Source organism: Pseudomonas sp. St29 (assembly GCF_001547915.1).
GTDB lineage: Bacteria > Pseudomonadota > Gammaproteobacteria > Pseudomonadales > Pseudomonadaceae > Aquipseudomonas.
In genome coordinates this window covers 5,497,829-5,553,023 of the sequence record NZ_AP014628.1, presented here as the reverse complement: position 1 = coordinate 5,553,023, position 55,195 = coordinate 5,497,829, and the positions used below count along the sequence as shown (strand labels likewise).

Sequence of the window (55,195 nt, the reverse complement as noted above, 5' to 3'; positions counted from 1 at the left end):
GAATGCGGCCATCGAGGCGGCGCGGGCCGGCGAGCAGGGACGCGGCTTTGCCGTGGTGGCCGATGAGGTGCGCGGGCTGGCCCAGCGGACCCAGGACTCCACCAACGAGATCCAGCGCATGATCAGCACCCTGCAAAATGCGGCGCGCCATGCGGTGGAGGCCATGCAGCACAGCAGTGCGCATGTGGAAAGCAGCGTCGATCAGGCCCAGCGCGCGGCGGTGGCCCTGGACGGCATCAGCCAGCGGGTCAACCAGATCACCGAGATGAGCCTGCAGATTGCAGCGGCAGTGGAAGAGCAGAGCGCGGTCAGCGAGGACATCAACCGCAACATCATGGGCATTCGCAATGCCTGCGAGGTGACGGTCAGCGCCGGCCAGCTCAGCCACGTCAATTCAGGTGATGTGGCCGGGCTGGCGGGGGACCTGCGCCAACTGGCCCAGGAGTTCTGGCATAAGCGTGGATAGGCCGCCGCGCTGGGCGGCGGCCAGCCGGCGCCGCCGGCTCAGGCGGCGCGCAGGGAGATGAAGGCGTAGTCCACGCCGGCAGTGCTGACCACCTGGGCCCCGGCGGCCAGGACCTGGCTGGCGATGTCGTCGCCGGACAGGTGAAAGCGCCACGGCTGGCTCGCGGTCTGCGGGGGAGCGGCGCGGACCTGGTCGATGGCGGCGGCCAGGGCGTTCATGTCGGGCAGATAGGCAGTGAAACCGTCGCCCTTGAGGGCCGTGGTGCGAATGCCCAGCAGGGCGCAGATGGCTTCCTTGGTGTGGATATCGTCGCGGTCGGCCTGGCGCGAGCGCGCGATCAGTTCCGCCAGCTCCTGGTCCACCAGTTCACCCCCGAGGATCAGTTGCGGGCCCTGTTCCCATGAATGCGGCGGGCAGTCCTTGGCCAGCGGATTGAGCGGAATGTGTGGATTGATTTCCATCGGATAGATGCGACACACCAGCGGTCGCCGCTCATAGATGCGACAGCGCGACTCTTCGTCAAGATTCCGGCAGGGGCCGACGTTGTAGGCGGCAAAGGTGATCGCCACGTAGGCTTCGGTACTGCCACTGGTGATCCGGCAGGAACGGCGTTCGGCGTGTTCGCGCTGTTGCGCCGGCAGCCCCAGGCCATTGCCGAGAAAGGCCTCCACCAGAACGATCACCTGACCGCCGTCAGCCGCCCAGGCCCGGGCTTCCGTGAGGGTCAGGGGCACGTGGTGATCGGTGCAGCACTTGCCGCAACCAACGCAGGAAAACTGGGTGTTCATGGATCGGGGAACCCTTCTGGGGCGATGGGGATCGCGTCGAAAAAAACACGTCGACGCGGCTGGAGCAGGGGCCAAGCAAGTTGCACGCCACCCGCCGCGGCTGGCGGGGTGGGGCGGGTCGGTCGCTGCTCAGGAGCCCCGGGGCACCCGTTCGCGACGCAGGATCTGCATGCCGGCGCTTTCATACAAACGACGGGCTCGCCGGTTGTCTTCCAGAACCCGGAGATCGACAAAGCCTTCCCGGCGTTCGGCGAACATCACGAAGGCCTGCTCCAGGAGGGCCCTTCCCACCCCCTGGCCACGGGCGCGGGGATGCACCACCAGATCCTTGATGTAGGCGCTGGTCCAGCATTGGGCGACGCCGATCAGGCCGTCGGCATCACGGGCCAGCAGACAGAGTTGTGGATCGTATTCGGCATCGCTTTCGAAGCACTGGCGCCAGCGGTCCAGCGTCGGCACGCTGCCGCCGCCATCCTGGTAGCCCAGGTGCATCAGCTGATGCACCTGGGCGGCCAGCTCGGGCTGGTAGTGCAGCAGGGTGACGCCGGGCGGCCACTGCGGGGCGGCCTGCGCACGGGTGAGATCGCGGCGCAGCAGCAGGCAGTGGATCTCGCTCATGGTTCAGGCCGCCTGGCTGGCGATGGTTTTGGCGGCGTCGATCAGGCAGCGGGTCAGTTCTGGCGAAGAGAACTTGGTGAGTACCGCATTGGCCCCGGCCTGACGCGCTTTTTCACTGTTCATCGCGCTGTCCAGGGAGGTGTGCAGCAGCACGTAGAGGTGAGCGAAGTCCGGGGTTTCCCGCAGGGTCCGGGTCAGGGCGTAGCCGTCCATTTCCGACATCTCGATGTCCGAGACGATCAGGTTGATCTCGTTGGCCGTGCCCTGCAGTTCCAGCAGGCAGTCGATGGCCTCCTTGGCACTGCGGGCGGTGTGGCATTGCAGGCCGAGGTTGCGCAGGGTGTGCACCGATTGCTGCAGCGCCACCTGACTGTCGTCCACCACCAGGATCCGCGCGTTGCCCAGGGCTTCGGCGTCTTCCATGCTCAGTTCGGTGGGCGCCATCTCGATCTGCGCCGGGGCAATGCCGTGGATCACCTTCTCGATGTCCAGCACCTGCACCAGGGTGCCGTCCACCTGGGTCACGCCGGTGATGTAGGACTTGATACCGCCGGAGCCAAAGGGTGGCGGGCGGATATCAGTGGTCAGGCAATGCACGATCTTGCTCACGGCCTGCACGTGCAGACCCTGCTTGGAGCGGCTGACGTCGGTGACGATCAGGCAGCCGCTGTCGGGGTCGGCCAGAGGGCGCTCGCCAATGGCCCGGCTGAGGTCGATCACCGACAGCGAGTTGCCGCGCAGGGTGGCGATGCCTTTCACATGGGGGTGGGATTCCGGCAGCTTGGTCAGCGGCGGGCAGGGAATGATTTCACTGACTTTAAGCAGGTTGATTGCCATCAGCTTGCCGCTGCGCAAGGTAAACAGCAGAAGCGAAAGCGAATCTGCGCGGGCTTTGTTGGAGGACATAAAAACCTTCTCTGAAAAAGTTGGCGTGTGGCTCGACCCACGGAGCACCATTGATAACGGGTTATCGACGTGTTCAGGGCAGGCTTTAGCGGTGTTCCTGCTTTCCGTCGGCGCTGCTGCCTTCGCCGGTCAGCCGGCGAAGGCAGCGGGGCGTGGCGTTCTGCCGATGCTGGCGTTTAGCGCAGGCCCAGGCGTTTGGCCAGACGGCTGAGGTTGGCTCTGTCCAAGCCTAGCTCACGGGCGGCACTGGCCCAGTTGTGCTGGTGCCGTTCCAGGCAGGCGTTGATCAGCTGGCGTTGATAGTGCTCGGTGGCCTGGCGCAGGTCGCCTTCGAGGGGCGCTGGCGCCAGGCTTTCCAGGGCCGGGGCGAGGACGCCGGGCGCTTTTTCGCCGAGCCCGGGCAGGTCGAGGTCGGCTGCATCCAGGCTGAGAATTTTCGGGCGTTCGCGGCAGTTGCCCAGGGCCTTGAGGGCGCTGCGGCCGATCAGGTGCTCCAGCTCGCGAACGTTGCCCGGCCAGTTGTAGCCCAGCAGCGCCTGCTGCGCGTCGGCACTGAGCCGCAGACTGCCCAGGCCCATGCGCGAACGGTTCTGCTCCAGGAAGTAGCCGCTGAGCAGCAGCACGTCGCGACCCCGGTCGCGCAGGGCCGGCACTCGCAGCGGGTAGACGCTGAGGCGGTGGTAGAAGTCGGCACGGTAGCGCCCGCTGCGCACTTCTTCGGCCAGGTCGCGGTTGGTGGCGGCGATCAGGCGCACGTCCACCTGATGCTCCTTGTCCGAACCCAGGCGCTGCAACTGTCCGCTTTGCAAGACCCGCAGCAGTTTGGCCTGGACCGAGAGCGACAGTTCGCCCACCTCATCGAGAAACAGCGTGCCGCCATTGGCCAGCTCGAATTTGCCCCGCCGATCCTGGGTGGCTCCGGTGAAGGCGCCGCGCACATGGCCGAACAGTTCGCTTTCCACCAGGGTGTCGGGCAGGGCCGCGCAGTTGAGGCTGATGATCGGCTGTTCGGCCCGGGGCGAGGCGGCGTGAATGGCCTGGGCCACCAACTCCTTGCCGACGCCGGTTTCACCGGTGATCAGCACCGTCAGGTCGCTGCCGCCCACCAGGCTGATTTCTTCCAGCAGGCGCTTGTGGGCCTTGCTCTGGCCGATCATTTCGCGGTGCTGTCCGCTGGCCTGGCGATAGACTTCGGCCCGTTGATGCTCGTTTTCGGCCCGCAGAGCCAGGCGTTCGATACGCTCGGCGGCACTGACCGTGGCCGCGGCGAGGCTGGCGAAGGCTTGCAGGGCGTCCAGTTCGATGGGCTCGAAGCGCTGCGGGTCCAGGGCATCGAGGGTCAGCAGGCCCCAGGGGCGCTCATCGACGAACAGCGGGCAGCCCATGCAGTCATGGACTTCCAGGTGGTCGTCAAGACCTTCCACCAGACCGTCATAGGGATCGGGCAGCTCACTGTCGCTGGCAAAGCGGGTCGGGCCCGGGCTGGCGAGCAGGGCGGCAAAGCGTGGGTGCTCGCTCACCTTGAAGCGGCGGCCCAGGGTATCGGTGCTCAAGCCGTCCACCGCCAGCGGCACCAGCCATTCGCCATCCAGGCGCAGCAGCGCCGCGGCATCGCAGGGCAGCAGGGCGCGCAAGGCTTCCAGCAGGCGGCGGTAACGTTCGCCCTCGGGCAGTTCCCGGGACAGGTCGGTCACCAGGGGGAGCAGGGTCGTGAGCAGGGATTTTGCGGTCATAATGACTCCGTCTAGTCTTAATGACTATAAGTACATTGCTGTCTTTATGACTAACTTAATTTTAAGTTATTGATTTATAACGATTTTAATCTTGGCATGAAAACTGACTGGATAAGGGAAACCTGCAAGCAGTCATAAAGTCCAGGAGTTGTCCTTATGCTAAGCGTTCAAGATCGCGCCATCATCAAAGCCACTGTGCCCCTGCTGGAAAGCGGTGGCGAAGCCCTGATTACCCATTTCTACCGGATGATGCTGTCCGAGTACCCCGAAGTTCGCCCGCTGTTCAACCAGGCACATCAGGCCAGCGGCGATCAGCCCCGCGCCCTGGCCAACGGGGTACTGATGTATGCCCGGCACATCGACCAGTTGGATCAACTGGGGGATCTGGTGGCCAAGATCATCAACAAGCATGTGGCCCTGCAGATCCTGCCGGAGCATTACCCCATTGTGGGGGGCTGCCTGTTGCGGGCCATTTCCGAAGTGCTGGGCAGCGAGATTGCCACTCCTGAAGTGATCGATGCCTGGGGCGCGGCCTATAACCAGTTGGCGGATATCCTGATCGGTGCCGAGGCGGCGATCTACGACCAGAAGGCCCAGGCTCCGGGCGGCTGGCGTGGCGCGCGGGCATTCGAGCTGGTGCAGAAGGTGCAGGAGAGCGCGGAAATCACCTCGTTGTATTTCGCGCCGCTGGATCAGGGGCCGATCCTCGCCGCCGAGCCGGGTCAGTACATCGGCTTGCAGCTGTTCATCGACGGTCAGGAGGTGCGGCGCAACTACTCGCTGTCGGCACTTTCCAACCAGGGGCAGTACCGCATCAGCGTCAAGCGCGAACCCGGGGGAGTGGCCTCCAACTACCTGCATGACCAATGCCCGGTGGGCACCCGCATCATGCTGTTCCCGCCTGCCGGCGAGTTCACCCTGGCGGCAAGCACCAAACCGCTGGTCCTGATCAGTGGCGGCGTGGGCATCACCCCGACCCTGCCGATGCTGGAGGCGGCGCTGGCCACGGAGCGTCCGGTGCATTTCATCCACTGCGCGCGCAACGGCCAGGTGCATGCGTTCCGTCACTGGGTCGACGAACTGGCCCAGCGTTATCCACAGCTCAAGCGCTTCTACTGCTATGCCGAGGACGACGGTGTCAGCCCGGCGGCAGACCAACTGGGGCTGCTGACCCGGGAGCAGTTGGCCGACTGGTTGCCGCAGGAGCGAGATCTGGATGCCTACTTCCTCGGGCCCAAGGGATTCATGGCGGCCATCAAGCGCCACCTCAAGGCCCTGGGCATTCCCGAGCAACAGAGCCGGTATGAGTTCTTCGGCCCGGCGGCGGCCCTGGAATAACCCGGCCGGCTCCTGCGCAACCCGGCCCCGCAACGGGGCCGGGTTGTTAATCCTTGCTTAACCTGCCTGTCGTTAATTCCCCTCGATGCCGGGATGGCGCTGCCATCCCGGCCTTTTCGTTCGTGTGTCCCCCTGGCCCGTAAACCTTGGGTGTTGCCTTCGATGCAGTGCATTCAAAGGTCATGATCAGCGTGTAGACTTCCGGGCACCCGATGGCAATCAGATCAACTTCGCAATTCAACCCGCGGGCTGGCGTGACCAGCACGGCTACGCCGGTTGAGCAGACAACAGAAAAAGGAATAGGGATGAGTGACGACAGACTGCGTTTAGGGCGTGAACGGCGCTTCCTGGTGCTGCTGGGGATTATCTGCCTGGCGCTGATCGGCGGGGCCCTGTACATGCAGGTGGTGCTGGGCGAGGCGCCTTGCCCGCTGTGTATCCTGCAGCGCTATGCCTTGCTGCTGATCGCTCTGTTCGCCTTCATCGGGGCGGCCCTGAGCTCGCGACGTGGGGTGACCGTGATGGAGACCCTGGTGGTCATCAGTGCCATCGCCGGTGCCGGGGTGGCCGGGCACCATGTGTACACCCAGTTCTACCCGGCGGTGAGCTGCGGCATCGATGTGCTGCAGCCCTTTGTCGACAGCCTGCCGCTGGCGAGCATCTTTCCCCTGGTCTTCCAGGTCGACGGTTTCTGCTCCACGCCGTATCCGCCGATCCTTGGCCTGTCCCTGGCGCAATGGGCGCTGCTGGCGTTCGTGCTGACGGTGATCCTGGTGCCCCTGGGCGTCGTTCGCAATCGCAAGAAAACCTACTGATTCATCCGGAAAAGCCCCGGTCCCTCAACAGGGGCCGGGGCTTTTTCATGTCGTTCATCCGGCTGTTGAAAAGTCCGTGATTTGCGGCAAGTGAGGGGGCGGTAAAAGTGCGACATGTTGTCACACTGTCGCGGTCGCACAGGGGCGGAGGGAGGCCGGCAACAGACTGCATATCGGGTAATCGGTTCCCCTGAAGTCTGTCACTTTGTGTAAATCCCCAGGCTGGGTTAAATCCATAGCCTGCTATCTATACATCTCTTCACAAAGCCCGTTTTACAAGGGTTGAAGCCCTATCCAAGGCGGCTTTCAGCCGCTCGTTCGGCCTGTTGAAAGGGGGCGCTGGAAGTCCCTTTTGGGGCTTTTTGTTGAGAATAAAAATCGATATCATTCCGATCCTTCGCAATAATCGTGAGGGATTGTTGCGCCGGGGGATAAAAATTATTTCGGGATAAGACATGGTTTATAAAACGCGACATATCTACAATCGCCCGCACTGAATTTCCGACGCTGCTCATCCCTGAGCACACGAGGACGGTCGAGGGGCGGATTGAGCGCTCCGTGCGACTGCGGGTGTCGGCGCCTTCCAAACTTCCGCACCAAATGGAATTGGTCTGTAACAAGGCCTTTGACCACGAGATCGAATAAGAACCACTGCTAGCCCGGGATGTGTCGTTGAGCGTTTAACGCAACGGGCAGGCCCTTATTCAATTGAAGAAAAATGCCAACCCTTGGCAGGGTGAAGTGTTGGCGATCAAAACCCAACTGCATTGCGCAAGCTGCTTTAGAGGTCGTGAGATGAGTAAAAACAGGTACCCCAGATTACTAGGCTTATTGCCGCTGCTCGGCATGTTAATGCTGGGAGGCTGCAAATGGACCTTGCTTGATCCCAAAGGTCAGGTTGGTCTGGATGAACGAAACCTGATCATCACGGCAACCATCCTGATGCTGCTGGTGGTTGTGCCGGTCATCATCATGACCTTCGCCTTCGCCTGGAAATACCGCGCCTCGAACAAGGACGCGACCTACGCGCCCAAGTGGTCCCACTCCACCAAGATCGAGATCGCGGTGTGGCTGGTTCCGGTGCTGATCATCATTGCCCTGGGTTATGTCACCTACAAGTCGACCCACGCCCTGGACCCGTACCGTCCGCTGGAGTCCGACGCCAAGCCTGTGACCATCGAAGTGGTCGCCATGGACTGGAAGTGGCTGTTCATCTACCCCGACCAAGGCATCGCCACCGTCAACAAGATCGTGTTCCCGGCCCATACCCCGGTGAACTTCCGCGTCACCTCCGACACCGTGATGAACTCGTTCTTCATCCCGGGCCTGGGCGGCCAGATCTACGCAATGGCGGGCATGACCACCAAGCTGCACCTGATTGCCAACCAGAACACCGAACTTGAAGGGATCTCCGCCAACTACAGCGGCGCGGGTTTCACCGGCATGAAGTTCAAAGCGATCGCTACCAGTCAGGAAGATTTCGACGCCTGGGTAAACGAAGTCAAAAAGGCACCTAAACAGCTGGACACCGCTGAATACGAAGCCCTTTCCAAGCCGAGCCAGAACAATCCTGTCGAGCTCTACTCCGCCTACGCGCCGAACCTGTTCCAGACCGTCATCGACAAGTATGAAGGCATGAAACCGGGCAAGCCGCTCAAGCACGAGAAGAAAGAAAAGGAAGTGGCCGCAACCGAAGGGATGGACGTGAGTTCGCATTCAGCTGCCGGGGCAGAGGAGTAAACGATGTTTGGTAAATTAAGTCTGGAAGCGATACCGTTCCACGAGCCGATCGTCATGGTGACCGTTGCCATGATCCTGCTCGGTGGTGTGGCGCTGTTCGCGGCAATCACCTACTTCAAGAAGTGGACCTACCTGTGGACCGAGTGGCTGACGTCCGTCGACCACAAGAAAATCGGTGTGATGTACATCATCGTCGCCATGGTCATGCTCCTGCGTGGCTTCGCCGACGCCATCATGATGCGTACCCAGCTGGCCATGGCCACCGAGGGTTCGCCTGGCTACCTGCCACCTGAACACTATGACCAGATCTTCACCGCCCACGGTGTGATCATGATCATCTTCATGGCGATGCCATTCTTCACCGGCCTGATGAACCTTGTCGTGCCGCTGCAGATCGGCGCGCGTGACGTGGCCTATCCGTTCCTCAACTCCCTGAGCTTCTGGCTGCTGGTATCGGGCGTGGTGCTGATCAACCTGTCCCTGGGCGTCGGCGAATTCGCCAAGACCGGCTGGGTTGCCTATCCGCCGCTGTCGGGCCTGCAATACAGCCCGGGCGTGGGTGTGGACTACTACATCTGGGCGCTGCAGCTATCGGGTCTGGGGACAACGCTGACGGGGGTCAACTTCCTGGCCACCGTGCTGAAAATGCGTACCCCTGGCATGAAGATGATGGACATGCCGATCTTCACCTGGACCTGCACCTGGGCCAACGTGCTGATCGTGGCTTCGTTCCCGATCCTCACCGCCACCCTGGCACTGCTGACGCTTGACCGTTACATGGATTTCCACATTTTCACCAATGAACTTGGTGGCAATCCAATGATGTACGTGAACCTGTTCTGGGCCTGGGGTCACCCCGAGGTGTACATCCTGATCCTGCCGGCGTTCGGTATCTTCTCCGAAGTGATCTCGACCTTCTCGGGCAAGCGCCTGTTCGGTCACCACTCGATGATCTACGCTTCCGGCGCGATCTCGATCCTGGGCTTCATGGTTTGGCTGCACCACTTCTTCACCATGGGTTCGGGTGCCAGCGTCAACGCCTTCTTCGGCCTGGCGACCATGCTGATCTCGATCCCGACCGGGGTGAAGCTGTTCAACTGGCTGTTCACCATCTACCACGGCCGTCTGCGCATCACCAGCCAGGTTCTGTGGACCCTGGGCTTCATGGTGACCTTCGCCATCGGCGGCATGACCGGCGTACTGCTGGCCATTCCGGGTGCGGACTTCGTCCTGCACAACAGCCTGTTCGTGATCGCTCACTTCCACAACGTGATCATCGGCGGCGCGGTGTTCGGCTACATCGCCGGCTTCAGCTTCTACTTCCCGAAAGCCTTCGGCTTCAAGCTGCATGAAGGTTGGGGCAAGGCTGCCTTCTGGTTCTGGATCTCGGGCTTCTTCGTCGCCTTCATGCCGCTCTACGCACTGGGCTTCATGGGCATGACCCGTCGTCTGAACGCCACCACCAACCCTGAGTGGGTGCCATACCTGTACGTGGCCATGGTGGGTGCACTGATGATCGCCGTGGGCATCGCCTGCCAGCTGATCCAGCTGTACGTCAGCGTGCGTGACCGCAAGCAGAACATGTGTGTGTCCGGCGACCCTTGGAACGCCCACACCCTGGAATGGTCGACCTCGTCGCCACCACCGTTCTACAACTTCGCGGTACTGCCGAAAGCCGAAGGCATCGACCCGTTCACCGAAGCCAAGGAAAACGGTACTGCCTACGCGCAGCCTGGCCGCTACCAGCCGATCCACATGCCTAACAACACCGCTACCGGTGTGGTCATGGGGGCTCTGCTGACCGTGTTCGGTTTCGCCATGATCTGGCACATCTGGTGGCTGGCCATCGCAAGCCTGGCCGGCACCGTGATCTATTTCGCGATCCACGCTGCCCGTGATGATCAAGGCTACATGGTGCCGGTCGAGACGATCGAACGCATCGAAGCCGAGCAGCACAAGCGTCTGGTATCGGAGAACAAGATCCCGGCTACCCGTGTTGAAACCTCGTTGGAACAGGCTTAATCCATGTCGAACTTAGTGACCAATGCTGGACACGCCCATGTCGATGACCATGGGCACGATGACCATCACCACGACTCGGGCGAGATGACCGTATTCGGTTTCTGGCTCTACCTGATGACCGACTGCATTCTGTTTGCGTCGATCTTCGCGGTATACGCGGTACTGGTTAACAACGTAGCGGGTGGCCCGTCGGGCCACGACATCTTCGAACTGCCTTACGTACTGGGCGAAACCGCTCTGCTGCTGTTCAGTTCGATCACCTACGGCTTCGCCATGCTGGCGTTCTTCCGGGGCAACAAGAAGCAGGTACTGGGCTGGCTGGCCATGACCTTCCTGTTCGGCCTGGGCTTCATCGGCATGGAGATCAACGAGTTCCACCTGCTGATCTCCGAAGGCTACGGCCCTAGCCGTTCCGGCTTCCTGTCCGGGTTCTTCACCCTGGTCGGCACCCACGGTCTGCACGTGACCAGCGGTCTGATCTGGATGGCGATCATGATGTACCAGGTGCAGAAAAACGGCCTGACGGCGACCAACAAGACCCGTCTGAGCTGCCTGAGCCTGTTCTGGCACTTCCTGGACGTGGTGTGGATCTGCGTATTCACCGTTGTTTACCTGATGGGGACTATGTAAATGGCCAACACACACTCCCACGACGAAGCCGGTCACGGCAGCGTCAAGTCCTACGCCATCGGCTTCATGCTGTCGGTCATCCTGACACTGATCCCGTTCGGCCTGGTGATGTACCCGTCGCTGCCCAAAGACGTGACCCTGTGGATCGTCCTGGCGTTCGCGGTCATCCAGGTGATCGTTCACCTGGTGTACTTCCTCCATCTGGACCGTTCCGCGGCGCAGCGTAACAACGTCATCGCGTTTATCTTCGCGGCGCTGGTCATTGTTCTGCTGGTTGGTCTGTCGTTGTGGATCATGTTCAGCATCCACACCGTCATGATGGCCAAGTGAGGTAAACCCGATGTCGCTCAAGCACTTTATCCAAATCACCAAACCGGGGATCATTTTCGGTAACGTGCTTTCTGTGGCAGGCGGGTTTTTCCTGGCCTCGAAAGGGCATGTCGATCTGGCCATTTTCCTGGCCGCCATGATCGGCACCTCGCTGGTGGTAGCGTCCGGTTGCGTGTTCAACAACTGCATCGACCGTGACATCGACCTGAAGATGGAGCGCACCAAGAACCGCGTGCTGGTCCAGGGCCTGATCTCCCTGGAAGTGGCCCTGGTCTATGCCTCCCTCCTCGGGATCGCCGGCGTCGCCCTGCTGTACTACGTGGCCAACCCGTTGGCCGCGTTGTTCGCGGTAATCGGCTTTGTCATCTACGTCGGCCTCTACAGCCTGTACCTCAAGCGCAAGTCGGTTCACGGCACGCTGGTGGGCAGTCTGTCCGGGGCCATGCCGCCGGTGATCGGTTATGTGGCCGTGAGCAACAGCTTCGACATGGCCGCGCTGACCCTGCTGGTGATGTTCAGCCTGTGGCAGATGCCGCATTCCTACGCCATCGCGATCTTCCGCTTCAACGATTACCTGGCCGCATCGATTCCGGTGCTGCCGGTGAAGCGCGGCATTCGCGTGGCCAAGAAGCACATCCTGCTCTACATCCTGGCGTTCCTGGTGGCGACCCTGATGCTGACCTTCAGCGGTTACGCCGGCATGAGCTACCTGGCGGTAGCGGCGGCGATGGGCATGTACTGGTTGTACATGGCCTGGACCGGCTACAAGGCGGTGGATGACACCGTGTGGGCGCGCAAGCTGTTCGTGTTCTCGATCTTCACCATCACCGCGCTGAGCGTGATGATGTCGGTGGATTTCAAGGCCCCGACCGAGCTGTTGCTGACCTACGCGCACTAAGCTGTCCAGGCCACAGAAAAGCCCCGCCTTCGTAAGACGCGCGGGGCTTTTTTTATCCGCTGGCGCGACGGTCACATCATTTAAAGCTTTTCGGTCCGAAGGCTCCACCTGGCCGGGTAAAATGCGCCGCTCGTGGATGAACCTGAGTGGATGCAATGCAAAGCCGTATTGAAATGAACGACAGCCAGGAGCGTTACGGCGCGGTCAGTCGTGGGTTGCACTGGGCCATGGCGCTGGCCTTTGCCTGGATCTATTGCTCGACCGCCGCCCATTACCTGCTGGAGGATTCGGCACTGGACAAGTTCCTCTGGCCGACCCACAAGCAAGTCGGGCTGCTATTGATGGGGCTGTTGCTGGTGCGGCTGTTCTGGAGCCTGCTGAACCGGCATCGTCGGCCGCCGAGCCTGAACCTGGCCGCGCGCCTGGGGCATGGGCTGCTGTATGCCGGGATGTTCGCCATCCCGTTTCTCGGGCTGCTGCGCCAGTACGGTTCCGGACGAGCGTTTTCCGCCTTCGGGCTGCCGGTGATGAGTGGCTTTGAAGGGCCGAAGATCCAGTGGATGACCGACCTGGGCAACAGCTTCCATAGCCTCCTGGGCTGGACCTTGCTGGTTCTGATCGTCGGTCATGTGGCAGCGGTGATCCTGCACTGCGTCAAAGGCCAGGGGCATATCCTGCGGCGCATGGCCGGTAGCACGACCTCGGCTTGAGGTATCGTCGGAGCAGAGAAAACCCCGTCTTCGAGAGAAGGGCGGGGTTTTTTATTTAGAACCTATTGATGGGAGATCAGGATGATATTCAGTGCCAGATCATTTTGTCTGGTTGCTGCTCATGTATCTCTTGAACAGTGATCTTGCGCCGTAAGCGGGCAAGATATTGAAGAGTGCAAAAAACACTTTTATCGCAATCTGAAAAAAGATCATGTTGAGGATGTCGCTGTTCTTCATCAATCCATAGAAGGCGATATAGCAAAACAGGAAGCTGTCGATAATGACCGCGAAGAAGGTGCTGAGGAATATTCGCAAGAACAAAAATCTGGAATTTGTCAGCTCTTTTATCTTGCACAGCAAGTATGAGTTTATGTTTTCAGAAACAAGGAATGAAACAGAGGAGGCTACCAGTACGGATGACACCTGAATGATCACTTCATTGTAGGGCGTTTCAAGCTTCCAGCCTGGCATCCCTGGCAGGAAGGTCGAGCCGTAGAGCAGGATGAAAACCGTGGATGTGCTAGCAAATGCAAAGAAAATGGCTCTTCTGGCTAACCGAAGTCCAAAGTTTTCGTTTAACAAGTCGACGATCAAAAAAGTAATGGAGTAAAGGAAGGTGCCAGGAGTAATGATGATGTCCAGCGACTCCAGATAAATGGGTTTTGTCGCTGCAATACTGGTGAATATATAAAATGTGACGAGCAACAAGTTTAGGATTATATAAATCATCCATGAGTTCTCATGGCGATCGTTCAGGTCGTATGCGGTCAGCGTGTCTCCCTGGGAATAGAGCTTTCGATACAGATTCTTGATTTCCGTTTTGTTCAGGTTATCCATTATTTCACTGTTCAGTACCTCTCTTAGCTTGATTCTGATGACCTTGCCTGTAGCAATGATCATGATTACGGCAAGTTTTTTATTGTTCTCGAAACCCAGAAGTTTGTATTTGCTGTTTTCGATTTCGCTTTCATGGACAGTCATTGAACCGCTCCTCAATGATATCGCCCACTACAATCATGCGATCTGAGTCGGGACAAACATCATTCAAGATGAGCAGCCTGCCTGTCAGTTTGTCGTAAGCCAGTTTTTCTTTGTCGTCGGTCGAGGAGCCCTTTTGTACGATCAACAGATCGCCGGGTTCATTCATTCCGTTGATTTCGTTCTCCAGCAGCACCGCTATCAGGTTGTAGGAAGTGCCGAAGTAGTAAGTCAATGGATAGAGCGTCGCCAGTTCCCCAATGCGTTTGTCCATGTTGGCCATCAGCAGGCTCTCCTTGATGATCGGAACGGCCGCCGGGTTCATGTTTCCTTGAGGGGAGATGCTGCTCTCGATGATCTCCTTTTCTTCAAAGTCGACAGTCTCTATTTCTTCGTAGGAGACGCCGAAAAAGTCAGAGATTTTTCGAATGGTGGACTGCTGTACGTTGGTGACCTTGCCTTCCAGAATGTTGTAAATGGTCGTTCTGGTCAGCCCACTGGCGTTGCACAAAGACAGTTGTGTCTCACCACGGCTTTTTATCAAGTACTTGATGTTGCTTTTTAAATGCTCGGTTCTTTCTCTTTTATGCATCAGATACTCACCACTTCCTTTTGGCCGTAACCCATTGAATCTTTGCAAGTTATAGAGCCGTATCAGGCATTCAGTCGCCCGACGCCGAGACGAGATCGGCCAGATCAATGCGGTAGATGTATGTCGGATTTTTCGAAGTCTGTACCAACCTGTGCTCCTTTAGCCGGACTGCCTCCATCCTGGGGGCTTTCGCAGTCGGTTTCTTGAGTGATCCTGCCTTTGGCAGGAGTTGGATCAGCGTCACCGAGGAAAAATTGTCGCATGCGCCGGCCATGACAATACAGTCCCGCAGGCTTGGCGTCATGGCTCTGGACCATGAAGGTACTCGCTAGCGCAAGGCTGAGGCTGCCCTTCCTCGATAAGAAAAGCATCATTTAATTTGGAAAATGTTTAATTCTTTGATTAATTTTGTTGCGCCTTATAGAGTCTGACGCCGAGGCTTGGATAAGCCCGATGCAGGCAAACGAACGTGATATCCAGGAAGCGTGCTGTCGTTCGTGGCGCGCAACACTCAAGGAAGGGACACAGAACAATGGCAGCTGACACTGAACCACTCAGGACCCAGGCCGACCTGCTGCGACGCGGTTTGGCCGACCTGCGAACCGAAGATGCCGAGCTGGCAAACATCCTCGATGCGGAAGTCACGCGTCAACATCACACGCTGTCGTTGGTTTCATCCTCCTGTGCCGCCGGTCCCCGGACCTTGGCCGCCTCGGCCTCGGCGCTGGTCAACGTCACTCTGGAAGGCACCCTTGGCCGACGTCATCACCCCGGGTGCGGGAACGCCGACCGGGTCGAGTCGCTGGCGATTCGGCGGGCCCAGGCGCTGTTCGGTGCGCAATACGCCAGTGTGCAATCGCATTCGGCCTCCAGTGCCGTTTACCAGGTGCTCACGGCCCTGGCCGAGCCCGGGGATACGATTCTCGGCATGGCTCTCGACCACGGTGGGCAACTGACTCACGGCAGTGCGCTGGCTTTCACGGAGGCCCATTACAAGGCCATCCGCTACGGCACCACGTCCCTGGGCAACATCGATTACCAAGAAGTGCGGCAACTGGCGCTGGCCCATCGTCCGCGGATCATCCTCTGTGGTGCGACGGCCTACTCGCGAGCTCTGGATTTCCAGCGTTTGCGGGCCATCGCCGATGAAGCCGGGGCGCTGCTGCTGGCGGACATTTCACACATCGCCGGGCTGGTGGCCACCGGGCGCCACCCGAGCCCGATCGATGCGGCGCACGTGACCATCACCTGCACCCACAGGCAACTCGGAGGGCCTCGTTCAGGGCTGATTCTTTCCGGACGGGACGCCGACACCAAGGTGCCCGGGCTGCGCTCGACCTTGCGCCGCATCCTCGATCAGGCGGTTTTCCCGGGCATGCAGGGAGCGCCCATGGTGAACATGATCGCCGCCAAGGCGGCCGCCCTGGGCCATGCCATGTCTCCCCAGTTCGATGCCTATATGGGGCGGGTTCGCGACGCGGCGGATGAAATGGCCAGCGCGTTCATGGCTCGGGACTATGAGGTCGTGGGCGGGGGCACGGAGAACCATTCGATTCTGTTGCGGTTGCGGGGAGGCATCACCGGGGCCATCGCCGAGTCGGCGCTGGAAACCTGCGGCATCATCGTCAACAAACTGCGCGCTCGTGGGGAAACCCGCTCGTCCTTTGTCGGCAATGGGCTGTGCATCGGCAGCGGCTCCGTCGCTCAGCGCGGCATCGATCCGCAAGGCTGTCGTCAGGTCGTCGAACTGGTCGGTCGGATCCTGGACAAGGTGACGCCCCTTGGCGAACGCGGATATCAGCTGGAACCCGTGCTGCAGGAGCAGTTCCGCCTGGAGGTGCAGGCTCTGTGCCTGAGGTATCCGATTGCCGATTACCGGGATAGCTGAGGAGCAGGCCAAGCCCCGACTTCGTTGTGAGGTACGGGGCTTTTTCTTGGCGGCTTGGGGTGGCTTCGCGAGCAAGCTCGCTCCTACAGGGTCGGGTTACAGCTGCTGTTGCGCGCTGTAGCCTTCGAATGCGGTCTGCTGCTGGATCGCGGTGATGATGTTCTTGCGGGTCGCTTGCTGCTCGTTGCCGTCCTTGTCGAGGAACATCTCGCTTTCCAGTTCGGCCTCGTCGCCTTCGCCGACAAAGCTGAAGCCGAGGAACTCGAAGGCTTCGCGGTCGACGTTGGCCTTGGAGCGCGGGCGCATCGGCAGGGTGACGCTGATGCCGTCCTTGCTGATGGCGAACACTTCCATTTCCTTCTTCGGCCGCGCCTTGCTCTTGCCGCCGCTGGGGTTGCTGATGGCCTGGTGCGTCTGGTTCAGCACTTTCAGGGCCAGGCCGTAGACCAGTTCCTGGAAGTCCGGGTCGTCCTTGTAGCTGGAGAGAATCCGGCTGATGGGGAATTTCTTGCTCAGGTCTTCCAGGGCGGCCAGGTCGGCGGCCTCGGCGTCTTTGAGTTGCTTGAGCTGGCCCATGAGTTCATAGGCGGTGTCGTCGTCAAAGCGGTCGTGGGCCTGGCGAATCGCAGCACGCAGTTCGCGAATCTGGTCACTTTCTTTCGAGGTGTGGAAGGCGTCGAGCACCATCTCGCTGATGGTCTTGGCCTGGGACACGTGTTGTGAAAGATGAATGGCGTTTTCGTACTCGGCCTTGTTGGACAGGGCGATTACGGATTCTTCGGTGTTGGAATCAGGCATTGAACATCCACTACTTGGTTTAACAGGTTTGAGGCGCGAAAGGCCCAGGGGGATTTTCGGGGGCGCCTAATCTATTGGACCCGGACCCTAATGTCACGGACCAAGCGACCCGCCCAACAGGACCGTCCCTACAGACCGGTTTGCACGGCGAAGATTCCCCAGTGCTCCAAGGGCATGGCCGCACCGCTTTCAGGCGTTGAGCCGCAGTTGCCGGAAGTTGCGGAACAGCTTGAGTGCTCGCCCGCAGAACAGACCAACGGTAAAGCCTGCGGCGGCGCCACTGATAGCGAGCATCTGCACGCTGGCGGCCTGTTCGGGGTGCACGGCGGTTTGATAGCCGATCCAATACTTCACGGCGAAGAACAGCAGCGAGATGGCGAGGATCTTCACGGTGCCAGGCACCAGGATCGCCTCGCCGCCGGACTCCAGTAGCACGCCGACGCTGGAGAACAACAGCATCGCCAGCAGGCTGCCGAGTGCGGTACTACCGGCCCAGGCGCCCAGCGCCAGTAACGGATGCTCGCCGAGATTCACCGACCACAGCGACCAGACCAGCAGGATCACCGGTGTCAGCAGCAGCGAACGGCGGCTCTCGCGAGTGCTGGCGAGGGCACGCAGACCGTAGTAGCAGACCAGGGCGAAGACCGCGTACACCCACAGGGGCGTGCCTTGGAGGATATCGAGCATCTATAGCGTCCTTGCTTCAGCGGAAAATGAGCGATCCATGGTGCGCTTTGTATCCGCCGACGTGAAGCCTTCGCCCTCGGCACAGCTCACCGCAGCCGCTTGCGGCTGAAAACGTGCCGCTTGAAGCTCAGTGCACCTGCGTATCGCTGACCCCGGCCTCCAGTTCCTGGCGCAGATCGCTGCCCCGACGGGCGATGAACACCAGTTGCGCGGCATGCTCGGTGGGCTGCCCTGTGGCCAGGGTGAACTGGCTGCGGTTGCCCACATGCTGCAACCAATAGGGTTGTTCATTGCCTTCCAGGCGCACCAGGCCCTTGAGGCGCAGCAGGTCGGCGGGCAGGCGCGCCAGCCAGTCGCGCAGGGCCTTGGGCTGCAGCGGCCGCGAGCTTTTCCACACCCAGCTTTCGAACAGTTCGTCGTGGGCCTGGGGCAGGGCCTTGAACAGCACTTCGGTGGAACGCACCGGCGGCGCCAGCAGCAGCTCGGGTGGCAGTTCGGCCTGCACCGTTTCGAATACCGGGGCGCGGCCGCCGAGGCTGGCGCGGATGCTTTGCAACTGCTCGGGGCTCACCAGGTCGGCCTTGTTCAGCAGCACCCAGTCGGCGCAGGCCACCTGGGCCCGGGACAGCCGGGCCATTTCCCCTTCCAGGTCCTGGTAGCCGCTGGCGTCCACCAGGGTGATCACTGCGTCCAGGTGCAGACGGTTGCGCAGTTGCGGGTAGCCGATGGTCTGCACGATGCGCTGCGGGTCGGAGACGCCACTGCACTCGATGACGATCCGTTCCAGGGCCGGGCGCAGCTTGGACAGGCTCACCAGTTGCGCCAGCAGGTCCTCCTGCACGGTGCAGCAGATGCAGCCGTTCTGCAGGCTGTACACCGCGTCGGTGACCTCGGCAATGATCGCCGCATCGATGTTCAGCTCGCCGAAGTCGTTGACGATCACCGCCAATCGGCCGCTGTCGGCGCGCTGCACCATGCGGTTGAGCAGGGTGGTCTTGCCGGCGCCGAGAAAGCCTGCAACCACGGTCACCGGAATGCTCGGGGTGCTGTTCATTGTTCCTTGCCCTCGATCACCGGTGGCAGGCCTTCCCACACCGCCTGCAACGGCGTGTCGCTGAAGATGCCCTGGCGGTCGTAGACCAGTTGCCCTTCGACGAAGGTCAGTTGCACCTGGGTGTGGTGGATGTAGTTGCGCGGCCCTTGAGCGAACAGGTTGCGGTCGAGGACGATCAGGTCCGCCGACTTGCCCACCTGCAGGCTGCCGGTCAGGTGTTCCAGGCCCATGGCGTGGGCGCCGTTGAGGGTCGCCACTTGCAGCGCCTGCTCCAGGCTGATGGGGTCGCCGAAGGTGTCGGGTTCCTGGTTCCACGGGTTCTGCCGGGTGACCATGGTTTCCAGGGCCAGCCACGGGTCGATGGACGCCACCGGCCAGTCGGTGCCGAACACCGCGATGCCACCGGCGGCCAGCACGCCCTTGAAGTCATAGATGCGCTTGAGGCGCTCCTGGCCGTAACCGGAGCGGGCACCGCTGGCGAACGGCGTCGGGTACCAGGCCGCCGGGGAGAACTCGGCAATCACGTCCAGGCTCTGGAAGCGCTTGAGGTTGCCCGGGTGCAGCAGGGTGCTGTGGGCGCATTGGTGACGGATGCCGCTGTTGCCGTTGCGCCGCCGGGCTTCGGCCACGGCGTCGAGGAACACGTCGGAGGCGCCGTCGCCGGTGCAGTGGGCGATCACCCGCAGGCCGCGCTTGTCCATGTCCACCACCATGTCGGTGATGTGTTCCGGGGTCAGGTTGAGCTTGCCGCGCCAGCTCGACTCTTCCGGCCAAGGGGTCAGCAGATAGGACGACTTGGGCTCCACGGTGCCGTCGAAGTGGAACTTCACCGCGTTGGCATTCAGGCGGGCGCTGCGATAGAAATGCCGCTCGCCGCTGAGCAGCTCCCAGCGCCGACGCACCGGGAAGATATCGTCCTGCCAACTGATGGCCGCCTCCACCCGCAGGGTCAGCTCACCGGCATCGTCCAGTTCCTTGAGGGCCTGCAGGCGGTTCTCGCAGACGTGCACGTACTTGGTGGCGGTGACCCCGCGAGAGGTCTGGAAGTGCACGCCATCACGGTAGGCGCGGCGCAGTACCGACACCGGAGTCGGCGGCATGGCGGCGTGGATTAGGGCGTAGGCGCCGTCGATCAGCAGGCCGTTGGGTTCGCCGGTCAGTTCATCGCGCTCCAGGTAGCCGTTGCGCGGGTCACTGGTGTGGCGATCGATGCCGGCCAGTTCCAGGGCCTTGGAGTTGACCATCATGGTGCCCCACATGCGGTCCAGCAGGGCCACCGGACGGTCCGGCATGACGCTGTCGAGCCACTCGCGGCCCGGGGTCAGGCCGGCTTCGCGGAAGGTGTAGCGCACCCAGTACTGGCCGTAGATCCAACCGTCGCCGGGGTGGCTGTCGGCGTAGGCATGAATCGCCGCCGCCAGTTGCTCGGGAGTCGGGTCTTCGATGCCCACGTCCAGGTCGTCGGCGTAGCGCGGCGCCAGGGCCAGGTCCGGGTGGGTGTGCATGTCGTGCAGGCCGGGCATGCAGAAGGCCCCGTCCAGATCGTGTTGACGGGTGTTGGGCCCGATCAGCGAAGCCAGGGAGGCGAGGCTGCCCACTGCGATCAGCTTGCCCTGGCGGATGGCCACGGCATCGGCCCAGGGCTGGGCCGGATCGAGGGTGTACATCCGGCCGTTGTGCAGCACCAGTTCGGCGTATTGATCGACGGCGCTATGGGTGGAGTTGAATTGGTCGGAAGCGGTCACGGGGTCAACCTCTCAAGCAGGGGGGCCCTTCAAAGGTGGGCAAAAAAGTGAGGCGCAGCAGTGTTCTTGTCAGCGTTACAAGGGCCGCAGGGGCGGCCCGAGTCATGCGTTCAGCGCGTGGCGTCCAGGGTTTCGACAAAGCCGGCGATGCGCTGGCAGGCGTCCTTGAGCACGTCGTCGGCTACGGTGAAGGAGATCCGCACGAAGCCCTCGGCACTGGCGCCGAAGGCCTGGGCGTCGAGCACCGAGACCCCGGTGGCGCGGAACAGCTGCCAGGCGAAATCCATGCTCGACAGCCCGGTACGACGCACGTCCACCAGCATGAACATCCCGGCCTCGGGCTCGCGGCAATCGAGCAGGTGCACCGGCTTGAGGCCCGCCACCACCAGGTCGCGGCGCCGGCGATAGACCTCGCGGGCGCTGCCGATCACTTCTTCATCCAGCTCCAGGGCCTTGAGCGCGGCTTCCTGGATAAACCCGGGCAGGCCGTAGAGCATGCACAGCAGCAGGTTGTCCAGGTGCCCGACCAGGGCCGGCGGGGCGATCACCCAGCCCACGCGCCAGCCGGTCATGGCGTGGGTTTTCGACAGGCTGTTGAGGATCACCGTGCGCTCGGCCATGCCTGGCATCGAAGCGATGCTCAGGTGGTCGCGGTCGTAGGTCAGTTGCCCGTAGACCTCGTCGGAGATCACCCACAGGTCGTGCTTGCGCGCCACTTCGGCCACGGCTTCCAGCTCCTCGCGGCTGTAGACGTTGCCGGTGGGGTTGCAGGGCGTGGCCAGGGCGATGCCCCGGGTCTTGTCGGTCAGCGCCGCTTCCAGCGCGGCGGCGGTCAGGCGGAAGCCGTTGGCCGCCGGCTGCTGGACGCAGGCGATCTGCGCCCCGGAGGCATGCACGCATGCCTCGTAGGTCAGGTACATGGGCTCGGGCACCAGCACTTCGTCGCCACTGCCGAACAGGCACAGGCAGGTGGCGAACAGGCCGTTCTGCGCACCGGCCACCAGGGCCACGTTGTCGGCACTGACGTCGATGCCCAGCAGGCGCCGCTGCTTGGCGGCAATCGCCTCACGCAGGGCTGGGCGACCCAGGACGTGGGTGTAGTGGGTATCGCCTTGCTCCAGGGCAGCGCTGGCGGCGGCGCTGATGCGTTCGTCGGTGGCAAAGTCCGGATCACCGACGCTGAGGACGATCACATCCTCGCCGCGCCCCCGAGCCTCGATGGCCGCGTAGTGAATATCCCAGGCGCTGACGGATTCGCCGCTGATGCGCTGAACGAAAGGTGAGTAACGCATGCTGTTCTCCTCACGGGCGTGGTTGCCCGCGCAATAAATGGGTTCAGGCCTGACGCTGTGGCCGCTGAGTCTGCGAGGCGTTGCCCAGGCGTGCGCACAGGTGTTCGATGACAAAGGCCAGGACGATGTAGATCAGCGCCACCGCCAGCAGCGGTTCGTAGACCTTCAGGGTCTGGGCCCGCACCAGGTTGGCGGCGCCGAGCAGGTCGGTGACCGCCACGGTGGAGGCCAATGCGGTGGCCTTGAGCAGCAGCACGCATTCCCCCACCAGGGTCGGGCGTACCAGCTCCAGGGCCCGGGGCAGCCACACCCGGCGCAGGGTCAGCCAGTAGCCCATGCCATAGGCGCGGGCGGCTTCCAGCTCGCCCCGGGGCACGGCCCGCAGGCCGCCGCGCAGCACTTCGCCGACATAGGCGCCGACACTCAGGGTCAGGGCCAGGGCCACGTACCAGAAGCCTTCGCGCAGGTAGGGCCAGAGAAAGCTGCCGCGGATCGGCGGGTAGGCGGTGAACAGGCTGCCGACCCCGTAGTAGAGGATGTAGATCTGCACCAGCAGCGGCGTGCCGCGGAACACACTGATGTAGAACTGCATGGGCGCACGCAGCAACGGATTGCGCGACACCCGGCCCAGGCCCACCACCACCGCCAGGGCAAAGCCGCAGACCCCGCTCAGCAGCAGGAGCTTGAGGGTGATGCCCAGGCCGCGCAGCAGTTCGGCGGAAAAACCGTTGATCCAGGAAAAGTCCATTCGAGTCTCCTAGTACTGGGGCAGCCAGCGATTGGTGCGACGCTCGAGCACCCGGAACAGGCTGCCGGACACCAGGGTAATGACGAAATAGAAAGCCGCGACCGCCAGGTAGAACACCAGGTAGTGCTTGGTGGAACCGGCCGCCTGTTTGCCGACTGAAAGCAGTTCGCTGTAGCCGACGATGCTGATCAGCGCGCTGTCCTTGACCAGTACCAGCCACAGGTTCGACAGCCCGGCCATGGCGTAGGGCAGCATGCTCGGCAGCAGGATGCGCCGCACCAGCAGCCAGCGCTCGATGCCGTAGGCCCGCGCCGCTTCGATCTGGCCGTGGGGAATGGCCTGGATCGCGCCGCGGATGATCTCCGCCGAATAGGCGCCCTGGACAATCCCCAGCACCAGTACCGCGGCAATGAAGCCGTTGACCGTGACACTTGGCCGGTCCATGGCGGCCATGGCCATGTTCAACAGGTCAGTGCCGGCGTAGTACAGCAGCAGGATCAGCAGCAGCTCGGGCATGGCCCGGTACAGGGTGGTGTAGACGTTGGCCAGCTTCACCAGCCAGCGTGGGCCCTTGAGCTTGATCATCGCCACCAGCAGGCCGATGCCCAGGCCGAGGACGAAGGCCCCGGCGGAAATCTGCAAGGACACCAGCGCGCCCTGGGCCAGGGCGCCGAGCCAGCCGTCGGCGACGAACAGTTGGGAAAGGTCGGACAGAGAAATCATGACGTATCCAGTCAACGCCGGCGGCCCGCGCGAGCGGGCGCGCCGGACGGCTTAGTTGGCAGAGATGTCGACGCTGAAGTAGCGGCTGCGGATCTTGTCGTAGGTGCCGTCGGCCTTGAGCGAGGCCAGGGCGGTGTTGATCCGCTGTTGCAGGGCGCTGTCGCCCTTGCGCAGGCCGACGCCGATGCCGGAACCGAACAGCGGGTCTTTCGGCGCCAGGCCCTTGTCCGCCAGGCCGGCCCCGGCGGTGGTCTTGAGGATCGGTTCGATGGTCAGGGCGTCGGCCAGCATCACGTCGATGCGCCCGCTCTGCAGGTCGGCGATCATGTCGTCCTGGGTGGTGTAGTAGCGCAGGGTCGAGGTCTTGCCGTAGTAGGTCTTGGCGAAGGTGGCGTTGGAGGTCGAACCCTGCACGCCGATCAGCTTGCCCTTGAGGCCCTCGGGGGTGGTGACCAGTTCCAGGCTCTGGTCGGCGACCCACATGGCCGGGGTCTGGTAGTAGGGCGCGGAGAAATTGATGACCTTCTCGCGCTCCTCGGTGATGCTCAGGGAGTTGAGAATGGCGTCAATCTGGCTCGATTGCAGGGCCGGAATCAAACCGTCCCAGGCCACTTCCTTGAGCGGACACTGGGCCTGCATGCGTTCGCACAGGGCCTTGATCAGCTCCGGTTCGAAGCCGCTCCAGTCGCCGTTGCCGCTTTTCATCGAGAACGGCGGGTAAGGTTCCAGGGCGATGCCGAAGACGATCTTGTCGGCGGCCACCGCGTGGCTGGCCAATGCGCTGAACAGGCAACCGGTGGCGAGCACCTTGAGCAGGTTTTTCATGGCTTTACCCTTTATCGAAGTTGTTGTTTTCAAGGATTGAAGCGGGACGTCAGACGCGGTTTTCCTGGGCCATGACGAATTGCCGGCAGCGTTCGCTGACCGGGTTGAGGAACACTTGTTGCGGCGGGCCTTCCTCTTCCACCAGCCCCTGGTGAAGGAACATCACCTTGCTCGACACATCCCGGGCGAAGGCCATTTCGTGGGTCACCAGGATCATGGTGCGGCCTTCCTCGGCGATGCCCTGGATGACCTTGAGCACTTCGCCCACCAGTTCCGGGTCCAGGGCCGAGGTCGGTTCGTCCATCAGCAGTACCTGGGGGCGCATGGCCAGGGCCCGGGCGATGGCCACCCGTTGTTGCTGGCCGCCGGAGAGAAAGGACGGGAAGGCGTCGCGCTTGTTGGCCAGGCCGACTTTTTCCAGCAGGTGTTCGGCGTGGGCGATGGCGTCCTTGCGGTCTTCACCGAGGACATACACCGGTGCCTCGATGACGTTTTCCAGCACGCTGCGATGGGGCCACAGGTTGAAGCTCTGGAACACCATGCTCAATTGCGTGCGCAAGCGTGCCACCTGGGCCGGGTCGGCCACCTGGGGGTTGCCGGCGCGATCGGTCTTCAGGCGCACTTCTTCGCCATTGATGCGCAGGCTGCCGCTGCAGGGGATTTCCAACAGGTTGATGCAGCGCAGCAGGGTGCTTTTGCCCGAGCCGCTGGAGCCGATCAGCGACACCACTTCACCTTCATTGGCGCGCAGGGCAATGCCCTTGAGCACGTGGTGATCGGCGTAGCTCTTGTGCAGATCATCGATCGCCACCACGGGATTGACGGAGTTGGGCTGCGATTGCAAGGGTCGACCCTCTTGTTATTGTGCGATGGCCGGGCAGTACCCGGCACAGGGTAGGGCTGGAGAATTAGCCATCGATGGCCTGGGGTCAATCGAGCATTTTTAGCCCGATGCGGTAATTTTTTTCAGCAGTCGGGGATTTTTTCGGCGACGGGCAAGGCTATTGCCGGATCGCGATTGCGGCTATGGTGCTGGCACTCGTTTTTTGCAGTCGAGGCCTGATCGGTATGCGTTATCCCTCCATGACCGCTCTGCGCGCGCTGGACGCGGTGGCCCGCCTGGGCAGTGTCGCCGAAGCCGCCAATGAGCTGAACCTGACCCCCAGCGCCATCAGCCACCAGATCAAGAGCCTGGAGCAGACCCTGGGGTTTGCCCTGACCGAGCGCCAGGGCCGCAGCATTCGCATCACCTACCAGGGCGAGCGCTATGCCCGGGACATTCACCTGCTGCTGGCCAATATCCTCGAGGCCGGCCAGCGCTCCGACGGCCAGCAGGTCAGCGGGCGACTGTGCATAAGCAGCCCGCCGGGGTTCGCCACCTATTGGCTGTGCACCCATATCGCCGAGTTCCAGGCGCTGTATCCCCAAGTCGAATTGCAGCTGGTTTCACCCCGCACCCCGGGCGACACCAGCGACAGCAGCGTCGATCTGTTCGTCGCCTACGGCATGGGCGACTGGCCCAACCAGCATGTGCAGAAGATCGTCTCCCTGCGCTATTTCCCGGTGTGCAGCCCGAGCCTGGTCAATGCCATGGGCGGTTTGAAAACCCTCGACAGCCTGGACCACGCCCTGCTGCTGCACATGATCGACTACTCCGACTGGCGGGTCTGGCTGGCGGCGGCCGGGGCGCCGAATGTCGATGTGCGCCGGGGCATCGTGTTTGCCGACGCGCACTTCGTGCAGTCGGCCTGCATCGCCGGCCAGGGCATCGCCATGGGCGACAACCTGATCAGCGGCGAGGCCCTGGCCAGGGGGCAGTTGGTGCAACCCTTCGGCACCGAGATCGAATCCAACCGCGGCTACTACCTGGTGGCCGACCTGCTCAAGGCCGAGCGCCCGGTGGTGCTGGCCTTCAGCGAATGGGTCAAGTCGCAGTTGCAGGGCATCACCCGCCTGCACCCGGAACCCCGGCGCAATGGCAAAGCGTGAATTTTATTGAGCAATCGCGGCGATTTTTTTCGATTGTTGCCCCTCGGGTGCAGCGACTAATGTCCCTCGACATCAGCCGGGCGCAGGGTGTCGTCCGGACGCATAAGAACAAGAGGAGTAGTCGATGACCACCTGTGCCCAGTCCCTGGTTCGTTTGCTGGAAGGTTATGGCGTGGACACGGTGTTCGGGATTCCCGGCGTGCACACCGTCGAGCTGTATCGCGGCCTGCACGGCAGCCGCTTGCGCCATGTCAGCCCGCGGCACGAACAGGGCGCCGGGTTCATGGCCGACGGCTATGCCCGGGCCAGCGGCAAGCCGGGAGTGTGCTTCATCATCACCGGTCCGGGGATGACCAACATCCTCACCGCCATGGGCCAGGCCTACGCCGATTCGGTGCCGATGCTGGTGATTTCCACGGTCAATCGTCGCGAGCACCTGCGCCTGGGCCATGGCCACCTGCATGAGCTGCCGGACCAGCGGGCGATGGTGGCCGGGGTCTGTGCCTTCAGTCATACCCTGCAATCGCCTGCGGAACTGCCGGAGCTCCTGGCCCGGGCCTTTGCCGTGTTCAAGTGCGCGCGGCCACGGCCGGTGCACATCGAGATTCCCCTGGATGTGCTGGACATGCCCGCCACCGACCTCAACCTCATGCCCCGCAGCCTGCCCGGTGCACCGGCGCCTGCCGGGGCTTCGATCGAGGCGGCCGCGACCTTGCTCAACAGTGCCCACCGGCCGCTGATCCTGGCCGGCGGCGGCGCCCGCGGTTGCGCCGAGGTCCTGCGGCAATTGGCCGAACGCCTGCAAGCGCCGGTGGCCCTGACCACCAACGCCCGCGGCTTGCTGCCCTGTGGCCACCCGTTGCTGCTCGACGGCGTGCAGTCGTCGGCCCATGGCCGGGCCCTGATCGATGAGGCCGACGTGGTGCTGGCCGTGGGCACTGAACTGGGGGAAACCGACTACGACTTCTTCGGCCTCGGGCCCCTGCGCTTCAAGGGTTCGCTGATCCGCCTGGACATCGACCCGATGCAGGTCATGGGCGTGCAACGGGCCCATGTCGGCCTGGTGGGCGATGCCCTGGAAGGCTTGCAAGCCTTGCTTGGCAAAGTGGCGCCACCCAGCGCTCGCGGTCGTTGGGCGCTGGACAGCGTCCAGCGCGTGAACCAGGCCGAACGCACCGGCTGGACGCCCAAGCAACAAGGCTTGCAGGGCTTGCTCGACCTGCTGCGCGACACCCTGGGCAGCCCGATCCTGGTGGGCGACTCGACCCAACCGGTGTACCAGGGCGCCTGCGGCTACCAGGCACCGGCCCCGGCCAGCTGGTTCAACGCTGGCAGCGGTTACGGCACCCTGGGCTACGGCCTGCCGGCAGCCATGGGCGCCAAGCTGGCACAGCCCGAGCGTCCGGTAGTGGCGCTGGTGGGGGACGGCGGCCTGCAGTTCGCCAGCAGCGAACTGATCGCCGCCAAGGAAGCGCAGATCGGCGTGATCCTGCTGGTGTGGAACAACCAGTGCTACGGCGAGATCCGCGACTACATGCAGGCCCGGGACATCGCGCCGCTGGGGGTGGACATCCTCACCCCGAACTTCCAGGCCATGGCCCAAAGCTTCCACGTGGCGCACCATCGCGCCGACACGCCAGGGCAGCTGCAGGACTTGCTGCAGAGCCTCAAGGACACTCGGCAGCCGGTGATGATCGAGGTCGACGCCCGGGCCTACCTGGTCCTGGACTGATCCGCCGGCCGGTTCGGCACTCGGGCCGACAAGGAGCGGGCCTTCAAGGGACAAGCTGGGTTACATTGGCCGCGCTCGCCAGGACGCACCTTGTCACTTGAGGATTCAGGGATGAACTGCATTTTCTGCCAGATCGTCGCCGGCACCCTGCCGGCGGCCGTGGTTTACCGCGATGAACACTGCATGGCCTTCATGGACGTGCATCCGCTGGGGCGGGGCCATGTGCTGCTGATTCCCCAGTCTCATGTGGAAAAGCTCGAGCAACTGCCCGGCTTTGTCCGCCAGCACCTGTATCAGGTGTTCGACGGCCTGCTGGCGGCGCAGCGGCGTGCCGGCTACGGCGTCGAAGGCACCCACCTGCTGGTCAATGATGGTCGGGCCACCAACCAGCACATCCCCCATGCCCATCTGCACCTGATCCCGCGCAAGCGTGGCGATGCCCTGGGGTTTGCCGGGCGCCTGCTGCTGCATTTCACTGGGGTGTTCGGGCGCCGCGCGAAATTGGACGTCCTGCAGCAGCAGGCCGCCGGCATCGCCGAACAGGTGCGCGTGCCCTGGGTCAGTGAAACACCGGTGGGCAACCGCTGATATGGACCGCCGTCGCGCGCTGGCCCTTGAATATGCGGAGGCCCAATACCTGCGGGCGCGGGTTCAGGGGCTGGCGAATCTGCCGGGCAACCCCTATCGGGCCAGCCTGTTGGGCGAGCCTGAGTGTGGCGCCTTCGTGGTCGCCGGTAATCCCAGTCCGATGATGAACCGGGTGCATGGCGACTGCGGGCAACAGGCGCGCAGCGTTGTCGGTCTGTTACAGACTTGCGCGGCCTACGCCCCGGCGATCGCCTTGATCGCTGAGTCAGCCAAGGTGGCGAACACCCTGGAGCTTGAGGGGCAGCCGTTGCAGCGTCTCAAGGGTTGGACCCACGGGCAGCTGTTCGCCTCGGTGGACCCGCGTGTCGCGCCCTCTTCGGCGCTGGATATCGAACCGGTGACGGCCTCGACCCTGGAAGACTTCTGCGTGCTGCACGGGGACAGTTTCAAAACGCCTGCGGCGGCCCGACCGGTCAATCAGGCGGCCTTCGGTGGATTGCTCAATGAGGACCGTGGGCACTTGTACCTGTTGCGCGAGCAGGGCGTTGCAGTGGCCGGGGCGGCGCTGTTCATCGCTGACAACGCGCTGGCCTACCTGGGCACCGCCTTTACCGCTCGGACCGCCCGGGGCCAGGGTTATCACCGGGCCCTGATCGCCCATCGCTTGCAGCAGGCCGCCGCCCTCGGCGCCCAGAGTGTGGCGGCCACCGCCCTGCTGAGCTCGCAAAGCCGGCGCAACCTGGAGCACTACGGCCTGCGCCTGTCCCACCTGCAGACCCTGTATCGGGCCGTGCCTTAGTGCGGGTTCTGTTGCGCCGCTGGCACCGGGTCGAAGCGGATCGAGTGCAGGATCGCGTCCAGGGTCGCGAAGTCCTGGAAGAACCCCACGCTGTCAGCCACCACCTGACGCCGACCACTGTCGAGCAACGCCATCAGGCAGGTGCCACCATAGGCGTGAAAACCGGTTTCCTCATCGCTGATGCCGCAGGTCTGATAGGCCCGCAAGCCTTTCCAGCCGGGGCCTGAAATGTCCTGCACCGGGCTGGGTGCATCCCTTCCGGCGCTGCGCATCCAGACGCCGTTTTCCTGATAGAAAAACAGCTCCTCGGCGGCCTGTTCCAGGCTGCCCTGCCGCAGGCACAGGTGCAGGGTGTACTCCTCGTTTGGGCGTTTTTTCGGATGGTCCAGGGTGAGGCAGTTCTGCGTCTGGCTGAGCTTCCAGCCTTTGGGGTACTGCAGGCTGAATCCCGGTCCGTTGAAGCGTGGCGAATCCTCGGGCAATACCGGTATCCCGTCTTCCTCCCGCAAGGGTTCATACAGCCTGGGATCGTTGCGACAGGCGGACAGCGGGCGGGCCTGGGCCTTGTGCAACTGGTCGAGGCGATGAGTCCGTGGATCAGCGCTGGCGCTGACACAGGCACAACCGTAGCCGTAATGATTGTTGGTGCGCACCCATTGCTGGTCGTTAAAGGTGGGCCAGTCGCCTTCGGCCTGATAACCACCCTGGCTGGCAATTTCCCAGACGCCGTCGCGGTCGGTCAGAGTGGCGTTGGCCGGCGTTGGGTTCTCGAACCAGCCGCAACGACGTTCGACCTTGGCCGGCGCCGCGAACGCGGGCAGGGCGATGACGGTCAGCAGAGTGCAGAGCATGACGCGCTGAAGCATGGAGCATCCTTGTTCGAGAGGCAGGGCCGGGGACAATGGAGCGCTGCTTCGGGCGCGTCAAGTCGGGCAGAGGGGCCGTCGAGATAGCACCAGGCGCTCGTCAGCGTCGCAGCAGCATGCCTGTTGCTGATTGGGTTAAGGCTTCGGCAAGCCTGGCCGAAACAGCGGCTGGGAAATGGCGTAATCTCGCGCCTGGCCAACGAGCCGTCCACCTGCCCTGGGGCCTGTCATGCAACGGATGCTGTGCAGTGTTTTAAACCTGGCGATCATCCTGTCATCGCTGGGAGCTTGTACTACGGCGCCGGTCAGGCCGGCGGTCGAGGGCCCGCAGGTGTATGGCTACACCCTCAATCAACCCTTGAGCCGTGAACAGGTGCAGCGGCTGACCGACACCGGCAAGCACTTTGTCGGGGCCATCAAGCTGTATCAGCAGGAATTGCCGGACGGCAGCCAGTTCGGTTTCTACACCGATTACCGGAACTGGCTGGATACGCTGGCCCGCACCAGCCGAGAGTTCCCTGCCGAGGGCGATTGCCAGGCGGCCCAGCAGGCGGACCAGATGCAGCTCACCACCCTGATCGATGACTTCAACGCCCGTCAGGCCCGCCCGGCGGGAGCGCCGCGTCAGGTGGGGGAAGTCTATGCCATCCAGGCGCTGGACGCCTGTCGGCGTGTCGGTGGCCAGGGGCCTGGAGCACACGCCTTTCGCTACACCCTCTGGGCCACCCTGCAAACCGAAACAGCGGCCCCTGAGCACGACTTTCTGCGCAAGGTCGAGGACCCGCATGCCCAGGCCCGGGGCATCGCGCAGGTGATGCTCATGCTGCCCTTTGCCGCGCTGGCGACGTTCATGGGGGGCGGCTGCACTGATTTGCAGTCTCAGCCCAATGGCGACGGCTACTGCGCCCGGCAGCGCGCAGGGGCAGGTAGATGAAGCGCCGGGGTCAATAGCGCCACTTGCGCACCAGGTCCTCGCCGTAGCGCTGGCTGATCAGCGCTTCGCCGCCGTCATCGTCGTCATACACCTCCGCCAGGCACAGCAGCATCAGGGCATCCAGGTACTCCTCGGGCGAGTCGAAGAAGCGCGTCAGCGCCGCGCCTGTGTCGTGGTCGAAGTAGTAGACCGCGCCGCTTTCGCGGTGAAAGCAGAACAGATTGCCGTTGCCCAGGTAGTCGCCGAAAGCGATCAACTGGTGCGCCAGCGTCAGGTCCAGATCGCTCTCGGGGATATCGACGATACCGGGGTAGGCCTCCAGCAGTGGCTGGATGCAGATGTTGCCAGGCTCGACGCTGCACAGGACTTCCGCCAGGGACAGCACCCCCAGTTGCCGGTGATAGTCACGCAGTGAAGGGGGCAGGTGGCAGCCCAGGCGCTGTTCCAGGGCCAGCAAGGTGTCCTCGGCAACCGGTGACAGTTGCGGCTGGTTGACGTGGCCTTCCCAGAGCGCGCCGTAGGCACCGATGACCGCCAGGTACCAGCTTTGCCGCGCGACCTGATCGGGCAGGTCCGGCCAGGCCAGGGGCGGGCAGCCGGCGGGTGGCCATTGTTCGGGGGTGGTTTGATCGGTCATGGAGCGTCCTTGCGAGGGGGCGGAAAGGGGAAAGCTTTATCCATGGCTTGAACACATGGGTCAAGCCTGATGAGCGCTGCGGACATTGTTGGCGGCAAGGTCCGGATCTAGCCTGTGGTTTCGATCATGAATACACCAGGGAGGACCGCCCAATGACCTTGAAATTCGCAGCCATCGATGCCTGGGCACAACCGGCCAACGGCCGTGCCCGGGCGCTGTTGCCGGAAGTGGCGCGGTTGTTCGAGAAGTCCGGGTCCGCGCATTGGCTCGACCAGGCCCTGAGCATTGAACAGACCGTGGAGCTGATGGATCAGGCTGGGGTGGAGAAACTCATGCTCTCGGCCTGGTGCCGGCCCGAGGGCTGGGTGTTCAGCAACGATGAGATTGCGGCTTACACCCGGGCCTTTCCCGAACGTTTCGTCGGCGTGGCCACGGTGGACCTGAGCCGGCCGATGGCGGCGGTGGCCGAGCTGGAGCGAGCCGTCAAGGAACTGGGCTGCAAGGCTCTGCGCATCGTGCCCTGGTTATGGAAACTGCCGCCCAATCACCGCTGGTATTACCCGCTGTATGTGAAGTGCATCGAATTGGGCATTCCCTTTTGTACCCAGGTTGGTCATACCGGGCCGCTGATGCCGTCGGAAACCGGGCGGCCCGTGCCGTACCTGGACGAGGTGGCCCTGGATTTTCCCGAACTGGTGATTGTTGGGGGACACATCGGGTATCCCTGGACCGATGAGATGATCGGCCTGGCCTGGAAGCACGACAACATTCACATCGATACCTCCGCCTACCTGCCGGCCTATTACCCCCCGCAGCTGCTGCATTTCATGCGCACTTATGGCCAGGACAAGGTGTTGTTCGGCAGCAACTTTCCCCAGCTGTCGCTGAAAAAATGCCTGGAACAGGTGCGCGCCCTGGAACTTCCGCCGGCCATTGCGGACAAATTCCTCCAGGGCAATGCCCGTCGGGTATTTGGTTTGTAAGCGTCGGCAACAGACGCTCACCCGCCTGGCCCGGGCGCCTGAACGCCGCTGCCAGATTGCGCTTGCCGCGCGGCAGCGGTTTTTTTGGTCGGAGGTTTCTTGCTATCGTGGCCTCCCTCTTTCACGGACGAATATCGAGACAGCCCATGGCTAACTCCACCCCGTCACGCCTCGGCAAGATCCTCCAGGGTCTGCTGTTTGTTCTGATCGGCATCGGCCTGTTGGTCATCGCCGGCAACCTCACCCTCGAGCGTCGCGAATTCATCGCCAGTGCCCAGACCGCCGACGGTATCGTCAGTGACCTGAACGCCGGTGGCTCGCACCCCGAGATCGCCTTTACCACCGGCAGCGGTGAGAAAATTTCCTACCCCCAGGGCGGCTTTATCTTCGGCTACCAGAAGGATCAGCCGGTGCGGGTCTATTACCAGCCCGAACGGCCGGCCAACAGCGCGGTCATCGATGACCCCGCGGCACTCTGGGGCACTCCCGGTGTGCTGGGCCTGATCGGTTTGGTATTCACCCTGGCCGGCCTGGTGGGTGTCATCAGCCAGCGCGGACGAGCCGCACAAAAAGCAAAAGGACTTTGACCCCATGAACCTCAGCATTCCGATTCCGGTCAACGAAAGTAAATGGCTCTACCAGACCGCCAGCGGCGGCGGCCTGACCATCGCCCTCGTGGCCGGCGGTGGTGGGTCGATCACCCTGCGTTCGCCCCAGGGCAAGGACGTCAGCTATCGCTACGGCGGTCTGGGGGTAGGCGCCGGCTTTGGTGGACGCCTGCCGCGTTTCGGCAAGGTCAATATCCAGGTCAAGGGCAAGAGCGTCAGTGGTGCCGGTGCGGCGGAGGCTTTTCCCAGCACCGGCAAGGTCTTTGTCAGCGATGCCCTTCGCAGCCGGGACCTGACCGAGGACGACATCACCGGGCCTTGTTTCTATACCGAAGTCGGTGGCGGACTGGTGGTGGGCGGTTCGGCCACGGCCCTGCTGTTCGGCCTGGACCCCAAGCTACTGGCCCTGGCGGTCGTTTTGGGAAGCACCCCGGCGACCATGATGGCTTCGATCAAGGTCAACGAGCAGTTGCTGCGTTCGGCCAAGGGCGCCGTGGTCATGGCGGGCATGAACGTCGGACCACAGGCCGGTGGTGGCATTGCCACCTACATGGGCTACCTGTTCTAGCCGCGCCCGGAGGCGCGCCGGGAATCACAGGCGCGCCAGGCACTCCTGGAGAATATCCAGGCCTTCCTCGAACACCTCAGGTTCGGTGGTCAAGGGCGCCAGCAGGCGGATGATGTGCCGCGACTTGCCGCTGGGCATCAGCAGCAGCCCGGCCTCCCGGGCATTGCCGAGCAGGGTGCTCAGGTGCTCCGGCGCCGGTTCGCCATGGGCGTTGACCAGCTCGATGCCACGCATCGCGCCGACCCCGGTCAAGCGTCCCAGATAGGGGCTCAGGCGATCGGCTTTCCAACCCTCATAACGTTGCACGATGGCCTGTTCCTGGCGCTCGCCCCAGGTTTGCAGGTGCTCGTCGGTCATTTCCTCCAGGGTGGCGAGGGCGGCTGCGCAAGCAATCGGGTTGCCGGAATAGGTGCCACCCAGGCCGCCCTTGGGCAACGCGTCGAGCAACTCCTTGCGTCCCACCACGGCCCCCAGCGGAAGCCCGCCGCCAATGCTCTTGCCCAGCAGGATCAGGTCCGGCTCGATGCCCAGGGCAGAGAAGGCAAAGCGTTGCCCGGTGCGGCCGAAGCCGGACTGGATTTCATCGGCGATCAGCAAAATGCCATGTTGGTCACAGAAGCCGCGCAACGCCCGGGCGAAGGTCGGGTCCAGGGCCAGGAAGCCGCCTTCGCCCTGCACCGGTTCGAGGATGAAACAGGCCACTTCCTCGACAGCGATTTCCACGCTGAACAGGCGCTGCATGGCCTTCAGGGCTTCGTCGCAGCTGACGCCGGTGTCGGCGCTGGGGTAGGGCAGGTGATACACCGGCCCCGGCAGCACCCCGACTTTCTGCTTGTAGGGCGCCACCTTGCCATTGAGGTTGAGGGTGGCCAGGGTGCGCCCGTGAAAGCCGCCGTCGAAGGCGATGACCGCGCTGCGCCCAGTGGCCCCGCGCACGATCTTCAGGGCATTTTCCGCGGCTTCGGCGCCGCTGTTGGTGAGCATGCCGCTGACCGGGTAACGCACCGGGATGAAGTCCGCCAGGCGCTGCATGAGCTCGATGTAGGGTTCGTGCTGCGCGGCGTTGAAGGCGTAGTGGGTGAGCCGGGTGGCCTGCTGCTGGATGGCCGCGACGATGCGCGGATGGCAATGCCCAAGGTTGAGCACGCCGATACCGCCGACGAAGTCGATGTAGCGTTTGCCGTCACTGTCCCAGACCTCGGCGTTGCGTCCGTGGCTGAGGCGGATCGGGTGGACGGTGGAAATTGAACGGCTGATGTTCTCGTGGCTCATGGATGCGGGCTCTGGGTGCCGGAAACGAGCCGTTATCTAAGCCGGGGCCGGGGGGCCGGGACAAACGAAATAAAGTCGTCGGGTCAGTATGAAAATTCCCGATGTGTTGCGGCCTTTAGCTCATTTTTGCTGCGCCTTGCGCCGGTTGCGCAGGTGCCGCACCAGCGCTATCAGGGCCACCAGCGCCAGGACCCCGAGGAAGATCGGCAGGCGGTAGGGTTTCAGGTCACCGAGGAAATGCTCCAGGGCTTCGCCGGCCCAGTAACCGGCGCTGACGAACAGGACGGCCCAGACCGCCGCGCCCAGCACGTTGAGCAGGGCGAAGCGCCAGGGCGCCAGGCCGCTGGCACCGATCACCATCGGGCCGACCAGGCGCATGCCGTAGAGAAAGCGCACGGCGAACACCGACGTCGAAGGGTAGCGCTGGATCAGCCCCTGGACCCGTTCGATGGCCGCCTGATGGCGCTTGAGCCTGGGCAGCAGGCGCGCTCCGGAGTAACGGCCGGTCCAGAACAGCAGCTGATCGCCGAGGATGCCGCCGAGGGTGGCCCAGCCGATCACTTGCGGCCAGTGCAGACTGCCCTGATGCGCCGCCATGCCGCCGAGGATCAACACGGTTTCGCCTTCCAGCAGGCAGCCGATGAAGATCACCCAGTAGCCGTAGGCGGCGATCAGGGCATTGAGGTCGAGGTGTTCGAGCATGGGCAAGAGCTTCCGGAGGGGGGCTGAAAACAAGCCGGGCGATGATCAGGTTACAAATGGCTCTGATTCCATTCCTAGGCACAAGTGCCCAGGATCTTCAGCGCGGGTCCGGCCAGGGCGCCGGCCAGTCCTTCAGAGCCCAGCGTAGACGTCAGTCTCGGCGTAGGACACGGGTAGAGATACGGCCATTGTTTCCGTAGAGCAGACTGGGATCGCGGGTGTGAGGAAGCCCCTGTGAGTGCAGGCGGCATGGGGGAGCAGGATCAGTCGTTATCTGCGTCGGCTTTCTCGGCCCAGGCGGATTTGGACGAGGGATAGCGTATTTCAACCTGGGTACCCGCTTGAATCAGGGCCTCCTGCCAGACCCTGAACTGTTGTGGCCAGGCTTGGCTTACCTTGAAGGGGCCGCCGGCCAGCAAGTCCCTGGCCACGCTGGGACTGACGCCCATGGCTTGCCTGATCAGCGCGAAGACTTTCGCGGGGTTGGGCCCCACCTCGGTGATCCAGAGCGCTGGATCACTGGAGGCGAGGGGCGGGTAGTCCGCAAACGGAGCATATTGCCGGGTCAGCACTGTCATGGCATCGCTGTAGCTCAGCGAAGCCAGGGCCTGGGCATTGGCCAGGTGTTCATCGCAGAACCACTCGTAGCCATGAGGGTGTCCTGCGCACCCTTCGCCCAGTGGACGGTAATCGGCGAACTGCACCATGGCGCCGCCACTTCCGGCATGCTGCATCTCTGAGGAAAAATCGTTGTGGCACAGCTCGCATACAGGCGGTTTCATCGCTCTATCACTCTGGGCATGCTTGGCCTTGCGGGGCCGAGGTCACGCAGTCTGCCCCAACACCCACGCCCAGAACATCCCCGCCCCATACAAGCCCAGCCCGAACACCGCATGCGCCATCAGGCTGCGCAGCCGGGCCACATTCGGCTTGGGCGTCTTGCTCGCCGCGATTCCGGCGCCCATGCCCGGTTGCATCAGCAGGAACGGCGCTGCCACCGTCAAGACACCGATGATCAGGGCCGGTGCCAGGGTCGGCTGTCGCGCCCACTCCAGGCCGCAGATCAGCAGCAACAGGGCGGCAAAGCCGACGCCGATCAGGTAGTGCGCCAGCCAGCCCAGTGCATGCTCCCCGGGGACCGCAGCGGCTTGGGCGATGCTTGGATGCACGAAGCGCCCGCGAGGAAAATGCCCGATCCAGCGGCCGACCATCGCCCAGTTGGCGCCAGGCATGTTCAGCGCCCGCGCCAGAAACAGCGTCCAAAGATCAAGGATCAAGGTGGCGCCGATGCCCAACAGCAGCGCCTGTGAGATCAACGCGACGAACTCATGCATTACGGACTCCTTGAAGTGCGACGGGCTGTGCTTCAGCCTTGTGCACGGGCGTGATAAGTTTTCATTCAATTAAGTGATTGAATGATCAATAAAGCAGCAGGAGCTGTCAATGAGCGATTCGATTTCCCCCCAGCATCCCCTGGTCGAGATGGCTGAGCTGGCACGCATTCTCGGCCACCATCACCGGCTGATCCTGTTGGAGCACATTGCTCGCGGCGAGCTGCCGGTGGAGCGTCTGGTGGAAGCCTCGGGCCTGTCGGTGGCCAACACCTCCCAGCATCTGCAGCAGTTGCGGCGTGGCGGTTTCGTGCAGACCCGGCGCGATGGCAAGCGGGTGCTCTACAGCCTCAGCCAGGGACCGCTGGCCAGTCTGCTGGGCGCCTTGCGTCAGTACGTCGATTACAACCATGGGCAGATTCGCCAACTGCTGGCCGACAGTGAGCAGCAACCGATGCAACTGGAGGGCATATCCCGTGAGGAACTGCGTCAACGCTTGCAGGAAGGCGGCATGACCCTGCTGGACGTGCGTTCGCCGGAGGAGTTCGCTCAAGGGCATTTGCCCGGGGCAATCAACATCCCGCTGGAGGAGCTGGAGCAGCGTCTGGCCGAATTGGCTGCTGATCAGGAGTGGGTGGCGTATTGCCGTGGCCCCTACTGCGTGCTGTCACACAATGCCGCAGCCCTGCTGAGGGCCAAGGGCTTCAAGGTGCGGCGTCTGGAGCAGGGATTCACCGATTGGCAAGCGGCGGGACTGGGGGTGGAAACCAGCGAGTAAAAGCGCCACCTGGGCCGGCATACAGGACATTGCCTAGGGCGCAATGATCCATATCAACAGGGTTTTCAGAAAAATCCGCTACAAGGGCAACAGGCTCGGACCCACAAGGTATCGAGCCCCGGGCCCGCATCCTGAGGGCCGGGATAACCAATAAGAACCTTTGTGGATATCGGCCGAGGGGACCACCCCAGGCGGATTTTAAAGGAATAACCTGATGGCTTTTTCTCTGTCGCGCCTGTCCCTGCTGGGCGCCGCGCTGCTCTGCGTACCTCTTTTGCATGCCAGCGAGCCGACCCCGGCAGCGGCGCTTTCCACCCCCGACTCCGAGTTGATCCAGCGTGGCCAGTACGTGGCCCAACTGGGCGATTGCATTGCCTGCCACACCGCCAAGGGCGGCGCCACCATGGCCGGTGGCCTGGAGCTGAAGACGCCCATGGGCACCATCTACTCCAGCAACATCACCCCGGATAAAGACACCGGTATCGGCCGCTACAGCTTCGAAGCATTCGATCGCGCCATGCGCGAAGGCGTCACCCCCGACGGCAGCCATCTGTACCCGGCCATGCCATACCCGTCCTACGCCAAGATGACCGAAGAGGACATGCGCGCCCTTTACGCCTACCTGATGCACGGTGTGGAGCCGGTGGCCCAGGGCAACCTGGAAGCCGACATGGGCTTCCCCTTCAACCAGCGCTGGGGCCTGTGGTTCTGGAACCTGGCCTTCGTCGACAAGCAGCCGTTCAAGCCCGATCCGGCCAAGGACGAGCAACTCAATCGCGGCGCCTATCTGGTCCAGGGCCTGGGCCACTGCGGTTCCTGCCATACGCCACGGGGCATTGCCTTCCAGGAGAAGGCCATGAGCGACACCGAGTCCGGCGGCCAGCACTACCTGGCCGGTGAGACGGTGGAAGAGTGGCGGGCCCTGAGCCTGCGCAACCTGTGGACCGTGGAAGACACAGTGCAACTGCTCAAGACCGGGCAGAACCGCTTCGCCACGGTGTCCGGCAACATGGCCGACGTGATCCACCACAGCACCCAGCATTTCACCGACGCCGACCTGACCGCCATTGCCGCCTACCTCAAGTCCCTGCCGGCCGGTAAAGACGATTTGCCCATGCCTTCGGTGGCCCTGACTCCGGCGGCCCCGCCGAGCAACCTGTTCACCTCTCGCGGTGGCCTGGGCTACGCGCAGTTCTGTTCCGACTGCCACCGCCAGGACGGCGCCGGCGTGCCGCAGATGTTCCCGTCCCTGGCGGGCAACCCCAGTGTCGCCTCGGCCAATCCGACCTCCTTGCTGCACATCACCCTGACCGGCTGGCAGACCGCGCAGACCGCCGCTCATCCGCGGGTCTACACCATGCCCGGGTTCGCCCAGCTGGCGGATGGCGAGATTGCCGAAATCCTCAGTTTTATCCGCAGCAGCTGGGGCAACAACGGCTCGGCCATCAGCGCCGAGCAAGTGAAAAAGATGCGTGCGCAACTGAGCCCACAGGTGGAAAACACCCTGTTCGAAACCCCGCGCCTGGCCAACCTGCTGGCGGCACCGAATGCCGAGCAAGTGGTGCGCGGCATGCGCCTGCACCTGGAAACCAAGGCTCTGCTGCCGGATAACGTCGGCAACTCGCTGAACTGCACCAGTTGCCACCTCAACGCCGGCACCGTGGCCGACGGTTCACCCTTTGTCGGTGTCTCGGCGTTCTTCCCCGGCTACGCGCCGCGGGCGGGCAAGACCATCACCCTGGAGGAGCGCATCAACGGCTGCTTCCGCCGTTCCATGCACGGCAAGCCGCTGCCGGTGAACGGTGCCGACATGCAAGCCATGGTGGCTTATTTCGAATGGATGAAAATGAACACTCGCCCCGAAGACAAGGTGGCCGGGCGCGGTGTCGGCAAGATCGACCCGGCCCTCAAGCCCAACGCCGACAACGGCAAGCAGGTCTATGCCAAGCAATGCGCGGTGTGCCATGGCGCTGATGGCGAAGGCCTGAAACGGGCCGACGGCAGCCTGATCTTCCCGCCGCTGTGGGGCGATCAATCCTTCAACATCGGTGCCGGCATGGCCCGCACCTACACCGCCGCGGCCTTCGTCAAACGCAACATGCCCATCGGCTTCCACGAGAAATTCCCCCTGGGCCAGGGCGGCCTGTCGGACCAGGAGGCCCTGGACGTGGCCGAGTACTTCTCCCACCAACCGCGTCCGGACTTCCCGGACAAGGTCAAGGACTGGCCCAACGGTGGCCGTCCGGCGGACGCCCGCTACTGACCATCGCAACGGCTCTGTAGCCACTGTCGCAGGCTGCGAAAAAGCCCTCCGCGGCCCTCAAGAGATCCTGCTCTTCGGGGGCCGCGGAGGGCTTCGGCTGCCGCTGCCGAAATCGCAGAAAAGTCTGTGGCGGCACAGTGGCGCCGGAGTAAGATCGCCATCCTTTGCCCGCCGCCTGCGCGGGCGTTCCCATCAAGGATGAATCATGCGGCTTCGCTCGATCCTGTTGCTGACCCTGTCCCTGGGGCTTGGTGGTTGTGCCTTTGTTTCCGAGCTCAAAGCCACCACCGTGAGTTACCGGGTGCCGGCCGATGCCGGTGAAACCGCGCTGATCCGCATCGTCGCCCAAGGGCTGGTGCGTGGCGTGCCCTACAGCGATTGCATTGACTGGAGCAAGCCCGCGTCGGGGCTGATGGTTCGGCCCCATCGCGGCATTGCCCACCCCAACTTCCGCAACCTGGGCATCCCCATGACCGCCGCCACCGACCGCATGCGCCGTCAGGAAGGCTTTGGCGCCAACGAGCTGAAGATCCCGGCCAATCGTCCGTTCGCCTTCATGTTCTACAACACGGAACCGGGGATGGATAAGGACTACCGCTTTGTCTGCGAACAAAGCGTGACCTTCGTGCCCGAGGCCGGCGCGACCTATCAGATGGAGTTTCTCCAGGACCAGATGTGCACCGCGAGGCTGCGCAAGATCGATGAGCGTGGCGAAGCGCTGCCGGACCTGGTGGTTTTGCGCCCCACCGATCTGTGCAGCGCCAAAACCCAATAGGGCGTGAAGCTAGGGGGCGTAGTGCTTGCAGATCTCTTCCCAGATGTAGGCCCCGCGAAAGCGGATCCAACGGATGAACAAGCGCACGCGAAACGCCTGCCAGCGGCTGCGGCGCCGTAGCGCCAGGCTTTCCTCGATCGCCTCCAGCAAGGATTCGCGCGCGAAGCACAGCCAGATTTCCGGGATCACCGCCATCAGGTTGGTGTAGCAGACCGGCGCCACCTCCTCGTAGAGAATGCGCTCCACCTCGGCCCGGTCATACGCCTGGGTTTCGCGGGCAATATAGGCGTAGTCCACCTCGTTATCGACAAAGGCGTCCGACAGTACGTAGCGAATATCGTCCCGCTGTTGCGGGGTGATTGCTGATGACACGGAGCGCTCCTTCCTGGGGCTTTGGCAATCGATCTGAGGCAATCTGCGCGCCGCATGAGGCGCGCTGCGACGGGCTCACCAGCGACGATAGGGGCGGCCGAAGGGAACCCCGTTCAAGGTGTGAGTGCAGCAAGGGCAATTGGGGCTCATGGTGGCTGCGCTCAACTGGGGATTGACCTTCTGCAGCAGGCCCTGGGTATCGACGTACAGACCGCTGAAATAGGCGCAACCGCTGAGGCCCACGTAATCCTGTTGTTCGTGCTCATGCAGGGCCACCAACCAGAAAATCGGTTCTTCCCGATCCAGCCGGCCTTTCGCTTCGCTGAATACCCCATCCCACGGCTGGCCGACCCGGCTGAGCAGAAAACGGAACAACGGCGTGTAATCCAGCCCCAGGCGCTTGTTGGAGTGCATGCTGCCGCGTTGCTGTTCCCTGGCCAGGAGGGCCTTGCTGTGACGCTGTTTGGCGTAGGACGGTGAGTTCTTGTGCCCCACGCCCCGGGTCCGGGTGTTGACCTTGCGATACAACGGTTGTTTTTCCATCGGGCGGGTCCTTCCTGGTGGCCGGCGACAGCGGATTCTATCTTGGCGCGATCATTCGTGTCGGCGCTGCGCCATTGGCATTGTGCTGGAGGATGGTCACCGGCTGGCCCTGCTGATTGAAAAACACCTGGCCGATCCCCGACGAATTCCACAACCGCTCCCCGGCTTCGGCATGCTCGGGCACGTGGGGTATCACCTTCATCCGCCGGCGCTTGGTGAACCAGTTCAACGGCGAGCGCGGCGAGTAGAGCCAGCGGTTGAGGCGGTCGAACCATTCCAGCAGGGCGGCGGGAAATTCGTTCTTGATGCCGCTGCTGGTGATCTGCCAGATGCGCGGGCCGCCCTGGCGGTGACGGATCAGCACTTCGTAGACGAAGGAATAGTGCACGTCGCCGGAGAGAATCACGTAGCTGCCCGGGGTTCGCGAGTGGCGGAAGATGTTGAGGATCACCTGGGCCGAACCGCGATGGGCCATCCAGTTTTCCGCGTCCACCAGCAATGGGTAGCCGCACCAACTGAAGACTTTCTGCACCGTCTCGATCAGCTTGACGCCGAAGATCGGCGCCGGTGAAACGATGATCGCCGAGGGGTGATCCAGCAGTTCGTGTTGCAGTTCGCACAGGGCCTCCCAGTCCAGCAGGCCCGAGGGCTGGCCCAGGTTGGACTCGCTGCGCCAGCGCCGGGTGCGGGTGTCCAGCACCACCAGGGCCGGGGTGCTGGGCAAGACGTACTGCCACTGCGCAAAGCGCAGCAACTGGTCGATCAAATCGTCCTGGGCCTGACGTTGCAGCAGGTGTTTCGGGCCTTGTGGCGTGGCGCTCAAGGCGCGAGTCTGTTCCAGCAGTGGCACGAAGGCGTCCGGGTTGTTGCCCCAGCCTTGGCACAGCATGTACGCCAGCAGGGCGTTGCCGATGATGCGTTTGGAGAAGGGATGACCGTAGGCGGTTTCTTCCCACTGGGCGCTGAGGTTCCAGTCGTCGGTGATGTCGTGGTCGTCGAAGATCATCAGGCACGACAGGTGGGCGAAGACCCGCGCGGCCCCCTTCAGGCCCTGGACAAAATCGTCGATGCGCTGCTGTTCCCGGGTGTAGCGCGTTTGCTGTTCCGGCGTCAGTTGCGGTGGCTGTGGCGCGATCAGGGGCCAGGGCACCGGTGACCACACCAGCAGGTACATGGCCAGCACCTCGGCGAAGGTCACCAGGTGGTTGTCGGCATTGCTGCTGGTGAAGATCGGCTTTTTCACCCCGCCGAAAAACCGCTCGCGCAGGGTTTCATTGCTTTTGAGGGCCGGGAGCAGTTCGGCCCGCTGGTAGTAGCTGGCGCCATGGCGGTACAGCGCCTGGCTGTCGGCCACCACCGCGCCCTCCAACTCTTCATCGAACAGCCCGAGGCGCTCGATCAGGGCGTGAACTGCCCGCAACATGGGGCCGGCCACATCGTCGGCATACACCTGATCGCCGCTCATCATCAACAAGGCCGGGCGCTGTGCGGGCTCGGGCTGTTGCGCCAGCAGGCGGTCGACGCAGAGCAGGCCATCAGTGGACGGGTGATGGGGCTTGCGGCAGGAGCCGTGGAGCAGGTTGTCGATGCGGCTGTGGAGCACGAACTCCGGAGTCCTGGCATCGCCATACAGCAGGTGCGGCGCCCAGTCGGCAATGGATCGGGCGCCGTCCTCGGCGTCGTTGATCAAGAGGTCATAGGCAATCGTCACGTCCTGGGGCAGGGCGTCGTCCAGGGGCACATCGATCAGATGGATAAAAGCCTGGCGCCCGACGGGGATGACCTGGCATTGCTGCTGATCGAGGGGCCGTTCCAGGGCCGGGCCGCCCGTGGGGTGCAGGCGCAGGGTCAGCGGCAACGCCCTTGAACCCACCAGCCACAGCACCAGCCGCGTTGGCTCCAGGCGGCGCAGCAGCGGGCCGGCAAGAACGGGGGGCAGGGCTGGGGCGGGCGTAGTCAGTGGCATCTGCAGCGGGGTCTCTGGCGGTTGCAAAGGGGGCGCAATGGTAGCGCAGCCGATGTCGAAGAAACGTCGGCTGTGGGGGCGGCGGCAAGGCTTTTGTATCCGATTATTTATAGGCGCTGGCCAGCATCACACCGAATCCGAGAAAGGTCATCCCCGACAGTTTGCCGACGATCCTGGCCCCTCGGCGACTGGACAGCCAGCCCCTGGCGCCGTTGGCCATCAGCGCGTAACCGCTGTGCAGCGCAATCACCAACAGGCTGTAGGACGCCACCAGCACAAAGAACTGGCTGTAGTAATCGCCTTGCGGCTGGATGAACTGTGGGAACACCGCGAGAAAGAAAAACCCGGCCTTGGGGTTGAGCAACTGGATCGACAGGGCCTCGACAAAGCGCCGTGCGGGGCGGCTTTTAGTCTCCTGGAGTGGCGGAATGAAACTCTGCGTGCGCCACATCTTCACCCCCAGATACAGCAGGTATAGGGCGCCGATGTACTTGAGCAGGGTAAAGGCAGTGGTTGAGGCCGCCAGGACCAGACCCAGGCTGCTGGCGGAAATCCCCGCCACCACAAAGGCGCCCAGGGCGATACCGAGAATGCCCGGCAGTGCCCCGCTCCAGCCGTGGCGCAGGGCGTTGGACAGGGTCAGTACCACCCCGGGGCCGGGGCTGAGAATGGTCAGGGTGGCCAGCAGTAAAAACAGTCCATAACTTGCCATGCAGCACTCCAGAAATGAGCCATTGAAGGGGCGCAGCCTGCTCCGCGGTTGGTGGCCTGACAAACGCTTTAATTGCACGGCTGATGTGCCTAAATCAGATCCATGCACAGGCTCTACAAAGCGTCTCAGGCGCCGCTGGCCCGGGCGGGCACCTGGGTCCGATTAGTCACCGCGTCCTGCTGAATCTGCGCCAGCATCCACTCGATAAACACCTGGGCTTCGGGGGCGGCATCGGCGGCGAGCGCGTAGTAATAGCGGGTCAGCGGCTGGTGCAGTTCCGGCAACGGGCAGACCAGCCGGCCGCTGCTCAGATCCTTGGCCAGCAACGAGGCCGGGCACAGCGCCAGCCCCAGGCCGTCGACACAGGCCTGGAGCACGAAGTGCAGATGGTCGAAATGCAAGGTCGGTGGCTGGCGCAGTGGCTTCAGACCGCAGTGTTCCAGCCATTTTTGCCAGTCGTTGGCGCGGCTACGACTGACCAGCAGGGTATGGCGCCCCAGATCCTTGGGGCTGTTCAGTGCTGTGCTCTGCAACAGCGATGGCGCGGCCACCACCAGGATTTCATCCTCCAGCAAGCGCTGAGGCTGCAGCGATGGCGCCCAGCCCGAACGCCCGCGACGAATTACCAGATCGAAGGTTTCCTTGGCCGGGTCGGGGAGCAGGGTGCTGGTCACCACCTCCGGCTGGATCTGCGGGTACAGCGCCATGAACTGCGGCAAGCGCGGAATCAGCCAGCGCACCGCGAAGGACGGCCGCACATTGACCGTCACCTTGCGCAGGGCCGCGCCGCGGCGCAGTGAAACCGCGGCCGCGGCGATTTGGGTCAGGGCCACGCTGACCTGTTCATAGAAGGCTTGCCCGGCGGGGGTCAGCACCGACTGGCGAATGCGCCGTTCGAACAGCAACACACCCAGGTGCTCTTCCAGCAGTTTGATATGGCGGCTCACTGCGCTGTGGCTCACGTGCAGTTCTTCAGCAGCGCGGCTGAAACTCTCGTGGCGAGCGGCGGCGGCAAAGGCGCGGACGGCGTTCAAGGGGGGAAGGTCAGTGATCATGTGTCTAATTTAGTCACCTATGTGGCGCAATAAAAGCGTTTGTCAGTGCCTTGGCCGAACGTCAGGCTGAAACCATCCGTGACCTGCCGGTTTGCCTGCCATGCCCGATACCCACGCCCGCACCACCGATAAAGCCTCCGCCCGCGCCGCCGCGATCCTTGGCCTGTGCCTGCCCGGCGACACCTTGCTCTACCTGCTGCTGCCCATGCAGCACGAAGCCTTCGGCGTGACCCTGGGCCAAGCCGGCCTGCTGCTGGCGGCCAACCGACTGGTGCGGATCTTCGGCTACAGCCATGTGATGCGTTTCTACGCCCGCCGCGGCGACCGCCCGGTCTGCGTGCTGGCTGCCTTTACTGCGGCCCTCTGTGCCCTGGGCTACGCCACCTTGTCCGGTTTCTGGTGGCTGCTGCTGTTGCGCCTGGGCTGGGGCCTGAGCTACGCAGCCCTCAACCTTTCGACCCAGGTCATGGCCACCGCCGAGCCCAGCGGCGCTGCTCGCCGCACTGGCCGCTCCCGAGCACTGATCGCTACCGGGCCGATGCTGGCCTTGCCCCTGGGCGCCCTGGTCAGCGTCGAATACGGCCCGCGAGTGATCTTCCTTCTTATGGCCCTGACCTCGTTGATCGCCATGCTCCTGGCCTTCGGCTTGCCGAATAGGCCCCATCCGCTGGCCAGCTCCAGCCGCCGTTTCCAGCGCCCTGACAGTGTGGCGGTTTGGTCCTTTATCGAAGGCCTGGTGCTGGACGGCCTGTTCATCATTGGCCTGTCGCTGCTGGCCGAACAGCTGATGGCGGGCAATGCAGTGCTGGTGGCGGGCGGGCTTCTGGCCCTGCGCTACGTGTCGGAAATGCTCCTCAGTGCCCTGGGCGGTATCGCCGCACAGCGCTGGGGCGCGACGCGGATGTTGATCGTCTTTTCCCTGCTGACCTCTATGGCCCTGGTGGGTTTTGGTTGCCATTGGCTGATCGTCGGCGGCGCCTTGGTGCTGGTGTTGCGGGCCCTGCAATTGCCGCTGGTGGTCACGGTGGTGGCGCAACGGCATCCGGGTGCGGGAAGGGTGCGGGCCTTGGCGGCCAATGCGGTGTGGCGGGACATCGGCGCCGGGATCGGGCCCTTGATCGCCGGCTTGCTGCTGCCGGTGGCATCGACGGTGTGGGTGTATTCGCTGGCGGCGGGTTGTTTGGCGCTGAGTGCGTTGGCGTGTCGGGAGGTTCGTATTCGTGGGGAAGAGGTTAAGCCGGCGCCTGCCGAAGAGGTTTGAGGGTTTTTGGAAGAGTTTCTGCAGCCCCCAGCAAGTCAGATCAGTTAAAGAAATTTTGTAGGAGTCACTGACATCCAGCATGGTCGGAGATAGTGATGGCCATAGCCTTGGCAAAGGCACTAGGCAATTCCCAAAAAGAATCCATGAAATATCTCGCGCCAAAGCCTGGATTGAACACCTCGTGTATCCCGCTAGGCTTGGGTTGTCGCTGCCAATCCAGCGACAGGGCCTGGGAACCCGTAGAAACAATAGGTGGTTGCGTGCCGCCTTTTTTGGTGGCATCTCATCACTCAGGAGCTGGTTTCATGGACGTTTCGACTCAGTATCTTCCCCCCACCACCCCTCGCACCCAGGCCCACGCCGGAGGTGCGCAATGACCATCAAGATCCTCGGCCATGTCACTTTCGCCGCCAGTGGCGAAGCCCAGCATTCGCTGTTCCGGGTCAATCCGGACGTGCCGCTGCGCGAAGCCCTGGAGCAGGTGTCGCAATTGCTGTTCCACGCCAAGCATCTGGTTCGGGACGCGGCGCTGGAGCGGGACGACCGCTATGCCTGGGCCGCTGTTTATTTCAGCGAGATGGGCAAGGCGATTGTCGATGATTTGTGCCTGGGAAGCTGGCCGGCTGCTGGGGAAGGGCTGCGCGCCGGTTAAGGCGAAGCTCTGAAGGTCTGTGCAGGAGGGGAGCCCGGAGGTGAGTCGCTCCCCGCCTGAAATTCTGTAGGAGCGAGCTTGCTCGCGATGATGCTGAGAGCGCCGCATTCTTCCCTGTGAACGCGCGTTTTCGTTGACGTCCATCGCGAGCAAGCTCGCTCCTACAGGCCTCAGGCCGAGGCTTTGTGCGTTTCACCGCGTTCAATGCTCTGCGGCTGGCCCTGTTCGATCACCCAGCGCAGCAGCTCGGTCACCGACACTCGGTGCTTGCGTTCGACCCATTCCATGCCTTCAGGGCTGTAGTGCTCGCTGTAGCGGGTCAGCACCAGGTAGTGCTGGTCTTCGGACAGGCCCAGGCTGACTTCGCGGCAATGCAGGCTGGCGTCATCGAGTCTGGTCACCCGTTGCAGCAGCATCAGGGCGTGTTGATCGGAGGTGGGCATGGACAGCTCCTTCGCGACGAGAGGGGCCGGGGCGGGGTTGATCAGGCGCATGGTCAGGGTTCTCCAGCAAGGGGAGGCCGATGCTGGCAGCTGAACCTTGCGCAAAGATGTCTGCTTTATTGCGTCGCTGAAGGTTTGTTGCGGCGTTGAAATAAATGACGCCGGGCGGCGAATGGTTTTAGATAACGGCTCATTCCGACTTGAAGTGATCTCCGCCGGTGAGCCGTCTCTTGATCGTGGACGACGACATTGAAGTCCTCGCGCTGCTGAAGAAATTCTTTGTCCAACAGGGTTATCAGGTGGCGGTGGCCACCGATGGCGCGTCGCTGTGGGCGGCGCTGGAGCGGGAGGTGCCGGACCTGATCATCCTCGACCTGATGCTCCCCGGCGACAACGGCCTGACCCTGTGCCAGCGCCTGCGCCAGTTGCATGCCACGCCGGTGATCATGCTCACCGCCATGGGCGAGTTGAGCGATCGGGTGGTGGGCCTGGAGATGGGCGCCGACGATTACCTGAGCAAGCCCTTCGATGCCCGTGAGCTGTTGGCCCGGGTGCGGGCGGTGCTGCGCCGGGCCGGGGAAAGCCGGCCGGTGAGCGGCGAGGTGCCGCGGCCGTTGATCAAGTTCGCCGACTGGCAGCTGGACCTGACCCGCCGTGAGCTGCGCTCGCCGGATCAGGTGATGATTCCGCTGTCGGCGGGGGAGTTCGACCTGCTGCTGGTGTTTGTCGAGCATCCGCAACGCATCCTCACCCGCGAGCAGTTGCTGGACCTGGCTCGGGGGCAGGCCCATGACGCTTTCGATCGCAGCATCGATGTCCAGGTCAGCCGCCTGCGGCGCAAGCTGGAGTTCGACACCAAGCGCCCGGCGATGATTCGCACCGTGCGCAACGGCGGTTATCTGTTCACCCCCAGCGTGACCCGTCAGTGAAGCTGATCAAGCCGTTGTGGCGCTATCGCCTGCGGGACACCGTGGCGCGCTGGATCGCCCTGACCATCATCATGGCCATGCTCACCGCCCTGGCCTTCAATGCGCTGTTCGTGCAACTGGCCGGGGTCTGGGCCTATCCGCCGCTGGCGGAAACCGGGTTGCTGGAAAAGTCCGCGGCCATCGTGCGCATGATCGAGGCCTCGGAGCCGGGCCAGCGCCCGCAACTGGCGGCGGCGGTCAGCAGTGATCACCTGAGTATCCGCTGGCAGCCGACGCGCCAGGGCTTTGCCCTGCCTGAGCTGGACGACCCGGAGTATCGGGTCGGCTCGGAAGGCATCCGCGCCATGCTGCAACCGCCCCAGCGACATATCGAGGCCTACCAGCCCAGTGACTGGCCGGGCCCGGATGGGCGCTACGCGCTGCTGGTGCAACTGACTGATCAGAGTTGGGTGATGTTTTCCTCGGCGTCGCGCAGTTGGGGCCTGGAGGAGGGCACGCGCAATCTGATCGTGATCGCCCTGGTGCTGATCTCCACTGGCCTTGTGGCCTTGATCGCCACCCGCCGCCTGGCCAAGCCGCTGCAGCAGTTCGCCCAGGGTGCGCGGCGCTTTGCCGTGGACTTTCGCGCGCCGCCCATCGAGCCGGTGGGCCCCACGAGATCCGTCAGGCGATTCTCGCCTTCAACGCCATGCAGGCGCAGTTGCAGCACTTCATCAAGGACCGCACGCAGATGCTCGCGGCCATCTCCCATGACCTGCGCACACCGCTGACCCGCATGCGCCTGCGCGGCGAGTTCATCGAAGATGCCGACCAGCAGCAGCGCCTGTTTCGTGATGTGGACGAGATGCAGGCGATGATCAATTCGGCCCTGGAGTTCTTTCGCGACGATGCGCGGTTGGAACAGGCCACCCATTTCGATCTGGCCGAGCTGCTGCAGACCCTGGTGGACGATTATCGCGACCAGTCGATCCCGATCGTTTTCAGCGGCCCGCCGCGCCTGGTGTATTGCGGCCGGCCCCTGGGGCTCAAGCGGGTGATGACCAACCTGCTGGATAACGCGATCAAGTACGGGGGCGAGCCGGCCATCGTGCTGGAGCAGGGCGCCGACCAATTGCGGGTGCGAGTGCTGGACCGTGGCCCGGGAATTGCGCCCGATGCCCTGGAACAGGTGTTCCAGCCGTTTTTCCGCCTGGAGAGTTCGCGCAACAAGAGCACCGGCGGCGTGGGCCTGGGGCTGTCGGCAGCGCGGGCCATCGTGCGTGAGCATGGCGGCGAGTTGCGCCTGTTCAATCGTGAAGGCGGTGGGTTGGAAGCGCGGGTGGAATTGCCGCTGTAGCCGCTGGCGCAGCCTGCGACAAGCCCCGAAGGGCCTTGCGAAGCCCTTCGAGCGCCCTGGCCGGCCGATCCCGGCCTGGGCTCAGTGATCCGTTGCGGCTCAGGACCAGTCGAAGCTGAACAGCACCAGGCCTTCCACCGGTTCGTAGAGCATCACCACCCGGTCGGCGCCGCTGATGCCGTAGTGGTAGGCCGGCACGCTGAGCACGTGCTGAAAGCGCCGGCCCGCCGGGCTCAGGGGCCAGATATTGCAGCTGTCGTCCGACTCTTCGACGTCCATGGGGAACTCCACGGTTTCCACCCAGTTGCCGTAGCCCTCGGCCACACCGCCCATTTCCTCGATATAGGTCAGGCGCTCCTTGTCGTTCTTGGGCCAGGTCAGGTAGCCCAGTTCCTGATGGCGCTGGCGCGCGGTGAGGTAGGCGGCGTGCTGCTTGCGGTAGTGGTGTTGCAGGTTGGCGCGCTGGTTACGCCGGGATTCGGGCAACTCGGCGTTGTCGCCGTGGAGGAAGAAATAGCGTGGACTGCCGCACAGGCGATAGCGGCCGTTCTCGATCTTGAAGCCGATCCAGTTGGTTTTCAGCAGCTCGCTGCCGAATTCGTAATCGTCGGTCAATTCGCCCACTAGCCCCTCGTCGGGCTCGATAGGGCTCAGCAGATGCAGGCGGCCGGACCACTCGGGATTGATCAGGCTGGCGTCGAAGGACAGCAGCGGTAGCAGGTGTTCGGCCAGCTCCTGCTGGTCGGCGACGAACAGCTCGCGGGCGTCGGGGTAGGCGATGGCGCCTTCAGGTAGTTGGGTCAGGTTCGGGGCGGCAACTGTGGGCATGGAGCAATCCTTTGAGGAATGGGCCGGTGCTCGGGGCAAGCGGCACTGGGGTCAGGTGTGGCGATGGCGAAAGTGACCGGGGGTGATGCCGACGACTTTCTTGAAGGCCCGGGTCATGTGGCTTTGATCGAAGAATCCACAGTGAAACGAGGCCTCGGTGATGCTTGCGCCGCTGCGCAACAGGTGCTGGACCCGGGCGATGCGGCGTTGGATCTGGTAGCTGTGGGGCGAGATGCCCAGGCTGTTCTTGAACACCCGGATCATGTACAGCGGCTCCAGGTTCACCAGGGCTGCCAGTTCTTCCAGGCGGATACTCTGTTCGAAGTCGTCGTCCAGGCGCTGCCGGATACGTTTCACCGCCTCGCGCTCCTGGCGATCAGTGGCTGGCTGGCGCACGCCGTTTCTCTGGAACAGCTGCGCCAGCAGTTCCAGCAGAATGCTTTCGCGCTCAAGGCTGGAGTCGGCGTGTTCGATCCGTTGGTGCTGTTGCAGGAACCAGCGGGCGAAGGCCGGATCTTCGCTCAGCACGTTGCGAAACAGGTGGATGTGATCCGCTGCCAGGCGCTGACCGAGAACGGCCCGGTTCAGCCACTGCGGGTCGATGTACAGCATGCGATAGACCCAGCCCTGGTCGCAGGCCTGGACCCCGTCGTGGATTTCGCCGGGGCTGATGGTGACCACGCAGCCCTGGGTCGCCAGGTGGTGGCTGCCGCGATAGAAGAGTTTTTCCACGCCGCCGCTGATGACGCCTACGGCATAACGGTCATGGCTATGGCGGCCAAACGACTGTCGGCTGTAGCGGGCTGCCAGCAGCTCGCAGTCGCCTTCCGGGATGCGCCAGAAGCGGGAGAAATCCCCAGGCGGTGGTGGTGGGCGGTTCTGGTGGGCATCCATTCCATGTCCAGTTTTGTGCAATACGCAGAGATTGCCGGCCGATAAATTTAGCACCCCTTGAACCCTGCGAGCTAGATGCGATGAGTGTGATGAAACTGGTGATCGGCGACTACAAGAAGTCCTCCTGGTCATTGCGGGCCTGGTTGGTCCTGGTCACTGCGGATGTGCCTTTTGAGGTCATCCAGATCAAGTTGGAGGCGCCGCAGACCGGCGAGCGAATCCTTGCCTATTCAGCGTCGGGCAAGGTGCCGGTGCTGTTGCAGGACGGCCTGTCGATCAACGACAGCCTGGCGATCTGTGAATACGTTGCTGAACACTGGCCCCAGGCCCAACTGTGGCCCGCGGATGCCGGGCTCAAGGCACTGGCCCGCTCGGCCTGCGCCGAAATGCATGCCGGTTTCACTCAGTTGCGCACGCAACTGCCGTTCGGGGTCAACCGTGGCGAGCCTGCCCAGGCGTTGAGCCTGGCGGCCGAGGCCGAGATCCAACGGGTGTTTTCGATCTGGCGCCAGTTGCTGGCCCGGAGCCGGTCCGAGGCGTTCCTGTGCGGAACCTTTGGGGTGGTGGATGCCATGTTCGCGCCGGTGCTGTTGCGCTTCATGCGCTATGGCATCGCCATTCCCGAGGATCTGAAGCCCTACGCCGATGCGGTGTTGCTGCACCCTCCGGTGTTGCTGTGGCTGAAACTGGCGATGCAGGAAACTTGAATGTCCGGCGTGCAAGGCAACAACAAGGTCAATCGCGGTGGGGGGATCTATGTCGAGCAATAGAGCGTTAGTGGAGCTGACCCTGGGAGGGCTGATGCTCAGCCTGTCGGCCCTGGCAGTGGCCTTTGCCCATATCGGCGCGGGCGGGGCGGGGTTCTACCGCATGCTGTTCGCCTCGATCCTGTTCTTGCTGCTGCTCAAGGTGCGCCGCATCCCGGTGCTGCTCAAGAGTGCCAGGGCCCGGTTGTATACGGCCCTGGCCGGGGTATTCCTGGCCATCGACCTGGTGCTCTGGCACCAGAGCATCTACATCGTCGGTCCGGGTATCGGCTCGATTCTGACCAACTGCCAGGTGTTCTTCATGACCCTGCTGGGCCTTTATCTGCTCAAGGAAAAGCCGTCGCTCTACTTCCTGATCTCCATCAGCCTGGCGTTTGTCGGCCTGTACCTGTTGTTGCTGCCGGAAATGAGCAGTGCCCTGGGCATCAAGGGCGTGGTGTATGGCGTGCTGTCGGGCCTGGCTTATGCCGTCTGTGTGTATTTCCTCAAGGTCAACACCCAGTTGCCTGACGGCGGTGGCGACAAGATCGCGCAGATGCTCAACCTGAGCCTGTGGGCCGCGCTGGTGTTGCTGGTGTATGCCCTGGCCATGGGGGAAAGCCTGGCCATCGTCGACGGGCAGACTTTAGTGATGCTGATCATCTACGGGGTGATGGTGCAGTTCGTGGGCTGGCTGTTGGTCAACCGCTCCATCGGCGCCATCAGCCTGGGATTGGCAGGGCTGATCCTGCTGCTGGAACCGGTGATTACCTATTTCGTCGATGTGGCGTTTCTCGGCAAGGCCAGCTCGGCGCTGCAGATCGCCGGTGCGTTGCTGACGGTCTTTGCCGTGTACATCGGCTCGATCAAACCGCCGGTAAAGGTGACGCCGGTGACCGAGGCCGCTTGAGGCCCCGATCTGATGCCGCGTTCCGATTCAGCGTCGTGCTGGATTTTTACTGCGCCCGGACCCGCCTGTCTGTGCGCAGTTTTTTTTGCCGGTCATTCAGGCTGACAGGGCCAGACGCGTAGCACCGGCATCCGCCGCGGCCTGGGCCTGGGTGCGCTCATCCTCTTCCAGTACCCGCGAGGCCCGACCCACCAGCAACGGATCGGGGGCGTGGGCGACTTTCAGGTCCTTGCCCGGGTAGTCCAGCTCATGCAGGAAATGGCGGATGCAGTTGATCCGCGCGCGCTTCTTGTCGTCGGACTTGATCACTGTCCACGGTGCATCGGCGGTGTCGGTGTGGAAGAACATCGCCTGCTTGGCGGCGGTGTATTCGTCCCACTTGTCCAGGGACTTGATGTCGATGGGCGAGAGCTTCCAGTGCTTGAGCGGGTCGTCCCGGCGCGAGATGAAGCGGCGCAACTGTTCTTCGCGGTTCACCGAGAACCAGAACTTGAACATCAGGATGCCGCTGTTGCACAGCATGCGTTCCAGCTCCGGAGTCTGGCGCATGAACTCCAGGTATTGCAGGGGCGAGCAGAACTCCATCACCCGCTCGACCCCGGCGCGGTTGTACCAGGAGCGGTCGAAGAAGACCATTTCCCCGGCGGTGGGCAGGTGCTGGATATAGCGCTGGAAATACCACTGGCCCTTTTCCTGTTCCGAGGGCTTTTCCAGGGCTACGATCCGCGCGCCGCGGGGGTTGAGGTGTTCCATGAAGCGCTTGATGGTGCCGCCTTTGCCTGCCGCGTCACGCCCTTCGAACAGCACCACGATGCGCTGTCCGGTTTCCTTGACCCAGCTCTGCACCTTGAGCAGCTCGATCTGCAGCTCGCTCTTGGCCTTTTCGTACTCGGCGCGGCGCATGCGGTTGCGATAGGGGTAGTTGCCCGGCAGTGCGGCGGACACGCTGTCTTCATTGGAACCGCGCGGCGCGCTGGCCACTTGCAGGGCCATGGGCTTCTGGCTGATGGCGCTGATTTCGGCCTCGGCGACTTTCACCGGGGCGGCCTTGGTGGTCCGTGGCCGGCGTGGGCGTGGCGTGGCGGCTTTGCGTGGAGCGGCCTTGGTGCTGGCGGTGCCGGAGCTGGCCGAGGCCTTTAGCACTGGGGCGGAAGGCAGGGGCAGGGCGGTGGATTCTTCACTCATGGGAGGGGCCTGTAGTTGCGTTCAATGTCCTCCGGTCATTTTTAGGGCTGGGGGGCTCGGGGCCGTTGATCTCGATCAAATTTGTTACAACGAAAAGTCTGTAATGAGTTTCAGATTTTTCTAGCGTATTTAAGGACGCATCAGTGCATATGGCGGCTATCGTGCAGTCAGGCGCAGATCAGAAGAGAGGCCACCATGAACCCGATCGTTTGGC

General features: G+C 63.1%; 57 protein-coding genes and 1 pseudogene (2 of these 58 cut by a window edge). 28 read left to right on the top strand and 30 right to left on the bottom strand.

The features are described from left to right. On the top strand, positions 1–466 hold the 3' portion of the coding sequence (locus tag PST29_RS24645; RefSeq protein WP_375136262.1) for a methyl-accepting chemotaxis protein. It extends 590 nt beyond the left edge of the window; the window shows 466 of its 1,056 coding nt (coding positions 591–1,056); the start codon falls outside the window, past its left edge; the stop codon is at positions 464–466. Positions 467–504: 38 nt separating this feature from the next. Here the strand turns inward: PST29_RS24645 and PST29_RS24640 are convergent, their stop codons facing one another. From PST29_RS24640 to norR, 4 genes are all read right to left on the bottom strand, one after another. Then, positions 505–1,254: a YkgJ family cysteine cluster protein gene (locus PST29_RS24640; RefSeq protein WP_060844565.1), complete on the bottom strand. Its 750-nt coding sequence runs from the start codon at positions 1,252–1,254 to the stop codon at positions 505–507. Between the two features lie 129 nt (positions 1,255–1,383). Then, the gene (locus tag PST29_RS24635) at positions 1,384–1,872 is read right to left on the bottom strand and encodes a GNAT family N-acetyltransferase (protein WP_060840949.1); all 489 of its coding nucleotides are present in this window, start codon (positions 1,870–1,872) and stop codon (positions 1,384–1,386) included. Between the two features lie 3 nt (positions 1,873–1,875). Continuing rightward, on the bottom strand, positions 1,876–2,778 hold the full coding sequence (locus PST29_RS24630) for a chemotaxis protein CheV (protein WP_060840948.1): 903 nt from the start codon (positions 2,776–2,778) through the stop codon (positions 1,876–1,878). A 176-nt stretch (positions 2,779–2,954) separates the two neighbouring features. Beyond that, positions 2,955–4,511 (bottom strand): nitric oxide reductase transcriptional regulator NorR, encoded by a 1,557-nt coding sequence (norR, locus tag PST29_RS24625; RefSeq protein ID WP_060840947.1) that lies wholly within the window; start codon positions 4,509–4,511, stop codon positions 2,955–2,957. A gap of 156 nt (positions 4,512–4,667) precedes the next feature. Between norR and hmpA the strand changes: the two genes are divergently transcribed. From hmpA to PST29_RS24585, 8 genes are all read left to right on the top strand, one after another. Continuing rightward, a complete protein-coding gene (gene hmpA / locus PST29_RS24620) occupies positions 4,668–5,849 on the top strand; it encodes an NO-inducible flavohemoprotein (RefSeq protein WP_060844564.1) in 1,182 nt (393 codons plus the stop codon). Positions 5,850–6,154: 305 nt separating this feature from the next. Beyond that, positions 6,155–6,664, top strand: a complete 510-nt coding sequence (locus tag PST29_RS24615) for a disulfide bond formation protein B (RefSeq protein WP_060840945.1) — start codon at positions 6,155–6,157, stop codon at positions 6,662–6,664. A 795-nt stretch (positions 6,665–7,459) separates the two neighbouring features. Then, positions 7,460–8,404 (top strand): ubiquinol oxidase subunit II, encoded by a 945-nt coding sequence (gene cyoA, locus PST29_RS24610; protein WP_060840944.1) that lies wholly within the window; start codon positions 7,460–7,462, stop codon positions 8,402–8,404. Between the two features lie 3 nt (positions 8,405–8,407). After that, the gene (cyoB, locus tag PST29_RS24605) at positions 8,408–10,426 is read left to right on the top strand and encodes a cytochrome o ubiquinol oxidase subunit I (protein WP_047305998.1); all 2,019 of its coding nucleotides are present in this window, start codon (positions 8,408–8,410) and stop codon (positions 10,424–10,426) included. 3 nt (positions 10,427–10,429) lie between these two features. Next, positions 10,430–11,056 (top strand): cytochrome o ubiquinol oxidase subunit III, encoded by a 627-nt coding sequence (locus tag PST29_RS24600; RefSeq protein ID WP_011063285.1) that lies wholly within the window; start codon positions 10,430–10,432, stop codon positions 11,054–11,056. Then, positions 11,057–11,386 (top strand): cytochrome o ubiquinol oxidase subunit IV, encoded by a 330-nt coding sequence (cyoD, locus tag PST29_RS24595; RefSeq protein WP_060844563.1) that lies wholly within the window; start codon positions 11,057–11,059, stop codon positions 11,384–11,386. A 10-nt stretch (positions 11,387–11,396) separates the two neighbouring features. Then, the gene (gene cyoE / locus PST29_RS24590; RefSeq protein ID WP_060840941.1) at positions 11,397–12,284 is read left to right on the top strand and encodes a heme o synthase; all 888 of its coding nucleotides are present in this window, start codon (positions 11,397–11,399) and stop codon (positions 12,282–12,284) included. A 155-nt stretch (positions 12,285–12,439) separates the two neighbouring features. Continuing rightward, the gene (locus PST29_RS24585; RefSeq protein WP_060840940.1) at positions 12,440–12,994 is read left to right on the top strand and encodes a cytochrome b; all 555 of its coding nucleotides are present in this window, start codon (positions 12,440–12,442) and stop codon (positions 12,992–12,994) included. Positions 12,995–13,093: 99 nt separating this feature from the next. Here the strand turns inward: PST29_RS24585 and PST29_RS24580 are convergent, their stop codons facing one another. Both PST29_RS24580 and PST29_RS24575 read right to left on the bottom strand, forming a co-directional pair. Further along, the gene (locus tag PST29_RS24580; protein WP_060844562.1) at positions 13,094–13,975 is read right to left on the bottom strand and encodes a queuosine precursor transporter; all 882 of its coding nucleotides are present in this window, start codon (positions 13,973–13,975) and stop codon (positions 13,094–13,096) included. Beyond that, entirely contained in the window at positions 13,962–14,564 is a 603-nt protein-coding gene (locus PST29_RS24575) for a helix-turn-helix transcriptional regulator (RefSeq protein ID WP_060840938.1), read from the bottom strand. The genes PST29_RS24580 and PST29_RS24575 overlap by 14 nt, the downstream gene beginning before the upstream one ends. A 532-nt stretch (positions 14,565–15,096) precedes the next feature. Between PST29_RS24575 and glyA the strand changes: the two genes are divergently transcribed. Further along, positions 15,097–16,452, top strand: coding sequence for a serine hydroxymethyltransferase (glyA, locus tag PST29_RS24565; protein WP_060844561.1), 1,356 nt, complete (start codon positions 15,097–15,099; stop codon positions 16,450–16,452). Between the two features lie 96 nt (positions 16,453–16,548). On the opposite strand, the gene PST29_RS24560 is transcribed toward glyA, so the two are convergent. From PST29_RS24560 to PST29_RS24520, 9 genes are all read right to left on the bottom strand, one after another. Beyond that, positions 16,549–17,250: a hypothetical protein gene (locus tag PST29_RS24560; protein WP_060840935.1), complete on the bottom strand. Its 702-nt coding sequence runs from the start codon at positions 17,248–17,250 to the stop codon at positions 16,549–16,551. Between the two features lie 189 nt (positions 17,251–17,439). Further along, positions 17,440–17,937 (bottom strand): DUF6622 family protein, encoded by a 498-nt coding sequence (locus PST29_RS24555; RefSeq protein ID WP_060844560.1) that lies wholly within the window; start codon positions 17,935–17,937, stop codon positions 17,440–17,442. Between the two features lie 127 nt (positions 17,938–18,064). Continuing rightward, positions 18,065–18,991: a CobW family GTP-binding protein gene (locus PST29_RS24550; protein WP_060840933.1), complete on the bottom strand. Its 927-nt coding sequence runs from the start codon at positions 18,989–18,991 to the stop codon at positions 18,065–18,067. Next, the gene (locus PST29_RS24545) at positions 18,988–20,736 is read right to left on the bottom strand and encodes an amidohydrolase (RefSeq protein WP_060844559.1); all 1,749 of its coding nucleotides are present in this window, start codon (positions 20,734–20,736) and stop codon (positions 18,988–18,990) included. Before PST29_RS24545 ends, PST29_RS24550 begins: the two co-directional genes overlap by 4 nt. A gap of 110 nt (positions 20,737–20,846) precedes the next feature. Next, on the bottom strand, positions 20,847–22,028 hold the full coding sequence (locus PST29_RS24540; RefSeq protein ID WP_060844558.1) for a pyridoxal phosphate-dependent aminotransferase: 1,182 nt from the start codon (positions 22,026–22,028) through the stop codon (positions 20,847–20,849). Between the two features lie 43 nt (positions 22,029–22,071). Next, complete coding sequence (locus PST29_RS24535) at positions 22,072–22,776, bottom strand: ABC transporter permease (protein WP_060844557.1); 705 nt, start codon at positions 22,774–22,776, stop codon at positions 22,072–22,074. A gap of 9 nt (positions 22,777–22,785) precedes the next feature. After that, positions 22,786–23,499, bottom strand: coding sequence for an ABC transporter permease (locus PST29_RS24530; RefSeq protein WP_060844556.1), 714 nt, complete (start codon positions 23,497–23,499; stop codon positions 22,786–22,788). Between the two features lie 51 nt (positions 23,500–23,550). Beyond that, positions 23,551–24,324 carry a transporter substrate-binding domain-containing protein gene (locus PST29_RS24525; RefSeq protein WP_060844555.1) on the bottom strand — a complete coding sequence of 258 codons (774 nt, stop codon included), beginning with the start codon at positions 24,322–24,324 and terminating at the stop codon, positions 23,551–23,553. Between the two features lie 49 nt (positions 24,325–24,373). Continuing rightward, a complete protein-coding gene (locus PST29_RS24520) occupies positions 24,374–25,168 on the bottom strand; it encodes an ABC transporter ATP-binding protein (protein ID WP_016966681.1) in 795 nt (264 codons plus the stop codon). Between the two features lie 224 nt (positions 25,169–25,392). Here PST29_RS24520 and PST29_RS24515 point away from each other — a divergent pair, with 224 nt between their 5' ends. The 4 genes from PST29_RS24515 (at position 25,393) to PST29_RS24500 (ending at position 29,432) form a co-directional block, all read left to right on the top strand. Further along, positions 25,393–26,313 (top strand): LysR substrate-binding domain-containing protein, encoded by a 921-nt coding sequence (locus PST29_RS24515; protein ID WP_060842013.1) that lies wholly within the window; start codon positions 25,393–25,395, stop codon positions 26,311–26,313. A 124-nt stretch (positions 26,314–26,437) separates the two neighbouring features. After that, positions 26,438–28,045, top strand: a complete 1,608-nt coding sequence (locus PST29_RS24510; RefSeq protein ID WP_060844554.1) for a 5-guanidino-2-oxopentanoate decarboxylase — start codon at positions 26,438–26,440, stop codon at positions 28,043–28,045. A gap of 111 nt (positions 28,046–28,156) precedes the next feature. Then, positions 28,157–28,633: an HIT family protein gene (locus PST29_RS24505; protein ID WP_060844553.1), complete on the top strand. Its 477-nt coding sequence runs from the start codon at positions 28,157–28,159 to the stop codon at positions 28,631–28,633. A 1-nt stretch (position 28,634) separates the two neighbouring features. Beyond that, positions 28,635–29,432 (top strand): GNAT family N-acetyltransferase, encoded by a 798-nt coding sequence (locus PST29_RS24500; protein ID WP_060844552.1) that lies wholly within the window; start codon positions 28,635–28,637, stop codon positions 29,430–29,432. Here PST29_RS24500 and PST29_RS24495 read toward each other — a convergent pair. Further along, a complete protein-coding gene (locus PST29_RS24495) occupies positions 29,429–30,298 on the bottom strand; it encodes a DUF4087 domain-containing protein (protein WP_060844551.1) in 870 nt (289 codons plus the stop codon). The two genes, PST29_RS24500 and PST29_RS24495, sit on opposite strands and share 4 nt — an antisense overlap. Positions 30,299–30,527: 229 nt before the next feature. Here PST29_RS24495 and PST29_RS24490 point away from each other — a divergent pair, with 229 nt between their 5' ends. Then, positions 30,528–31,232 (top strand): hypothetical protein, encoded by a 705-nt coding sequence (locus PST29_RS24490; protein ID WP_148659675.1) that lies wholly within the window; start codon positions 30,528–30,530, stop codon positions 31,230–31,232. Between the two features lie 10 nt (positions 31,233–31,242). Here PST29_RS24490 and PST29_RS24485 read toward each other — a convergent pair whose 3' ends face one another. Further along, positions 31,243–31,869 carry an SMI1/KNR4 family protein gene (locus PST29_RS24485; protein WP_060844549.1) on the bottom strand — a complete coding sequence of 209 codons (627 nt, stop codon included), beginning with the start codon at positions 31,867–31,869 and terminating at the stop codon, positions 31,243–31,245. A 152-nt stretch (positions 31,870–32,021) separates the two neighbouring features. On the opposite strand from PST29_RS24485, the gene PST29_RS24480 reads away from it, so the two are divergent. The 3 genes from PST29_RS24480 to PST29_RS24470 all read left to right on the top strand — a co-directional run bounded on the left by PST29_RS24480 (position 32,022) and on the right by PST29_RS24470 (position 34,028). Next, the gene (locus PST29_RS24480) at positions 32,022–32,852 is read left to right on the top strand and encodes an amidohydrolase family protein (protein WP_060844548.1); all 831 of its coding nucleotides are present in this window, start codon (positions 32,022–32,024) and stop codon (positions 32,850–32,852) included. Between the two features lie 146 nt (positions 32,853–32,998). Beyond that, positions 32,999–33,439, top strand: coding sequence for a DUF3592 domain-containing protein (locus PST29_RS24475; protein ID WP_232513179.1), 441 nt, complete (start codon positions 32,999–33,001; stop codon positions 33,437–33,439). A gap of 4 nt (positions 33,440–33,443) precedes the next feature. Then, complete coding sequence (locus tag PST29_RS24470; protein WP_060844546.1) at positions 33,444–34,028, top strand: hypothetical protein; 585 nt, start codon at positions 33,444–33,446, stop codon at positions 34,026–34,028. Between the two features lie 24 nt (positions 34,029–34,052). On the opposite strand, the gene PST29_RS24465 is transcribed toward PST29_RS24470, so the two are convergent. From PST29_RS24465 to PST29_RS24450, 4 genes are all read right to left on the bottom strand, one after another. Next, positions 34,053–35,300 (bottom strand): 2-aminoadipate transaminase, encoded by a 1,248-nt coding sequence (locus tag PST29_RS24465; protein ID WP_060844545.1) that lies wholly within the window; start codon positions 35,298–35,300, stop codon positions 34,053–34,055. Between the two features lie 120 nt (positions 35,301–35,420). Further along, positions 35,421–36,002, bottom strand: a complete 582-nt coding sequence (locus tag PST29_RS24460; RefSeq protein ID WP_060844544.1) for a DedA family protein — start codon at positions 36,000–36,002, stop codon at positions 35,421–35,423. A gap of 263 nt (positions 36,003–36,265) precedes the next feature. Then, positions 36,266–36,784, bottom strand: a complete 519-nt coding sequence (locus tag PST29_RS24455) for a hypothetical protein (protein WP_060840907.1) — start codon at positions 36,782–36,784, stop codon at positions 36,266–36,268. 42 nt (positions 36,785–36,826) lie between these two features. Next, on the bottom strand, positions 36,827–37,336 hold the full coding sequence (locus tag PST29_RS24450) for a DUF2938 domain-containing protein (RefSeq protein WP_060840906.1): 510 nt from the start codon (positions 37,334–37,336) through the stop codon (positions 36,827–36,829). A 109-nt stretch (positions 37,337–37,445) separates the two neighbouring features. On the opposite strand from PST29_RS24450, the gene PST29_RS24445 reads away from it, so the two are divergent. The 3 genes from PST29_RS24445 to PST29_RS24435 all read left to right on the top strand — a co-directional run bounded on the left by PST29_RS24445 (position 37,446) and on the right by PST29_RS24435 (position 41,149). Next, positions 37,446–38,111 (top strand): ArsR/SmtB family transcription factor, encoded by a 666-nt coding sequence (locus PST29_RS24445; RefSeq protein ID WP_060840905.1) that lies wholly within the window; start codon positions 37,446–37,448, stop codon positions 38,109–38,111. Between the two features lie 214 nt (positions 38,112–38,325). Next, positions 38,326–40,374, top strand: coding sequence for a c-type cytochrome (locus PST29_RS24440; protein WP_060844543.1), 2,049 nt, complete (start codon positions 38,326–38,328; stop codon positions 40,372–40,374). 205 nt (positions 40,375–40,579) lie between these two features. Then, positions 40,580–41,149, top strand: coding sequence for a hypothetical protein (locus PST29_RS24435; protein ID WP_060840903.1), 570 nt, complete (start codon positions 40,580–40,582; stop codon positions 41,147–41,149). A gap of 9 nt (positions 41,150–41,158) precedes the next feature. Here PST29_RS24435 and PST29_RS24430 read toward each other — a convergent pair whose 3' ends face one another. From PST29_RS24430 to gcvA, 5 genes are all read right to left on the bottom strand, one after another. Continuing rightward, a complete protein-coding gene (locus tag PST29_RS24430; protein ID WP_173664420.1) occupies positions 41,159–41,521 on the bottom strand; it encodes a DUF7079 family protein in 363 nt (120 codons plus the stop codon). A 75-nt stretch (positions 41,522–41,596) separates the two neighbouring features. Next, positions 41,597–42,064, bottom strand: a complete 468-nt coding sequence (locus PST29_RS24425) for a hypothetical protein (RefSeq protein WP_060844541.1) — start codon at positions 42,062–42,064, stop codon at positions 41,597–41,599. Between the two features lie 37 nt (positions 42,065–42,101). Next, positions 42,102–44,030 carry an alkaline phosphatase D family protein gene (locus PST29_RS24420; RefSeq protein ID WP_060845176.1) on the bottom strand — a complete coding sequence of 643 codons (1,929 nt, stop codon included), beginning with the start codon at positions 44,028–44,030 and terminating at the stop codon, positions 42,102–42,104. A gap of 103 nt (positions 44,031–44,133) precedes the next feature. Then, entirely contained in the window at positions 44,134–44,742 is a 609-nt protein-coding gene (locus tag PST29_RS24415) for a LysE family translocator (protein ID WP_060844540.1), read from the bottom strand. 125 nt (positions 44,743–44,867) lie between these two features. Further along, on the bottom strand, positions 44,868–45,797 hold the full coding sequence (gene gcvA / locus PST29_RS24410) for a transcriptional regulator GcvA (RefSeq protein ID WP_060844539.1): 930 nt from the start codon (positions 45,795–45,797) through the stop codon (positions 44,868–44,870). Positions 45,798–45,897: 100 nt separating this feature from the next. Between gcvA and PST29_RS24405 the strand changes: the two genes are divergently transcribed. Further along, positions 45,898–47,058 carry an MFS transporter gene (locus PST29_RS24405; protein WP_060844538.1) on the top strand — a complete coding sequence of 387 codons (1,161 nt, stop codon included), beginning with the start codon at positions 45,898–45,900 and terminating at the stop codon, positions 47,056–47,058. 373 nt (positions 47,059–47,431) lie between these two features. Then, positions 47,432–47,710, top strand: coding sequence for a DUF3077 domain-containing protein (locus PST29_RS24400; RefSeq protein ID WP_060844537.1), 279 nt, complete (start codon positions 47,432–47,434; stop codon positions 47,708–47,710). 170 nt (positions 47,711–47,880) lie between these two features. On the opposite strand, the gene PST29_RS24395 is transcribed toward PST29_RS24400, so the two are convergent. Beyond that, a complete protein-coding gene (locus PST29_RS24395; protein WP_232513178.1) occupies positions 47,881–48,153 on the bottom strand; it encodes a hypothetical protein in 273 nt (90 codons plus the stop codon). Positions 48,154–48,371: 218 nt separating this feature from the next. On the opposite strand from PST29_RS24395, the gene PST29_RS24390 reads away from it, so the two are divergent. Beyond that, entirely contained in the window at positions 48,372–49,082 is a 711-nt protein-coding gene (locus tag PST29_RS24390; RefSeq protein ID WP_060840896.1) for a response regulator, read from the top strand. A 71-nt stretch (positions 49,083–49,153) separates the two neighbouring features. Next, positions 49,154–50,418 (top strand): annotated as a pseudogene (locus PST29_RS24385) (sensor histidine kinase). Positions 50,419–50,517: 99 nt separating this feature from the next. On the opposite strand, the gene PST29_RS24380 reads toward PST29_RS24385, so the two are convergent. After that, complete coding sequence (locus tag PST29_RS24380; RefSeq protein ID WP_016968352.1) at positions 50,518–51,246, bottom strand: hypothetical protein; 729 nt, start codon at positions 51,244–51,246, stop codon at positions 50,518–50,520. Between the two features lie 51 nt (positions 51,247–51,297). Further along, entirely contained in the window at positions 51,298–52,140 is an 843-nt protein-coding gene (locus PST29_RS24375) for an AraC family transcriptional regulator (RefSeq protein WP_060844535.1), read from the bottom strand. An 80-nt stretch (positions 52,141–52,220) separates the two neighbouring features. On the opposite strand from PST29_RS24375, the gene PST29_RS24370 reads away from it, so the two are divergent. Then, a complete protein-coding gene (locus tag PST29_RS24370; protein WP_060844534.1) occupies positions 52,221–52,847 on the top strand; it encodes a glutathione S-transferase family protein in 627 nt (208 codons plus the stop codon). 49 nt (positions 52,848–52,896) lie between these two features. Continuing rightward, positions 52,897–53,796: a DMT family transporter gene (locus PST29_RS24365; protein WP_060844533.1), complete on the top strand. Its 900-nt coding sequence runs from the start codon at positions 52,897–52,899 to the stop codon at positions 53,794–53,796. A 96-nt stretch (positions 53,797–53,892) separates the two neighbouring features. Here the strand turns inward: PST29_RS24365 and ppk2 are convergent, their stop codons facing one another. Beyond that, complete coding sequence (gene ppk2, locus PST29_RS24360; RefSeq protein ID WP_162492860.1) at positions 53,893–54,789, bottom strand: polyphosphate kinase 2; 897 nt, start codon at positions 54,787–54,789, stop codon at positions 53,893–53,895. A gap of 387 nt (positions 54,790–55,176) precedes the next feature. On the opposite strand from ppk2, the gene PST29_RS24355 reads away from it, so the two are divergent. Then, positions 55,177–55,195: the 5' portion of a hypothetical protein gene (locus tag PST29_RS24355; protein ID WP_060844531.1), read on the top strand. It continues 446 nt past the right edge of the window; the window shows 19 of its 465 coding nt (coding positions 1–19); it begins with the start codon at positions 55,177–55,179; its stop codon lies beyond the right edge, outside the window.

What these genes read in the sequence shown, in the direction of transcription:
- PST29_RS24640 (WP_060844565.1), bottom strand. Translation starts at nt 1,254, where the DNA reads ATGAACACCCAGTTTTCCTGCGTTGGTTGCGGCAAGTGCTGCACCGAT.
- PST29_RS24635 (WP_060840949.1), bottom strand. Translation starts at nt 1,872, where the DNA reads ATGAGCGAGATCCACTGCCTGCTGCTGCGCCGCGATCTCACCCGTGCG.
- PST29_RS24630 (WP_060840948.1), bottom strand. Translation starts at nt 2,778, where the DNA reads ATGTCCTCCAACAAAGCCCGCGCAGATTCGCTTTCGCTTCTGCTGTTT.
- norR (WP_060840947.1), bottom strand. Translation starts at nt 4,511, where the DNA reads ATGACCGCAAAATCCCTGCTCACGACCCTGCTCCCCCTGGTGACCGAC.
- hmpA (WP_060844564.1), top strand. Translation starts at nt 4,668, where the DNA reads ATGCTAAGCGTTCAAGATCGCGCCATCATCAAAGCCACTGTGCCCCTG.
- PST29_RS24615 (WP_060840945.1), top strand. Translation starts at nt 6,155, where the DNA reads ATGAGTGACGACAGACTGCGTTTAGGGCGTGAACGGCGCTTCCTGGTG.
- cyoA (WP_060840944.1), top strand. Translation starts at nt 7,460, where the DNA reads ATGAGTAAAAACAGGTACCCCAGATTACTAGGCTTATTGCCGCTGCTC.
- cyoB (WP_047305998.1), top strand. Translation starts at nt 8,408, where the DNA reads ATGTTTGGTAAATTAAGTCTGGAAGCGATACCGTTCCACGAGCCGATC.
- PST29_RS24600 (WP_011063285.1), top strand. Translation starts at nt 10,430, where the DNA reads ATGTCGAACTTAGTGACCAATGCTGGACACGCCCATGTCGATGACCAT.
- cyoD (WP_060844563.1), top strand. Translation starts at nt 11,057, where the DNA reads ATGGCCAACACACACTCCCACGACGAAGCCGGTCACGGCAGCGTCAAG.
- cyoE (WP_060840941.1), top strand. Translation starts at nt 11,397, where the DNA reads ATGTCGCTCAAGCACTTTATCCAAATCACCAAACCGGGGATCATTTTC.
- PST29_RS24585 (WP_060840940.1), top strand. Translation starts at nt 12,440, where the DNA reads ATGCAAAGCCGTATTGAAATGAACGACAGCCAGGAGCGTTACGGCGCG.
- PST29_RS24580 (WP_060844562.1), bottom strand. Translation starts at nt 13,975, where the DNA reads ATGACTGTCCATGAAAGCGAAATCGAAAACAGCAAATACAAACTTCTG.
- PST29_RS24575 (WP_060840938.1), bottom strand. Translation starts at nt 14,564, where the DNA reads ATGCATAAAAGAGAAAGAACCGAGCATTTAAAAAGCAACATCAAGTAC.
- glyA (WP_060844561.1), top strand. Translation starts at nt 15,097, where the DNA reads ATGGCAGCTGACACTGAACCACTCAGGACCCAGGCCGACCTGCTGCGA.
- PST29_RS24560 (WP_060840935.1), bottom strand. Translation starts at nt 17,250, where the DNA reads ATGCCTGATTCCAACACCGAAGAATCCGTAATCGCCCTGTCCAACAAG.
- PST29_RS24555 (WP_060844560.1), bottom strand. Translation starts at nt 17,937, where the DNA reads ATGCTCGATATCCTCCAAGGCACGCCCCTGTGGGTGTACGCGGTCTTC.
- PST29_RS24550 (WP_060840933.1), bottom strand. Translation starts at nt 18,991, where the DNA reads ATGAACAGCACCCCGAGCATTCCGGTGACCGTGGTTGCAGGCTTTCTC.
- PST29_RS24540 (WP_060844558.1), bottom strand. Translation starts at nt 22,028, where the DNA reads ATGCGTTACTCACCTTTCGTTCAGCGCATCAGCGGCGAATCCGTCAGC.
- PST29_RS24535 (WP_060844557.1), bottom strand. Translation starts at nt 22,776, where the DNA reads ATGGACTTTTCCTGGATCAACGGTTTTTCCGCCGAACTGCTGCGCGGC.
- PST29_RS24530 (WP_060844556.1), bottom strand. Translation starts at nt 23,499, where the DNA reads ATGATTTCTCTGTCCGACCTTTCCCAACTGTTCGTCGCCGACGGCTGG.
- PST29_RS24525 (WP_060844555.1), bottom strand. Translation starts at nt 24,324, where the DNA reads ATGAAAAACCTGCTCAAGGTGCTCGCCACCGGTTGCCTGTTCAGCGCA.
- PST29_RS24515 (WP_060842013.1), top strand. Translation starts at nt 25,393, where the DNA reads ATGCGTTATCCCTCCATGACCGCTCTGCGCGCGCTGGACGCGGTGGCC.
- PST29_RS24510 (WP_060844554.1), top strand. Translation starts at nt 26,438, where the DNA reads ATGACCACCTGTGCCCAGTCCCTGGTTCGTTTGCTGGAAGGTTATGGC.
- PST29_RS24505 (WP_060844553.1), top strand. Translation starts at nt 28,157, where the DNA reads ATGAACTGCATTTTCTGCCAGATCGTCGCCGGCACCCTGCCGGCGGCC.
- PST29_RS24500 (WP_060844552.1), top strand. Translation starts at nt 28,635, where the DNA reads ATGGACCGCCGTCGCGCGCTGGCCCTTGAATATGCGGAGGCCCAATAC.
- PST29_RS24495 (WP_060844551.1), bottom strand. Translation starts at nt 30,298, where the DNA reads ATGCTTCAGCGCGTCATGCTCTGCACTCTGCTGACCGTCATCGCCCTG.
- PST29_RS24490 (WP_148659675.1), top strand. Translation starts at nt 30,528, where the DNA reads ATGCAACGGATGCTGTGCAGTGTTTTAAACCTGGCGATCATCCTGTCA.
- PST29_RS24485 (WP_060844549.1), bottom strand. Translation starts at nt 31,869, where the DNA reads ATGACCGATCAAACCACCCCCGAACAATGGCCACCCGCCGGCTGCCCG.
- PST29_RS24480 (WP_060844548.1), top strand. Translation starts at nt 32,022, where the DNA reads ATGACCTTGAAATTCGCAGCCATCGATGCCTGGGCACAACCGGCCAAC.
- PST29_RS24475 (WP_232513179.1), top strand. Translation starts at nt 32,999, where the DNA reads ATGGCTAACTCCACCCCGTCACGCCTCGGCAAGATCCTCCAGGGTCTG.
- PST29_RS24470 (WP_060844546.1), top strand. Translation starts at nt 33,444, where the DNA reads ATGAACCTCAGCATTCCGATTCCGGTCAACGAAAGTAAATGGCTCTAC.
- PST29_RS24465 (WP_060844545.1), bottom strand. Translation starts at nt 35,300, where the DNA reads ATGAGCCACGAGAACATCAGCCGTTCAATTTCCACCGTCCACCCGATC.
- PST29_RS24460 (WP_060844544.1), bottom strand. Translation starts at nt 36,002, where the DNA reads ATGCTCGAACACCTCGACCTCAATGCCCTGATCGCCGCCTACGGCTAC.
- PST29_RS24455 (WP_060840907.1), bottom strand. Translation starts at nt 36,784, where the DNA reads ATGAAACCGCCTGTATGCGAGCTGTGCCACAACGATTTTTCCTCAGAG.
- PST29_RS24450 (WP_060840906.1), bottom strand. Translation starts at nt 37,336, where the DNA reads ATGCATGAGTTCGTCGCGTTGATCTCACAGGCGCTGCTGTTGGGCATC.
- PST29_RS24445 (WP_060840905.1), top strand. Translation starts at nt 37,446, where the DNA reads ATGAGCGATTCGATTTCCCCCCAGCATCCCCTGGTCGAGATGGCTGAG.
- PST29_RS24440 (WP_060844543.1), top strand. Translation starts at nt 38,326, where the DNA reads ATGGCTTTTTCTCTGTCGCGCCTGTCCCTGCTGGGCGCCGCGCTGCTC.
- PST29_RS24435 (WP_060840903.1), top strand. Translation starts at nt 40,580, where the DNA reads ATGCGGCTTCGCTCGATCCTGTTGCTGACCCTGTCCCTGGGGCTTGGT.
- PST29_RS24425 (WP_060844541.1), bottom strand. Translation starts at nt 42,064, where the DNA reads ATGGAAAAACAACCGTTGTATCGCAAGGTCAACACCCGGACCCGGGGC.
- PST29_RS24420 (WP_060845176.1), bottom strand. Translation starts at nt 44,030, where the DNA reads ATGCCACTGACTACGCCCGCCCCAGCCCTGCCCCCCGTTCTTGCCGGC.
- PST29_RS24415 (WP_060844540.1), bottom strand. Translation starts at nt 44,742, where the DNA reads ATGGCAAGTTATGGACTGTTTTTACTGCTGGCCACCCTGACCATTCTC.
- gcvA (WP_060844539.1), bottom strand. Translation starts at nt 45,797, where the DNA reads ATGATCACTGACCTTCCCCCCTTGAACGCCGTCCGCGCCTTTGCCGCC.
- PST29_RS24405 (WP_060844538.1), top strand. Translation starts at nt 45,898, where the DNA reads ATGCCCGATACCCACGCCCGCACCACCGATAAAGCCTCCGCCCGCGCC.
- PST29_RS24400 (WP_060844537.1), top strand. Translation starts at nt 47,432, where the DNA reads ATGACCATCAAGATCCTCGGCCATGTCACTTTCGCCGCCAGTGGCGAA.
- PST29_RS24395 (WP_232513178.1), bottom strand. Translation starts at nt 48,153, where the DNA reads ATGCCCACCTCCGATCAACACGCCCTGATGCTGCTGCAACGGGTGACC.
- PST29_RS24380 (WP_016968352.1), bottom strand. Translation starts at nt 51,246, where the DNA reads ATGCCCACAGTTGCCGCCCCGAACCTGACCCAACTACCTGAAGGCGCC.
- PST29_RS24375 (WP_060844535.1), bottom strand. Translation starts at nt 52,140, where the DNA reads ATGGATGCCCACCAGAACCGCCCACCACCACCGCCTGGGGATTTCTCC.
- PST29_RS24370 (WP_060844534.1), top strand. Translation starts at nt 52,221, where the DNA reads ATGAGTGTGATGAAACTGGTGATCGGCGACTACAAGAAGTCCTCCTGG.
- PST29_RS24365 (WP_060844533.1), top strand. Translation starts at nt 52,897, where the DNA reads ATGTCGAGCAATAGAGCGTTAGTGGAGCTGACCCTGGGAGGGCTGATG.
- ppk2 (WP_162492860.1), bottom strand. Translation starts at nt 54,789, where the DNA reads ATGGCCCTGCAAGTGGCCAGCGCGCCGCGCGGTTCCAATGAAGACAGC.